This is a genomic window from Candidatus Zixiibacteriota bacterium, from assembly GCA_029860345.1.
Taxonomy (GTDB): Bacteria; Zixibacteria; MSB-5A5; order GN15; family FEB-12; genus JAJRTA01.
This window is the reverse complement of the sequence record JAOUBJ010000014.1, coordinates 57,672-115,342: the sequence shown is the minus strand read 5'-3', so window position 1 is coordinate 115,342 and position 57,671 is coordinate 57,672. Positions and strand designations below refer to the sequence as shown.

Below are 57,671 nucleotides of genomic sequence, written 5' to 3'. Positions count from 1 at the left end.
GCAGTCTCAAGTCCACCGCCGCCACCCAGCGACTGCATAGTTGCCTGCATCTGGGGAAGTACCAGACCGTGAAGTTGTGACACTATAAAGATACCGGCCGTTACACCCATAACAAAGGCCAGCGAGGTGCGCGAGACCCAGCTATACTTTGGGAAAAACCGGGCAAACATAAGAAAGCCCAGAATACCGGGGAAGATCAAAAGCCACTTGCCGCCAACCATCGGGACCCATAGCTGAGTGACAATCACCGTGTCCCAAATAAGACCGACATAATAGCCGGCTGACAGACCGGCGAAAATGTGTTCGGCTACTTTGTAAAGTGGGTTGTCCTTGTACATGAAGCTGAACAAAGACAGCGTGAAAAAGGCAATCACCCAGATTTCAAAAATCTCCCAGCCACTCATGAGGTGAGTCCCCTTTTGTGTTTGCCGAGAATAAAGTAGCTGACGTTGCCCAGCACTACCAAGGCAATGATCAAAAGATGCACCATTGATTGGGCACCCATGCCGACGACTGCTTTTGCTCTCTTGTCGACCAGTATTTCATACTCAGCCGCACCCTTCATGCCGCCCAGAAGCCCAACAAACTGACCGGAGCCGACAAAGGCGTAGTACTTAGGCGCACTGACTGCAGTTGTACCGCATCCCATGGGCACACCGTATTGCGCATTCACAATCGATACCCAATAATCAGCCGTGGCGTTGTCGGCGATCTCAAATATAAAGGACACTTGTTCGTAATTCACAACCGAGTCCATCATAGGTATCTCCGGCAAGGGCGTGCCGGAGTTGTCGGTCGGGAAAATCGATTCTATCGAAGTGCCCATCCCCGACAGAACGGCCACATAGTTGGCCTTATAGCCCAGGTTGACAAAATCCTCACCGTAGACTTTGCCATACTCTTGTGCAATCTCACGGGTCACGGTTTCGGCCATCGATGGGCCACCGAGAGGAATATTGGACAGGGTGATCACCTTGCAGTCTTTGCGCCACATGTGATGGAGGGCGGAGCGGGCCATCGGTTCGCACTCTGCAATTGTAGACGGATAGTAATCGAATACAACCATCACCGTGCAGGAGTCAGGCAGTGCTTCGACGGCGTCGTACAGCATCTGTGCTTCCGGGGTTATACTTATCGGGAAATTAGCCGGGATAACGAACGGGATAACAACAGCCAGTCCTACCATAAGGTAGACCCATCGGCGGTCGATTTGCTCCATCCGTTCCCAGAAATTCATGTGGCTACCCTTTCCCCATGTAAGTTCGTTCGATTCCCAGAATAATGCGCAGCGACATAGATGCAGCGCCCAGCGCGGCGCCGATTATAATTCCCCGCTGTACAGCCAGGTTGGCGCCGTTCATGACATAAGAATTTAAGAATCCGGGGATGTCACCGGGCAGAAGGTTGAGGAACGCTTCGCCCATCGGCACCCGCCACAGCATAACGACCGTTGCCGTCAACAGTAGAATAGTCGACTCGGCGCTTCGGGCGCGGAAAGCGCGATAGGCAGCCGACGCAATGTAGAAAGCAAGTGTGGCAAACATCGTTGCCATCATGGGTGAGTCAAGATAGACAAAAAGCCAATCGTAGATGGACCCTTCGTTGCGTCCGAACAGTGACGACCAGGATTCAGGCAAGATGGCCGGAATGGCCATGGCAAAAATCGAAATCAGAGTGAGTAGCTTGTAGCCCCAGCCCTCTTTGCGCATCTTGACAGCCGACCAGTTGACGCGAGTGATCGAAACGACGCCCAGCAGCAGCGTAAAACCACCGACGATTGTCAGCCAGATGGTCAGCTCTTGTGAGATATCCCCTACAAAGGTCCCCTCACGGAAGAAGAACGACACCACCAGTGCCAAACCGGCTAAGAATGCTACTGCAACTGGTACTGTGGTTTTCATACTCTAAAAGATTCCTGTCGTTCTCTAAACCGATTCAAACCAACTGAAGTAGGTGGCGCCATAACCGAGCGACGCCAAGATAACGCCGACGATAATCCCGAATGCAATCAGCATCTTGACAAAATCCTGACCCTTGAGTCCGCCTAACATGACCGGCTCTTTCGATAAGTAGGCCGAAGCAGCGTACAGTTCTTCGCCCATCAAAGTGTAGTCACAGGCCGCAATGAAGAACGGCAACTGTTCCGGTCGGGCCGTTCCGGCAATCTGAATCGATCCGGCCGCGTTGCCGGTCTCGGCCAATAAAAGCGACTCGGCAAAGAACGCGCCCATGTAGATATTGGTGGCCGGCCGTTCGCGCATCATGTAGCCGTTAACATTGGCTGTAAAGGCGAACTGCTCACCGGCAACATAGCGCACGGTGTCTTTGTCGTAGAAATCTTTTTTGCCCATCTCAACATACGCCTGCTCGACCACTTCCTGCCCGGCAGCCAGTACGAGAGGATAGCGCACCGGAACCATCAGCGGCGTCTCGTACTGGGCGGTGATTCGCGCCACCCGACCGAGAATCGAAATCCCGGCAATCGTCTCGATTTCGTCGAGTTCGGCGATACCGGGGACGAACAGGACCGGACGGCCCATTTCTGTAGCCCGGCCTACCGCTTCTTCGACGGCATCAAGACCGGGAATTTTGCGAAGGAAGAGCGGTTTACCCTTTCGGGCCCAACTGGTGTAAAGAAGAATAGCCGTTGAAAAAACAAAAACCAGGACGAGTGCATTGATCCGCTCGGTGCGAAAGACGCCGGTTGCAGCCTCCTGAGCCAGGACGGTCTGGAAATCGATAGCTATATAGGCTATGATGAAAGCTATTGGGCGGAGGTCGATGTAGTCCCGAATCTTTTGCACGGCGGAATATACGACCTGAAAACCCGATGTCAAATCAAATGTGCGCGTCGTCGGGTGGCCGCCTCAAACCTTGTTTGGGGCGGGAATCCAACTTGCGGCGAGTCACCCCCAAAGCGACTTTGAGGGTGCCACCCGCCGTTGTCAAATCAAATGTGACCGAGTCTGAAGGCTCGGCCATCACAACGCATCCAGTAGGGCAGCATCCCTGCGATGCTGCCGCGCGCGAAGCGCGAAGAAGTGATCTATCACCAAAAAAAGGGACAGGCGCGAGGGCCTGTCCCTGTAAAGTACATATGTGGGGGCGTTACTTCATCAGGATCATCTTCTTGGTCTGCTCAAAGTCAGACGTCGTGATCCGGTAGAAGTAGATACCAGAACCAACAGCGCTGCCGCTTTCGTCGGTACCGTTCCAAACTGCCTCGTGCGTACCGGCTTGGAAGTGACCGTTGGCAATCGTGGCCACTTTTTGTCCGAGCACGTTGTAGACGGCCAGTTCAACCATACCGGCGGACGGCAGGTTGTAGCTGATCGTGGTGGCCGGGTTGAACGGGTTCGGGTAGTTCTGAGCCATGCTGTAGCTGTCCGGTAGTAGGTCGTCGGCCGACAAGCTGCCCAGGCTGACACGAGTACCGGTGCCGCTGTAGGTCAGGTCGGATGCTACACGTTCACCATCGATCCGAACGTTGAGCTGGTCGCCGTTTTTCGGATAACGGTCGTTCTCAGCATCGTAACCATAGATCGAGGTAAACTTCAGGATACCGTCGTTGTACACACCGGAACCACAGAGGACACCCTTTTCGGTGAAGACCTCAACAGTAGCGCCTGAGCGTACCGGTGTGCCGTCGACTTCAAGATTGGCGCCGTAGACCGACATCCAGTTGCGTGACGGAGCCACACCAACCGATGCAGCCAGCGAACCACGATTGTCACCACGCGGGGTAGCGAATGTACCACCGGAGAAGCCGGGGTATTCCAGCATATCGTCGTTGATGACCTTGACCCAATAACCGAAGCCGGGGTACAGGTAGTCAAGTGACTGGTGAAGCGGGTCGCCGGGGATATAGTCGGCGGCGGCGCCGTCAAAGCCGTAAGCAACCAGCAGGTTGTCGGTAGCCAATAGCGAAGCGAAACCGTCATCCACCGGCAGGACATCCTCGGGCCAGTAGCTGACCAGGTTCCAACCGGAGTAGACCATAATCGCTTCGTTGGGGCTGATGATTCCGCCGCAGATCTCAAAGCTGACCGGGCAGCTCACACGCAGCCAGTAGCCGTGATGGTAGTCAACGGAACCGAGCGTCGAGAACTCAGGCAGAGCAGGATCATAGGTTAGACCACCGCGATCGAAGCCAAGCACCACGTCGACACACTCAGAGATGTCGGCGATAGCATTGCCGATATCGTCAGAGTAAGCGACGTTCCATGAGATCAGATGCCAGCCGGCATCCAGATCGAAAGCGATGCAGGTTTCGTCCGGCACGATAGTGAAGTCACACACCATGAAGACAGCGCCGTTCTCAGTCCAGATGAGTGGAGAGTCGGGATCAACGGCAACACCGTTGATATGGATCCACATCAGGTCACCGGGGTCGGCGCCTTCATCGACGTCGGCGGTGTAGATGTCGTCGGCATAGATCAGAATCATGCCATACGAACCGTCGGGCTGAACTTCGCCCATGCCGCACAGGACACCGTCGGGATCGTAGACGGTGATAATGTCACCGGGACTCAACGGTACACCTTCGAGCATCGGCTCGGGGCAATAGATATTGATCCAGCGATCAGTCGGGGTGACAACCTGGTCGTCGGTCACACAGATGGTCTCTGTCGCTGTTGATTGGCGACCGCAACCATCGGTCATCACCAAAGTGACGTCAAAGCAACCGATGGACTCATAAATGTGCATCGGGCTTGTCTCGACACTGGTGTTTCCATCACCGAAGTCCCAACTATAAGTCGCTTCGTCGGTGTCGTCGCTGGAACAGTTCGAGAATGTCACTTCAAGCGGCACCGTGCCTTCCATCGGATCGGCAGTGAAACAGGCTACAGGAGCGTCGTAGGAGTCGACACCGTAATCGATAACACAAGTTTCACTTCCGCAGGTGTTGGAAGCGGTAACAGTGAAGTTGTAGGTTGTGCCGGGCTCGGCCAAGAAGCAGAGCTGACCATCAGCCCAGGTTGCGCCGCCGTCGACGACAACTTCATCGGCGTTCTCGATGGGCAGGTCCAGACAAAGCTCGGCCGGCTCACACAGAGTAGCGAAGTTCTCAGCCGGTGGGCAGGTCATGACGACTGCCGGCGGCTGATTGACTTCGACAACGAAGCTACACTCAGTCGCACCACAAGCGTTGGTAGCGGTCAGTGTAATCTCGTGTGGACCGAAGCTATCAGGCAGGAAAGTGAAAACACCGTTGCCGTAGCTTCCCTCTGAAACCGTCACCTGGTCGGCATTGGTGACACCGATGGTAACGGTAATCGCGCCGAGTTCACACATTTCGAGTTGAATGGGACCGCTCGGGCAGTCAACAACCGGCAGCGGGCAATCCGCAATGTTGATCAACACGGTGCAACTAGATTCGCCACACTCGTTGGTGGCGGTAACGACAACCGTGAATTCACCGATTTGGCTTCCGTCGAAACAAAGCTCTCCATCGGCCCAGGTTGCCGGCAGATTAGGAGAGTCAACGTTGACCGAAACTGCTCCCTGAATGTCCAGATCGACACAGATATTACCTTGGGTCTGGGTCGCAGTAATCGGTACGTCGGGACAAGCGATTTCCGGAACGTCTTTGATCGTAACATTGACGGACAGATCGCAGATAGCCTCGCCGCAGCCGTTGGTTGCAGTGACATTGAAGTTAACCAGACCACTGGCTTCAGCGTTGAAACAAAGCTGTCCGTCGGCCCAAGTGGCACCTTCGACCACCACATCATCAGCACCGGCGATGACCAGCGGTACACAAACTTCACCCGGACCGCAACGTTCGGCGGCCAGTTCGACCTGCGGACACTCGATAACCGGGTCCGAACCCATGGACACGTTCACCACGACAGAACAGAAATCGTCGCCGCAGGAGTTGGTGGCGTTCACGCCAAAGACATATTCACCCGGTTCGGTGGCCGTGAAGCAGAGTTGACCATCAGCCCAGGCGCCGCCGCCGCTCGAGGTAACCTCATCAGCATTGTCTATCGGCAGGTCAATACAGACCTGACCCTGGCCGCAGATGAAGGCATCCACCGGACCGTCGGGACAGGTGATCGACGGAGCCAATCCGCCGCCACCGGCACAAACGCGGATGGTAAAATTGTGACTGAAAGACGTGTGCGAGTAGGACCAGTCCATGGTTTCAAAGTTGTCTACAAGCACGTTGCCGGATTCATCCAGCAGCGAGATTTTGTAGCAACCCGGGTTGACCAGGAATTGGCTCGGAAGAACGATCGTGAACAGTCCCTGAGCATTCGACTCAATCGTCAATCCGAACTCCTTGCAGAGAGTGCTGAAGGGAGACCGGATATCCATGTTGAACTCACTCTGGAGTTCACCCCATTCCGGATGATCGAAATAAGCGCGAATATAGTCGCCCGGAGGAGCCGGCGGCTCAAATTCATCTATGCCGGCATCGTAGCAATCGGTGGCCTGATCACTAAGACCAAAAGCAGTACTCTGGTCGCTGACCGAACCACCATCGGTCACCCACAGGACAGCATCAAGGGACGGACCGCCGGGAGCGGGCACATCCGGAACTACCAAGGTGACAGTCACTATCTGACCCGAGTTGGTAGCACCATCAGCCGTCACTGTGACCCAGCCTGAGTGAGTACCCGGACCGGGCATGAGACTCTCGTTGACGGATAACGGGATATCAATCGGCGTCGTGCCATCGAGTACCGGCATATCAAGCCACGGAACGTTGGCGCTGACACTAATATCATGCGCGCAGCTTTCGGAACTGACATTGAAGCTCTTCGGGCCGAGGTCCGGAGCACATTCATCAGCGTCAAACTCCATCAGGTTGGTCGAAAGCACGATGGCCGAAGCCGCCGCCGCGGTGACTGTGAATCCGTCCGGCAGCATATCCGGAGGAGCGGTCGGGGAGTCGACGGTAACGTCGTACAAGCCGGTCGCAGCGTCGTGGGCAAAGTTGAAAGTAGCCTGCACCGAGGTGGTGCTGATCACCTGCACACTGCTGGCGGCAATAGTCGGAGAACCGCTTGAGTGCGTCAGGAATACATCGGGATTCGTGACTTCAGAACCCTGCACCGATTGCCAATCGGTATTCGCGCCGGTAATTGTTACGACCAGACCCTCATCGCACTGTGCCGCCGTGTTCGGATCAACGGATACGATCACCGGTTCGGCGGGTGCTTCGATTGTGAATGGGTTACTCGTGGCACAATCGGATGTACCGGTGCAACAGACCCGCACCACCACGTTGCCTGACTCGACATCAGGCACCGTCCAGCTGAAAGTACCGGTGTTGGTGGAACCGGTGGATATGGCAGTGAAGGCGCCACCATCGACCGAATACGAGATATCGACAGTATTGCATTCGGCACAATCGGTCGTGGTGTAGGTGATATTATGCATCGTCCCGGACGTCCAGGACTCGCCACCTGCGGGTGAGGTTACGGCAACAGCACAAGCAGCCGGCGGTCCTACGGTGAAACAATGAGGACCATCCCATCCCGGGAATACATCGGGACCAGCCCATTTCCACACCCCGCTGGGTGGGTAGAACGATGAATCAAGACAAATCTGTTTGCCGATTGAGGATTCAGGAATGGGGCCGATGTCGAGCGAATAAACAACATCGTCAAAACCGGCGGCCAGTCCCGGTCCAAAGAACCTAAAGCCACCGAAACCGATCGTGTCGGCGCCTTCTCCGGTGACACTGAAGGGGCTGATGAAGAAGCCACCGTCAAATTGGGCTTTGCCCAACGGTCCCAGAGTGTCGCCCACCATTGGGTTCCAGGTAGCACCGTCGTCTGAGTAGGCGCGGAAGCCATTCGTGGCGCCACCGTGGGAGTCCCCATCACCGGTGAGGCGAAGATAGAAAGTTACCGGCACACCAGTGTTCAGGTGGTCGGCGTCGAGCAGGCCGTCGGTGTGGTCCAGCGACAATGACTGTGCGCCGGCCAGACCACAGACTCCGAAAACCATGATCGACAGGAGAACGAAAAAGCGTAGCTTCATCCGTAAAACCTCCGTGAATAAGTTGTTAGAAATTCTGATTGTATTTGCAAATCAAAGAAACAGCCCGGGGGGCTTTCCATCTCGTAGTTCCAACCTTCAAACGACAGCGGACTATCCGACCTATCTGTCAGACACAACAAAGGCGACCTCACCGAATTCCTCCCGGCGGGCGTAGTATTGGGGCCGGACGGCAAATCGCCATAAACTGCCGAAACCGGCCGATAAGGGCCCATCCCTGAGAGAACTAACGATAGTTCTGGTGTCTCCGGGAACTGTTTACGTTTGGCAATAGCTGCGATCAATTCATTTCCCTCTGAACAAGTCAGATCAGTTAATGTATTTCAGCACAGCCAGCTAAGTTAGACCAACAACAGTAAAACGAGGACCAAGGCCCAGCGGCTAAAAGCCGATAGGCCGCTCTTCGCAGGACAATATAGGGTTGCACTCACAATTGTCAAGGCCAAACGGCCCAAACGGGCGGCCCAACAGGCTTCTGAGCCGCCCAAGGCCGACTTCGAGACCGTCCGGACACCTAACCGAGTTCATAACCTGTCCTCTCGCAACAGAATAAGCGACTGATAAGGCCCTGTTCATTTTATCAACAACATTTTGCGACTCTGTACAAATCGACCCGATTCCAATCGGTAGAAGTAGACGCCCGATGATACCTCCGACCCCCGGTCACTGCGTCCGTTCCAGGTGACCTCATGCCATCCGGCCCGCCGGAATCCCTCTACCAAGGTGGCAACTCGTTGTCCCAACAGGTTGTACACAGCCAGCCGAACCTGACCCGGTTGCGGCAGTCCGTAGGCGATAGTTGTGGCCGGGTTGAACGGATTGGGGTAATTGTCGGCCAGCATGTAATCTGACGGGATTTCGGCGATACTTGCGCCGTCTCGGTTCGCAACCACAGAGTATTCGCCCGGTTCGAGCTTAACCGTGCTGTCATCGTCAAGAGTACGTATGCTTCGACCCTGGCTGTTGACTAAAGTGATACTGTAACCATGTTGTGTAAGTGCTGATATATTAGCGAACTCCACTGCTGTACTTTCATCCCCTTGTACCCTCAGATGCCATATTAGTTCGTCCTCAAACGACCTCATATCTATCCGGAGTCGGTTCCACATCGGCTCTTGTTCCGCCACTATCACGAGACCCGTGGAAGCTCCGGGCGCGGGCGGAGGGCTGGGCAGATCGAACCTCGGGTCGAAGTCGCTGGTGGCCTCACTGTGTACCCCGATTTGGATAGCTGGCGAAATGCCCTCTAAACTGATCGTCACTTTCTGGTCGCCTGATGCCGCGAACAGGTCGGTCATAGGTTCACGTTCCGGAGCTGGTGGTTCCGGATACCAACAGATTTCCAATCCCTCCACCAGAACCGCCAACCAGGCAGCGTCGCCGCCATTCACGGCCCAGTCCATGTCGTATCCGCTACCGTTCCAAACCATAAGCTGGCCCAGAATCCAGCCGTTTGAAACCGCGTAGTTGTATGAGCGTGAGACACCAGGCGCCTCGGCTATTGAGAACTCAGCGTCCGGAAGATAGGCAAAGTTCAGAAACGGTGAGCCGATCATATTCCAGCCGAGATGGGGATTCGTGCAGTATGATGTCAAGCCAGGTGAACAGTCTATACCTTCATAATCTACTCTGTCAGTCTCCGGAGCCAGCAGCCAGTATCCTTCGTCGCATCCATTCAAATGAGTGGGGCTATAATATGAATTGCCATTCCAACCATAGAGCTGCCAGTATGGGAAATCATCTCCGTATACTTCGGATGGCAGTTGCGCACCCAAATCTAAAGGAGCCGACACCATGTTCCAACCCTGGTCGCAGTCGAAGGCGTATGGATTGAGTGTGGGGCAACCCTTCAATTCCGTTTCATACAAATCTGATTCGTCACCCGGAAGGCCGAACTGGGGCGCACCGTAGTCGGTTCTGGTTACGTTCACCCAATAGCACTGATCGGGCAAGAGGTTGTCGATAATCATCTCGTACTCGAAGTACTTCAGGTATCCGTCCGGCGTGAGTTCCGATGGGTCGACAAGATCAGGATCGAGGTTACTGGGGTACGGCTGACCGGGGAAACGTTTCACAATCAGAGTATTAACGCCGAGTTGGCTTTTGTTCAAATCAAACGGCTCAAAGTGAAAAGCTGAATCAGGGAAGTCGGGATGGATAAACGGACCGCCATAAATGTAATCGTTGGGGTCGAATGTCTCATCGTCACACCCCTCGCCGTAAAGACATCGCAACTCCTCAAGCGTCATCGGATAATCCCGGAGTTCCCAGGCTTCCAAATCGAAGTTAAAGACATACTTTAGATAGTCATTGATATCGTATGATTCTACTTCAGTATATGACCCTGGCGTGCCGTCGGGGGAGAGGTAGACACGGTAACCTTCAAAGTCGACCTGACCGGTCAGCAGATCCGCCTGAGTCTCAGCTTGCACACCATTCCATCGGACCCAAAGGGCCTCGTCCTTCGGGGCAACCCAAACCATGTCCTGCCCGTCCGAACTTAGTGTGGCTGAGAAATCCGGGACGCCGTCCCCTTCATAGAAAACGGTATCGCACTCTAAATACTCCCACTCGACTTCGCCCGTTCCAGGGTGGGTGTGGGGAGTCGAGTCTGAGCAGCAGACACGAAACTTGCCAAAGTAGCCGTCCCCATCGGTGTCGACACCGGGATTGTCATAAACCCAGTCGGCCCACCGGGCATTGTGGGCCAGATCGGAAAAGTCAAGATTGCTGTAGTACGCATCCGGATTATCCGGCAGATTCGCAATGTTTCCGGCGCTCGTATGGAAGTTTTCGCCTGCCACATAGGCCACTGTCACCGGCAAAGTCTGGCCCGGCTGAATGTCCCAGGGACCGAACGACAATAGATAGCGAGTGTCAAAACCATCGGCGAAATCGTCGGCGACAGCCTGATTAGGATACAGCCAGTTTGGATCGCTTTCCGGAATCGTAGCGGTGAACGCCTGATCGTAATCAAATTCCGGGTGACTCATAATATAGTGCTTATTGTGATCACCTTCGGGTGTCCCGAGACCACCGGTTCCGAAATCACGAAAAGGGTCCTCCGTCGTTCCTCTGAGTCGTGGGCCGAAGTCGAGCGCTCCGTTCCCATTGCTAGCCCACCAATTGAAACTGTACTGCATGTCATCCGCCGGCACACCCAGCGGCGCCAGTCCGGTTACATGCGGCGCCGGCACGGGACTGAAGAAGTCGCCGTCGTTGTCGGCGCTCCAGGCGATATTGACCGTGTCGATAAACTCACAGCTGCCCTGTTGAGTTGGGTAGGTCTGGAGGAAGCCACTCAGGTCATCGGCATAACCGGCGGTATGGCTGCAGTCCCGACAGATGTCGGCGTCGACATATATCCCCAGGTAGACTTGGCTCAGTTGTTCCGCCCCAATATTCTCCACTTCGAAATTCATCAGGACGAAGTCCTCCGTCCACGGATGTGTCCAGGCGTAGGAAGTCTGGGTTACCTGGATATCCAGTGGCACATGAGGCCGGCCGCTCCAGTCGGCTGGAACGCCGTCGGTAAAAGTATCCATGTACACACCGATGTAATCTTCCTGTGACACTGCATCTATGTATAAAGGGCTGTCCGGATCAAAGGTTGATCGTTTGACCATGCCGCCAAACGGTATCTCGTCGGGAGACATTTCCCGACCCGGGCGCCAGCCATCGGCTCCGACAGAAACAAGAGTATCGTGACCGCGTGTGGAGCCTATCCATAAGGCTCCGGCAAATAGATACTCCGCGCCCGAGCCTCGTGGATACTCACAGGAGTGGAAAATCGGATCACCGGTAAAAAAGTCTGTCTGAACAGCATTGTAGAAACCCTTACCCAGGGTTCCGGCGTTGTTCACGGCCAGGCCGATCTTGCCCACCCGGTGGGCCGCTATATTGTAATGAGGTGTCACGGCTGGTGCCTTATTGGCCGTTCCACCGTCATCGGCAGCCGTGCGCGCCCCGAGTTCTTCTAAAGTGCCGAAAACCAGCACCAGTAGCAACGTTGTCGAGATTACCTTACAGACCCTCATGTCTCCTCCTCCGACCTTGATTCGTGCGAACTAACTAGTCCAGCGAGAACGCTCATAATATAGGGCAAAACAGTGTTTTGTCAAATTGTCGAGAGTTAGAACGACGATAAGGTGTCCGTGCTCACCGTATCGTCGAATGTCATTTCGCTCCCTGAGGCTGGGTAGCTATAGGGTAGACGGACCAGTTGCGAAACTGTTTAATGTTGAATCGAAAATGTCAATTCTGCAAGGTGTCCAATCAGAACGCCACTCCGAAACCAAATCCAAACCGCAACTGGTGGGTGCTGGTCTCGTAATCGATTCCCGGGTAAGTCGTGCCGGCGCGGACAATCTGTTCTTCGCCGGTATCCGGGTCGTAATAGATTTCGTCACGATACCATGTCTGCGTCTGAGAGCCCGAAGCGCTGTGCTTGACATACTCGAATTGTCCCGAAAAGAACGGCCGCACCGAGCCATGCTGAGTCAGCAGCAAGCGCGCCTTGGCCTGCGCAAGAAAAGCCCAGCCGGTGGTGGAGGCTTCAGCCGTCTTACCGCGCAACACATGGTCGTCAAGATCGGAGGCCATCAGTCGTCCCAATGCCAGCTGAGTTCCCATCGATAGTTGCCAACTCGGAATCACATTCAACCGCATACCCACTTGAGGCAGTTTATAGGTCGCCTTGTAATAACCCACTTTCACATTCGAGCTTTTTGAGACATCATGGGCCAGGCCGTCATTACGCACCTGCCAGCCATCGTAGCCCATCACGTCAAACTCAATTCGATTATAATGAAACCCGGCCATCGCAGCCAGTTGCACTTTTGGTCGCTGCAAGATCGACATTGCCGCTTCCAGTTTCAAAAGCAGGTAATTCGTTTTTGTCCGCGACTCCGTCCAACTCCATTTGAAACTTTCTGTACCCAAGGGATCAAACCACCAGTCGTGATCCTCCATTTTGGTGCTGGGGTCGGTTACGCTCATAATGGCGCTGCCGTTAAACGTTAGCGTTTTTCCGGACGAAGTCTTGGTTTCGGCCACAATGTCGAATCCGGTAAGGGTCATATCTACCGGAAACTCCAATTGACTGCGGCCGCCCAGCAGAACGGTGTCACCGTCCTGGTCAATGGCCAGGCCCACGAATTGGATCGTATAATCCGTTTTGCCGGTATTGAATAGCAGCACCGGAGAAGCTTCGATTTTGAATTTCCCTTCAGCCTGAGCCGCCGATGAGATTGCTGCTGATATTAGCAAGACAGTAATGAGGCACTTTTTCATCGCTGTATATCCTCCACGTAGTTTTTGCTCGACCAACGCACCCATGATACAAAACGTTCAACGGCTCGTCAACGTTGTAACCGGGCGGTGATAAATCACTTCTTCGCGCTTCGCGCGTTACTCATGTCGTCCTGAGCGGAGTCGAAGGGTGATAAATCACTTCTTCGCGCTTCGCGCGTTACTCATGTCATCCTGAGCGCAGTCGAAGGGTGATAAATCACTTCTTCGCGCTTCGCGCGTTACTCATGTCGTCCTGAGCGGAGTCGAAGGGCGATAAATCACTTCTTCGCGCTACGCGCACTACTCATGTCATCCTGAGCGCAGTCGAAGGGTGATAAATCACTTCTTCGCGCTTCGCGCACTACTCATGTCGTCCTGAGCGGAGTCGAAGGGTGATAAATCACTTCTTCGCGCTACGCGCGCTACTCATGTCATCCTGAGCGCAGTCGAAGGGTGAACTTCGACAGTTACTCAGTCTGGGGACCTCGATAATCGTTGGAGGATCAGCCCCTTCGCTGCTTCCAGGGCCAGGCCGCGGTGTGATACCTCGTTCTTCTCGGCTGTTGTCATCTCGGAGAATCGTTTATCGGCGGGCGGGTAGTAAAAAACCGGATCGTAGCCGAACCCTTCATGCCCGATCACATCTTCGGCGATGAACCCCTCGCACGCCCCCTCGCAGGTATCGGTGGTGCCGTCGCCCCAGTCAATCGCAATCACACAGCGGAACCTGGCGCTCCGCTGCTTTTGCGAAACACCATGGAGCTGCTTTAGCAGCTTCTGGTTGTTGTCGTCGTAGGTGACGTTCACCCCGGCGTAGCGCGATGAGTAAACACCCGGCGCACCGTCTAAGGCATCGACTTCGAGTCCGCTGTCATCGGCCAGTGCGGCCTGCCCGGTAAACTTTGCGATACCGTTGGCCTTGAGACGAGCGTTCTCTTCGAGTGTACTGCCGGTTTCTTCGATATCTGGAAAGTCTTGGAAGTCGTCAGCAGTGAGTATCGTCACCGGAAGATCGTTAAGCAACTGCTTGATCTCCCGGACCTTGTCTTGGTTGTTAGTTGCCAGGACTAATTGCACAGGTGAGCCTGCCCATAAATGGGTCTTATGCGTTTCGCGCATCTCTCACATGCATCCACTGTCATTCCCGCTCCCACTCTGTCATTCCCGTCCCCACTCTGTCATTCCCGTCCCCACTCTGTCATTCCCGTCCCCACTCTGTCATTCCCGTCCCCACTCTGTCATTCCCGTCCCCACTCTGTCATTCCCGCGAAGGCGGGAATCCATCCTCGATCTATAGTAAACTGTCGAAACCTGCCTTCGGCAGACCTTCGGTCCAGGGGTTTCGACCTACGAGAACTTGAAAAGCGCGAAGGGTCAAAAAGTGACATGCCACCGCGCCTGCTAATACCCACTGATATCCACCCGCGTGATCTTGTCGATCGGTTCACCGAGGAATTTACCGGCAACATTGCCGAACTTCTCCGGCACGTCACTGACAAAATACTGTCTTGTGCCCGCGGACGCATCTTGTTCATCAGTACGCAGCAGACCCCTGTCGGTGAGGGTGGAAAAAGCAACCCGCGCCGTTTCTTCGCCTGAGTCAATCAACGTCACTTTGTCACCCATGACGTCCGCGATCACTTGTCTCAACAACGGGTAGTGCGTGCAACCGAGCACCAAAGTGTCAATGTCGACATCATGCATCGTTTGCAGGTAGTCACGCGCGATCAGATAGGTAGCATCCTTATCGAGGTATCCTTCTTCGGCCAACGGCACGAACAACGGACAAGCCAGCGAAAAGACTTTGATCTTCGGATCGATCCGATGGATTGTCGAGGCATAAGCGTTGGAACCAATAGTGGCGTTGGTGCCGATGACACCGACCCGACCGTTGGTTGTCCGCGCTACCGCCGCTTGCGCACCCGGTTCGATAACGCCCAGCATACCGACTTCGTGTTCTTTGGCCACTTCACCAAGGGCCACCGACGAAGCTGAGTTGCAGGCGCAGATGATCAGCTTGACATCGTGTTCGATCAGAAAGGCAACATCCTGCAGCGTGAACTGCCTGATGATCTCTTTGGAACGCCCTCCATACGGCGTGCGACCGACATCACCGAAATAGACCACATCTTCGTGCGGCAACAGTTTGTACAATTGGCGGGCAACGGTCAGGCCGCCTACGCCGCTATCGAAAACGCCGATGGGTGCGTTATTACTCGTTGACGATGGGTTTGTCATCCGGCTTTGTCTTTGCTTTTTTGTTCGTACTTGACTTTGAACTTCTTGATTGCCTTGTAAACGGCCTGGGCCACCTGTCGGTGATACTTTTTGCTCTTAAGCGTCTTCTCTTCTTTCTTATTGGAGATAAAACCGGTCTCGATCAGTACCGATGGGGTGAAGACTTTGTTGAGCACGAAAAACCCGGCTTGATCGACGCCGCGCGAGGGGATATTCAAGCTGTTGCGAAACTCCCGGCCGAGCATCAAAGCCAGATCATACGACTCGGCCTGAAACTCGGTCATAATCATCTCGTTGAGGATGCTCAGGATCGGGTTGTCCAGTCCATACTGATCGGATTCTGTTTCCTCTTCGTCGCGGTGTGCATCCAGCGCCGACCGCTCTTTCAGGAAGAAGCTGTTTTCAAACTGAGCCACCGACCGAGCCGAATCGTTCTTGGCCGGCGCCAGAAAGAAGACGTTCCAACCACGCGCCCGCTTTTTCACCGAGGCGTTGGCGTGAATGGAGATGAACAAGTCGGCACCGGCGGAGTTGGCGATGTCGGCCCGTTTATCGAGCGTCACGGTGCGGTCACCATCGCGGGTCATGACGACCTTGAACAGTTTTTCTTTGCGGATCAGTTTGGCCAGTTCGCGCGCTATGTTCAGCACAACGTCCTTCTCCCGAGTCTTACCGGGACCGATGGCGCCGTAGTCGCTGCCGCCATGACCGGCATCGATAACGATAACGTCAACTTTGTCGTCCGGCCCGACAATCGGCGCCGCCGACGAATCAATGACAAAGCCGGCATCGGCGATTGATATCTGAATACGCGGTGGATTGTAGGCCATCTTGTGATGCAACTTATCCGTTCGTACTTTAAGCCTCATCGATACCTGGCCGGAACCGGCGGCCTGATGAGTCGTGAGCTTGTACATGTAGCGAGAGTCTTTGCGTGAGGCCAGTTTCGGCTGGTTGATGCGCCCTTCGGTGATGGATATATTAAGCCAGTTGCCTTCGGTTACATAGACCTCATAGGCCAGTGCTCCGGTGAGCATCAGTTCAACCAACAGTCCGTTGGCTTTGCGCGACACTTCCAGGTCGGTGACGTTGAAATACTCGGAATCCATGCGCAGAAGCCTGAGCTTACTGTCGAACGACAACGACTGTGGAACAGCGCCGTTTAGAAAACTCACAAAGGTCTCGGCCGGGAGGTAGAGACGTCCATCTTTGAGCCGGGCTTCAAAAGTCATGTTGTAGGTGTGATCGTTGAGTTTGAAAAATGGAGAACCCAGCACAAAGTCGAATCGGTTGGCGCCGTCGGTGTAAGTGATCTGATGACCGACTGTCTCCCAGTCGAGCGTGCCGCCAAGTATCTCAGCCAACTCTGAAAAAGATAGATAGGTGATGCGGTCCTGGTGATAGGCTGAGATGTCCTGTTTGCCGCCGGCAAAAACAACTTCCACCGTCTCGGCGGCGTATGAGTCGGCCGAAAGAGCCGGCAGCATGAGCAGGCAGATGACCCTTAGGTAACGACGGAACATCAAAAATCCTTTTTGAGGGCCTGGCTGATTTTTCTGTTCGCCTCAGCCTCGCTGATGACCTGGCGCTTGTCATATTTCTTACGCCCGGTGGCCAGGGCCAGTTCAACTTTTGCCAGATTTCCTTTGAAGTAAATGGACAAGGGGATCAGGGTATGTCCTTTCTGTTCGGTCTGGACAAACAGTTTGCGGATTTCCCTTTTGTGCAACAACAGCCGCCTTGGCCTGAGCGGATCGTAGCTGGTATCAGTGGCCATCTTGTACGGCGAAATGTGCAGGTTCTTCAGGTAGACCTGACCGCTCTCAACAACGGCGTATGAGTCCGAGAGGTTGATCTTGCCTTCCCTCAAGGACTTCACCTCGGCGCCGTGCAACTCAAGGCCGGCTTCCAAACTACTGAGTATCTGGTAGTCACGCCTGGCCCTGCGATTTCTGGCTATATAGCGGATCTGATCGACATCTTTCATTAAGGCCAGAATAGGCGAATGGATGCCCATTTGCAATTAAAATCGGAATGGACGTGTCTCGATGCGCCCACTCGGGTGTATCAGCCACTCCTCAAGATCGTTCCGGGAACGCCGACAGTACTACTGAAAGAGCATTGAGCGGGGCAAAGGCAAAGCGGGCGGTGCCTGTATACGAGAGGGAGGCTTCATGACCAACACTGAACCCAACATAAATGGAACGATTCTGGTAGTCGACGACGAAGAGGTAATTGTAAGTCTTCTCAGTAGTATCTTGGAACGTGAGGGTTATCAGGTGCACTGCGGTAGGTCGGGTCGAGAAGGGGTGGAAATCGCAATGAAAACACATCCCGACCTGATCATAATGGACATACTCATGCCTGATCTGGATGGCTACGGCGCCACCAGATTGATCAAACAGAACCCAACTATGCAAAATGTACCGGTGATATTCCTGACCGGTCGCTCGGCTGAAGAAGATGGAGGGAAAGCATTTGCCAACGGGGCCACCACGTTTGTCCGGAAACCGTTCAAACGGAGGCAGATAACGGACCTGGTCAAGCTAACCATGATGTCCGCGACAGCCTAATCTTCCTCAAGGGTTAAGAATTCGCGCCTATCAACCGACATATTCATAACAAGAAGGATAAAAGCCTGACCTTAGGTGGGTTTGACTAAAAGGAATAATCGGTTGTCTCAGAAGGTCAAAATCAATACCGCCCGCGTTCTGGTTATCGATGATGAACCGGAAATCACCGAAATCGTTGAGACGTTTCTTATGGAGTCAGGCTACCAGGTGGCCGTCGAGAATTCTCCGAACGATGCCGTACAAAAGGCGCGCGCTTTCAAGCCCGATGTGATTCTTCTGGACATTATGATGCCCGGAGTTGACGGCTACGATATTTGCCAACAGCTCAAGGGCGAACCTCAGTTTGCCGACACCCCGATCATTTTTCTAACAGGCAAGGATCGTTCCGACGATATGGGCAGGTCATTCCGCTCAGGTGGTGATATGTTCATTAAGAAACCGTTCTCTTGTGAAAGACTCCTGGAAATCGTCAATATCGTTTTAGTCTCAACCGGGAAACATTGAGGCGGGCGCTTTTTTTTGTTGACGATTATAGTGCAGCGCACTATAATAGGGTAGGAGTAAACCATGAGAGTCATCAAACGATACAGTAATCGTCGTCTATACGATACCAGTGAAAGTCGCACCCTCACTCAGATGGATCTGGCTAATCTGGTGCGAAGTGGTATCGACCTGAAAGTGGTGGATACTTCTTCCGGACGAGACATTACTATGGCGGTGCTGGGTCGTATAATTATCAGCGAGGCCCCGCGGTGGTCGGACAAGCAGCAGACGAAGGAACTGTTTTCAAAAATAATCATGATTGGAGGAGAGAAGTCCATGTCTATTCTCAAAAACACAATTCTGGCCTCGATCGGTGCCATTCATGTCACCAGAGCCAAAGCCGAAAAAATCATCGATGATCTCATCAAGAAGGGCGAGCTTGATAAGTCCAGCCGCAAACAGGCGGTGATGGAACTCTTGGAAAAAGCTGAGTCATCGACCTCCAAGCTCAAGGATCGGGTGGCCAAGGAAGCTGGACGGGCGCAGCATGAAGTGACCAGTCTGGTCAAGAGGTTGAATTTGGCAAAACAGTCGGACATGAAAAAAGTCGAGGCCAAGGTCGACAAATTGGCCAAACAGATGCGGCTGTTGCAGAAAAAGCTCGACAGCCTGGGGTGACACGGTCAAGCCGTGTTTTTGCGGCTTCGCCAGCCCTTCACTTCATGCCGCAGTCACCCAACCTCATGCTATGCGGAGTCGAAGCATGAACACTACGGGCGGCAAGTAGAAGCTACTATTGATCCCACCCGACGCAAAGCCTCTGGGTGGGGTACCGTGTGTAGGGCGGGTCCGTCTTCACCTGCGCGCCGCGGCGTGAACCCGCCAATGCCCGGAAGCAGCTTCGTAGGGCAGCCCGCCGCGGCGGACTGTAATCCTGCCGGCTGGGTAGAGCTGCTCACTGATCGCTTAGAAGCTGCTCCAACCCATCTTCGTCGATAGTCGCAATTCCCAGCTTGCGAGCCTTGGCCAGTTTTGACCCGGCATCGACTCCGAATAGCAGGAAGTTCGTGCTCGATGATACCGTGGCACTTACCTTGCCACCGTTCTGGACTATAAGGTTTTTGTAGAAACCGCGCGGTTTGGTTAGCTTGCCGGTTATTACAAACGTCTGTCCAGCCAAAGGTCCTTGTTGACTTCGGGTCTGCCAGGTCGGGAACTCAACACCGCCCTCGCGCATCCGATCAATCATTCGAACATTAGTTGGATTCGAAAAAAACTCACCAATGTCAGCGGCGATAGTCGGACCGATACCCCCGACACTTTCCAACTGTTCGACCGTAGTTGTCTGCAATCGTTGGAAGGACTCATACTGTGCGGCCAGGCTGGCGGCAGCCGCCTCACCCACGCCTGAGATACCCAATGCATAGATCAGGCGTGGAAGGGATGTTCTCCGAGCGCGGTCAATGGCCGTGAGCAAGTTCTCAGCTTTCTTGTCGGCCATCAGCTCAAGTGGAAGAAGCTGCTCTTTGGTCAGGAAGAACAAATCCGCCGGATTGGACACCAGTTTCTCGGCGATCAATTGACGGGCCAGTTTCCCACCCAGACCTTCGATGTCGAAGCCGGACTTGGAGGCAAAGTGAAACAGCCGCCCCTCGAGTTGATCCGGGCAGGATGTGTTCAAGCAACGCCAGGCCGCTTCACCCTCGGAGCGACTGATCGACTGGTTGCATGAGGGGCACACGGTGGGGAACTTCACGGCCTCGGTCCCTTGCGGACGCCTGGTTTTATCGACCTCCACAACTTCCGGGATAACATCGCCTGCCCTTCGGATTGTTACCGTGTCGCCGACGCGTACATCGAGGGCAGTGAGTTCATCTTCGTTGTGCAAAGATGCATGGGTGACCATGACCCCTGAGACTCTTACCGCTATCAGTGTTGCCACTGGCGTCACCACACCGGTGCGGCCGACCGAAAACTCGATGTCCTCCACCACAGTCTGCGCTGTTTCGGCGGCGAACTTCCAGGCCACCGCCCATCGGGGAGCGCGTGAAATCTGTCCCAGGATTTCCTGGTCGGCAAAACTGTCGACTTTGACAACCATGCCGTCGATCTCGTAGTCCAATTGGTCGCGTGCCGCTGCGAGCATATTGAAAGCCTGAGTAACTTTGTGAGTCCCTGTGGCGGGCTTGATCTGATCGTTGATCAGGAAACCCTCTTTATACAGAAGGTCCATAACGGCGTGCTGTTTATCGAGCGACTTCAGGTTGGTGTCGGAGATACCGTAGGCGTAAAACAATAGCGGCCTGGATGCGGTGATCTTTGAGTCAAGCTGTCTCAGCGATCCGGCTGCAGCATTGCGAGGATTGGCCAGGACGGGTTGATCGTTTGTCGACAGGGTGTCGTTAAGGTGCTCGAATTCCGATTTTCGCATGATGACTTCACCACGCACTTCCAGTCTCGGATACCGTTCAGCCGACTCACTGGACAGCCTCAGCGGGATGGTTGGCAGGGTCCTCAGGTTGGGTGTGATGTTTTCGCCGCTCCTGCCGTCGCCACGAGTGGAACCCAGTACGAACAGCCCGTTTTCATAGACCAATTCGACGGCCAGACCGTCAAGTTTCGGTTCCACGATGTACTCGATCTCACCGTCCGTTTCCAGACCGTCGCGCACTCGGCGATCAAACTCCTCAAACTCTTCAGCCGTGGTCACTTTCTGCAGCGACAGCATCTGCACGCGGTGTTCCGCCTGAGCAAACTTCTCCGAGGGAGAGGCGCCAATCCTCTGGCTGGGGGAATCGGGTGTGACGAGGTCGGGATGGGCTTCTTCGATTTCAAGGATGCGGTCAAATAGTCGGTCATACTCTGCGTCACTGATGGTCGGGTTGTCTTCGATGTAGTAAAGACGGTCGTGCTTCTGGACGGATTGGCGCAGTCGATCGAGTTCCTGGATAGTTTTCTTGTCTGGTCCCGGCATGATGTCAATAAAGAGGCAGATGCCTTAGCAGTCAACAACTTGGTTGGTGGCAAGCCACCCTTTCGCGCTTCGCGCCTGTTCCTTGTCCAGTAGACAAAACCAAGCGTGACGAGTACAACCTGTCGCGTAGAAACCGGGAGAAGCAACGTTAGGAGTCGACTTGTTTTTTAGATTGTAGACGGCGGGGTCATCCAAGACCACCCAAATCAACCTCAAGATGCCGCCTCACGGCGACAGCGTTTGCGAAAAGATGCAATCGCACGGCCGGCCAGATCGTCCTCGATATCGTTGATCCAGATGGCGGCCAGACGATCCGAAGCGTCCAGCTGTGCGATAACATCCCGGGTCAGGTAGAAGTTTCGCAGGGGCAACCGGCTGGAGAACTGAACATGTAGAAGCGATCGCGAGTGATTGGTGGACAGCCGTGGTTCCCGGATGGTGTCGCGAAAATCAAGCCAGCGAAGATCGGCCACTTCGGCCGCCTGGGGAAACTGTAAATCATCGGAGACTTCCCAGTGTCGGCGCGGTTGTGTCACTTCGATAAAGATCAAACGGGCCTGCCGGTCGAGTTCGAGCTGAACCGACTGGCTCTCCAGATAGGAAAAAAACCGGTACCGAGGATCGAACATACCAATCTGCACATAAAGCGCATCCTCTTCCAGTTGGTAAAAACCCCGACCGGGCACAATTGGCTCGGTCGGGGTGGAGATTCTCAGTCTGGTGGTTGCAAGTGTCACGACATTACAGTTCTTTCAGGCGGTCGCCCGCTTGCTCGGCCGACAGGGTGCCTGAGTAGTCATCCACCAGTTGCTGGTAGACGGTCTTGGCTTGATCCGTGTGTCCAAGTTCTTCATGTGAGCGAGCAAGTTTGTACAAAGCTCGGTCGATATTGGGTGAGCTTTTGTGGTCTTTGGCCAGTAGTTCAAACTCCACGATTGCTTCGGCGAATTTATCCAGCATATAGTAGCTCTCGCCGATCCAGTAGTGTGCGTTTGGCACGTTGTCGTGCTGTGGGCAGTTCTCCAGGAAATCGCGAAACCCGCTGATCGCTTTGTCATACTCAAGTTGCCGAACAAGAATAAACGCATCATCGTAGGTCTTGCTGCAATCAATTCGCGGGGGTGTATCCGTTATCGGTGGCTCCACAGATCCTCTGAGTGAATCGTATACGATTATTTTATCCTGGCAGCATTCATTCAACCTGACCATAAGATCGTTATAGTTCTCAAGCAGGCGTGCGATCTGGGTGTGCAATTCGCTGATCGAGGTCCGCATCTCCGCTCGCAGGCGGCTGTCTGCTTCGGCGCCTGTTGCGATGATTGAGTCCATACGGGCAACCGCCGCCCGCGTCTTGGCGTTGTCGGTTTTCAGCGCGCGCGTGTCCACCAGAATATCCTGGGCCTGACGATGAGTGGCACAGCCACCCAGCCAGCAACCGATACACATAACCGCCATCGTGAGGATGGCGGTTATGATGTTTTTTGAGCGTCCAATCATGTCGCTGTTCTACTGCGATATAATGCGGAACTCGCAGCGCCTGTTCTTCTGGTAGGCCGCCTCGGTAGTCCCCGAATCGGCCAGCCGTTCTTTGCCGTAGCTAACAGTGGACAGTCTGTTGGCCGGGACGCCGCGCCCGATGAGATAATCCATAGCGGACTGCGCACGTTTGGCGCCCAGCGATTGGTTATACTCAACCGTGCCGCGCTGATCGCAATGACCTTCGATCTTGATTATGGCGTCGGTGAATTCCATCATAAGGTCAAAGTTCACATCCAGAGCCGACTTGGCGTCGCCGCGCAGGTCGGACTTGTCGTAGTCGAAGTAGGCCGTCTGAAGCTGTGACTCTTTAAGAGTCGGCGGCGGCGGCGGCGGTGGTGGTGGCGGTGGTGGCGGCGTGGTGTCCGGCGGCGGCGTGGTGTCTATCACCGGCGGCGGTTCGATTACTTCCTTGGGCGGACAGACACCACCCATGGCAAATAGAACGGCCATGCCCAACAGTGTAACCAGTGCAAATCTCTTCATCTCAACATTCCCTCGCTTTATACAAACATTCTTCTACATTCGTACCAAGTTTGCGAAATCTATATCGCCACTCTGAGGCGGTCAATAAAAAAACAGGATTTTTTCGACAGATACGTCCTTTTTGCGCGATTCCAGCGGCCTGAATCCCGTCACTGAGCCAACTTTCCTTCGGCAAAACGGACCACCTTTCCGCCGACCCGAATGTCGATACCTTTCGTCGTCTTTTCAGCCATCAGATGCAGCACCGAGGGCCGACCGATTTGAAGACCCTGCTCGGTGCGGATATCGATAGTGTCTGACTCGAAATACCCTTCCTTAACCAGATATCCGGCCAGGCAACCGTTGGCGCTGCCCGTGGCCGGGTCTTCGGGGACCCCGAAATAGTCGGCGAACATGCGGACATTCAGCTGCAGGTTTGCGTTGTATGTCTCGGGGCAGAAAGTCAATATGGCTTTGGCCGTAAGGTTCTCGATTAGCTCATAGTACTTGGGCAGGTCTATCGTGACTCGTTTCTGAGCGTCAAGAGTACGAAGCGGCACGATCAAGTCGTACATCCCGGTGGAGGCCTCAAGACAAGGAAAGCGCTCATCGACATCGCTCGGGTCTATCTGAAGCATGGCGGCGACTTCTGCCGGTTCGACTTGCTTGCCGAACTCAGGTTGGAGCTGTTTCATGACCAACTCCCGGACCTCTCCGTCGCGATAACTGAACTCCACCGGGATCGGTCCGGCCTTGAGGTTAAGCGTGACCCTTTCCACCTCTTGTGAGATGATTTCCTGCTGTATTATGTAGGCAGTGCCCAGTGTCGGGTGTCCCGCGAAGGGGAGCTCTTGCGCTGGAGTGAAGATGCGAACATCATATCCACCGTCTCGCTCGGTTTCAGACAGAATGAAAGTAGTTTCTGAGAAATTGAACTCGCGGGCGATCTTCTGCATCTCGTCATCGGCGTACTTGTGCCCATCGCGAACCACGGCTAGTTGGTTACCAGAGTACTTCTGCTCGGCAAATACATCGAGGATGTAGTATTTCGACATTATGGTTTCTCCTCAAGTATGCAGTCGAGGCATGTGCCCTCTCATCAACATTTCATCTTTCGACTGCCTTAGGTGAGACAAGGGATGACCACACTTCACACCCTCACCTCTAATTCGGCAAAGGTCCCCAGACAGGATTCGAGCATCCTTTATATCGAGTCAATCGGCGTTGGTTACGGCCGGTGATGTCCATCGTGAAAATGTCCCGGGGACCCAGGCGCGTAGACGAAAAGACAATATGTTTTCCGTCGGGCGAGAAGTGAGGGTTCTCATTCATGCCCACTTCGGTCATCAGGCGGTAGTTCGTACCAGATGTATCTATCGACGCCAGGTCGAATCGTCCCGACCGCGTCCGAGACACAAAAGTGATACGATCACCGCGTTCGGCCCAGATGGGGGAGTCGTTGTAGCCTGTTTGAAAAGTAAGCCTTCGGACATTCAGGCCATCGGAGTCCATCAGGTATATCTGCGGAGCGCCGGAGCGGTCCGATGAAAATGCGATCATACGACCATCGGGCGACCAGGTGGGGGATGTGTCTATCGACCAGTGGCGAGTAAGACGCTTGATAATCTTACCGTTCAGGTCGAGCACGTAAATTTCGGAGTTGCCGTCTTTGGTGAGTACGCAGGCGATTTTGTTTCCGTCGGGGGAAACTGCCGGTGCCGTCACAAGGCCGGGGAAAGAGGCTATCTTGGTGACTTGGAGATTGCCAAGATTAATTCGATACAAGTGCGGGTCGCCATCGAGGTAGCTGCAATAGTACAGTGCGTCGCCCCTCGGTGTGAAAACAGGCGAGAGGTTGATCGAGCCATTGTCCGTCAACTGCTTTTCGTTGGCGCCGTCGTAGTCGGATATAAACAACTCTTTGGAATTCCCGTTCTTCTTAACATAGGCCATCCGGGTCAAAAAGATACCTGGATCGCCGGTCATTTGTGTCACTATATCGTTGGCTACTTCATGTCCCAGCGTGCGCCACTCATCCTTGCGGCGATCAACGGTGCCACGTATTATCTGACGTTTCAGCCTGGCGTCGAAAAGTTTCCATCGCACGCGCATCATGCCGCCGGGGAACTCGGCTTCGAGTTTCACCACATAATCGGCTCCCAAACGCTGCCAACCGAACAGGTCGAGTTCGACGATCTCATAGAGTTCTATATAGAAAGGGTCTACCTCGATCAGCTCGAAATCAAGGTAGAAATCAAGATCACGCTGCACGATTCGAGTCGCGTACTCCATCAACGTCGTATCACTCTTGGATATGTACTCCGTGCCGACGTACACCATCTGGTCGACCCCTATGGGAGTGGCATGCACATCGCCCTTGACAATGGTATCGAAGAGGATTTCTCTGACTTTGTTTTCCTGTGCCTGACCGGTGAGAGACAGACATGTGACAAATGCAAAAGCGAGAAAGATTCGTTTCATTTTACCTGCTTGGATCATACTTAAAGGGAAGAGTTATACCGATAATCTCATCAGCAAACTGACGAGGCAGCGGTGGGAAGGGGTTGGCGCGGTCGACAGCGGCCAGACAGGCGGCATCGAATGGCGCGATCCCCGAAGAGGTCTCTATGCGTTTGACGATAACGCGACCGGACTTGATGACTTCAAAATAGATCGCACAGACGATCACACCATCCGATGCCACCGGGTTGCGCCAATTGCGCAGGATTTTGTTGAAGGTCTGAGTGAACCAGTATGGATAGTCGAAGTTGGCGTTGCTGATGGTGGCGCCGGCAAAGACAGTACCCTTGCCGGTAACGGTGGAATGTATCTCGGCAGGACCTTCAGCGACCGCCGGCTCGTTGGCCGCTGTTACGTCTGCGGGCGGCGGCTGAACCACCGTCTGGTCCTCAGGTGGCGGCTCCTCTTTGGTCTCTGTCTCCTCGGGTTGGGATTCCTCGTCGATTATGACTTCTTCGTCGTCCGTTACCGGTTCACTGATAGGTATCTCCTCAGGTTCATCTTCCACTGTTTTGGGCGTTGCAACCGTGACCGGGTCCGGGGGTGGTTCCTCCTGGACTTCGATCCCGCCCGGCGGGGCTTCAAAGAGCAAGTCTACCGAGATAACTTCGCGATCATCGAACTGGCTCTCGCTCTCGAACGGTGACGCCAGCAGCGTAAAAGCCACGATACCCACGTGTAAAGCAACTGAAAGCAGAAGGTCCCGAGCCATACTGCTACCGTCCTCGCCGACCGGCTTCCTTATGGGCGGTTACCAACCCGATTGAATGGATACCCATCCCCTTGAGACGACCGATCACTTCAATGGCTGTTCCATACGGAACGGCCGAGTCACCTCGAATAAAAACCGAGGAGGTACTTTCGTCCTCCATCGCTCGTTCGACCACTTCTTCCAGGTCCCCCGGTGAGGCCCAGCGGTCGTTGACGAAAACGCCGCCGAGGCTGTCGATGGTAATGACAACACCCTGGGTTTCCTTTTCTATGGCCGCAGTTTTCGTTTTCGGCAAATTGATCTCAATCCCTGACTGCAACAGCGGAGCCGAAATCATGAAAATTATCAACAGCACCAACACGACATCGACCAGATTGGCGATGTTGATTTCGGCTACCGCGCCGTAGGTGCGTTGGCGACGTCGCATCAGGGTTCCTCCTTGCGAGCGCGTACCATGAAGGCCAGGATGAAACTATCGGCGTACTTGTTCTGGAATTTGATCCTATTATTGGCCCAGTTGTAGGCAATCACAGCCGGGATAGCCGCTCCCAATCCTACGATAGTGGCCAGAAGGGCTTCGGCAATTCCGGGCGCCACCACCGCAAGCGAAGCCGAGCCGATCTCGCCGATGGACCAAAACGAATCCATGATACCGACCACCGTTCCCAACAAACCCATAAACGGCGCAGCGCTGGCCGTGGTGGCCAGAAAAATCACTCGCTGTTCGAGCACACCGATCTCCTCGTTGAGAGTCTTCTCCATAGCCATCTCAATCACATCAAAGTCTTCGGTGGCCAGCGGCTGCCGGCTCGCCTGCAACTGACCTCCCTGATTCCTGGCTTGCCTCAGTTCGTCCAGTTCTCTGTATCCGGTCATGAAAATGCTCGATAGGGGAGAAAGACTATGAGCTTTGGCCTGCCCGATAGAATCGGCCAGCTTCGAGGACCGATCAAACGAGCGCAGAAAGCCCAAACCTGCTTTTTCGACAACGCGAAACTGGCGCCATTTGTTAATGATAATCAGCCACGACACCAACGACATGAATGTCAGACAGATGAGTACGAAAATACCAAAGGCGGAGGTCTCGCCGATTATCTGCCAGACCGAACCGGAAAAGAAACCAATTGAGATAACAGTTTTCATATCAGTTTTACGCTCAACCTTTCGAAAAGTTTATTCTCCACCGGTTCCGTTTGACAGAGCCGGCAAAACCACTGAATCGCCCGCCAAAGGCGGACTTTCCAGCATGTCTGTCAATAAAATCGGACCGTGGGACTTTAACAATATTAAAATCTCCAATCATAAAACTTGACCCCGGGTTGGACATGCACTTCTATCAACGACTGTAGGGTAAGAACGTGTTTCGAGTGCGACCTGCCGGTTATTGCCTATGCCAGGAAGTGACCGCGGATCAAAACCGGGATACATGACAATGCGGCCGTGTGTTCGAAGGAATGACTGTGCGGTCCAGGCGCACTTCTGAGCTTTTGAAGTGCGGGACTCAGAAGGAGTGATGTATGAGGAAAGTGTTGGCAATCATGATGGCCTTATTGGTGGCCCTGTGCTTTATCTACGGATGCGGCAAGAAGGACACGCAAGAAGGCGACGACAAAGTACCGGCGGATACAAAGCAGGCTGAAATGGCCGATTCCACGGCCATGGATTCGGCGGTTTGGGATGAAGGCGCTATGGACACCACGGCCGGTGGCCACGATTCCATGTAGTCTCAGGTCGAATAATAAGCAGAAAAAAACCTCCCGGAACTCCGGGAGGTTTGTTATTTGAGGCTGGCGCCGCTGTCCGCGCTTAGCTTTCGATCATCTCAACATTGGCCCGTGGTATGATGGCCCGTTGCCCATCCTCGAATTCGACTTCGAGAATGCGAGCCTTCGACTCAGACTCAAGTACCTGAAGCGGTGATGGCAAGTCGGTCACTTTACCCAAGCGTCCGAAATACGGATGCCGGATAACACGCACCGGTGAGTCGATACCCAGTCCCTGGATCTCCGAATCCTGTGTGGCCGCACTCTTTGAGGAGGGAGTCTCGGTGGGGATAACCACTTCCGGCCGGATCACGCCCGCTCGGATTTGGGTAGCGCCGTTCATGCAAGCCATCTGGCCTTCGTGTGACCTGAGCAGATCGAAGGTTTTTTGGGCCATACTGATCTGGCCAAATCCCTCGCTGACCACCAATGTGATGCCGATATCTTCCGACCCGGTGATGGCCACACCGATGTCGTAGCCCAGGAAATCGCGTAAATCCTTGTCATCGAAACCACCCACGACTATACCGCGAATACCCATCTTGATAGCCTTCTTCAGCGCATCGGCGGTCACCAGAGAGCCACCGATCACGACTTTATCGGCCATATCTTCTCGGATCAGATCGTCCGACAAAACCGTGGAATTATCCGGTGTCGCAATCTTGATTTCGCCGTAGGTCTCGCCACCGATGCCGAAGATGCCCTGCATGAATGAGCCGTAACAACTGACTTCGACTCCTTCGTTGGGAAACACCTCGGTAACTTCACCGCGAAGATAAGCCTTGACCTCGACCGGAATGGGATGGCCGCGCTGCAATACCTGACCGGTCACTTTGGATACCGATTCCAGGGAGCCGCCTATCGTTGCCGTGGCTGAACTGTTGAAGTATCTTATGAACGATTTCTTGAGCGCGATCTCCTCACCCTCGTTGATCGGGTCACCAACCTTCTTCCGCATTACCAACTCGATGTCTTCCGGCGGGATACCGAGCTTGTTGGCGATGTTCAACGGCACCACGTTACCGGGCAGGTGGGTGCGGGCGACCACGTCGTCGGGTACCACTTGATCGCCGACTTTCACCGTCACCTCACCCTTGAGAGGGAGGATGCGTTGCTTTTTGACCAAGTGCTTTTCGGTAACTTTCAATCCGGGCGTGTATGCGTGAGCCATGCCTGTATATTCCTATTTCGAAGTGCTTTCTTGCTGTTTCTCTCGGGCCTTTTTCTTCTTTCCTGCGATTATCGCGATGAGAACGACAACAATGCCCATAAACGGCACCCAGACTGTCGTTGATATGGAGCTGTCATCATCCCCCGAGCCGGCATCCTTGTCAACATCCACATCAGCCACTTGCACCTCGGCTTTACCTGCAGCTGCCTCCAGGTCGGAAGTCGAGAAAGTCTGCACCATCTGGCTGACCACGAGCTTGCTCTGCTCAAACAAGCTGTCGGGCGAGTAGAAGTAGAATGCTGCCACCCCATCTTCATAGAACTTGGTCATCAGCATCAGTTTCTTGGTTATCTGATCTTGATGGACGATGTCGTTGACCACGGTAGCCAGTTTTTGCTCGGCGTCATAACTGGGTGTGTTCGATCTCATGTCGGACATGAAGTCGGCCACCGGGTAGTACTTTACGTTTTGTCCGAAGGTTGCACTCATCACCGCCAAAACACTGTCTATCTGAGTCTGGGACAGATGCCCGGCGGTATCAACGGTCACAATCAGGTAGCTGCCGACAAAGAACGGTACCGAGGCCGAGGGTGCGAAGACCGCGTCATAGTTCAGTACATCGCGCCCGGCTTGATTGGATATCAGAAAGGCGTCGACCGTTTGATAGTCGATCTGTTCCCAGTCTTCCGGGATTTCGACGTGGAATCCACCTGCCCAGCTGACATAGTTTTTCGCACTCACCGTCAGAGAAGAGAACAGCATTATAGCGACTGCCGCGAGCATGATTCTGCAAATTGTAAGTCTCATTGCAATTCCTGACTTCCTGCTTAACCGGCCCGGCGTCAATCAGTCCTTAAGCCGGTCGGTTGGGTAAATATCGAGTTCGGTCATCCAGGCCCGCAGGTGTGACACGCGCTCATCTTCTGTGAGAGTGGAAAGATCGAACGGTCGACCACGTCCGTCGAGCACGACCCCGACCACGCCGCCGTGCAGCTTGGTTTCCAAACGGTGCCCCTTACCGGCGCCGCAATCGTATTGACGTTCCGGCTCAAACACGGCCTTGCATTCGAGCGGCTGATTATTGTCGTCCAGGCCGAGGTCGAACCGTTTCATCTCAAGATGATCGAGTGTTCCGGTGACCTGTCCGCCGGGCAGATCGATCGTATACTTCATTACCGGGCCCGGCTTCTTGGTCACACCGGCCGGTGCGACACAAGTGCCCAGGTGTATAAGGCAGTCTTTTATGAATACTTCGGTGGCTGCTTTCTTATGGACCTCGGTAAGGACGCCCAGTTGAGGCATCATAAAGATGGAATCGACCGCCAGGCGTGTCACTCCTTCGGGCATGAAAGCGTCGATCATCATCAGACCCGACTGCTGACGTCTGGGAGCATGCGACAGAACACCACCGGAGCCGATCAGCATGTTAAGACTCATCATGTTGACAATGGTACTACCGGAACCGGACTGCTCAAAAGCATCAGCGATTGTGCGCTGCTGCTGCACACCCTTGAGGACGGTGGCGAAGTTTTTGTGCTGAACGAAGGCCAGCCTGAGCGCTTCTTTGGCGATGGCCTGCTCGAATATCAACTCTTCCATCGATTGCGGAATGGTCGTGGGTCGGATCATTTTGTTCTTGACCCGGTTGCGCAGGTCACGCTCTTCCATTTTGAACGGCACCCAGCGCATCACCATCGGCAGAGTGGCTTCGGCGAATACGTTCGAGATAGAGTAAGACATGCCCAGATTGGCCGACACGGTGCGGTTAAAAACCGGCGTCTCCATGTCAGGACGGAAAACGCTGAATACATCGGTGGTCGCGCCGCCGATATCGACACCGACCGCCTCGATATTGTACTGCTCGGCGATAGTCTGAATAATCAGCCCCACCGCGCCCGGCGTCGGCATGATATCGGCATCGGTCCACGACATCAGCTTCTTGTAGCCGGGCGCCTGGGCCATGACATGTTCCATGAACTGTTCGTGGATCTCCTCGCGCGCCGGGCCGAGGTTCTCACGTTCGAGCACAGGACGGAGATTGTCGACCGTTTTGAGATCGACCTTGTCGGCCATCGCCTCCTTGACCAGGTCCGTGGCCTCTTTATTACCGGCATAAATGATCGGCAGTTTATACGACGATCCCAGCCGCGGGCGCGGATCGGCGGCGGCGATCAACTCGGCGATTTCAACAACGTGTGTGGTCGTGCCGCCGTCAATGCCACCTGACAACAGAATCATATCCGGACGCAACGCGCGGATACGTTCGATCTGCTGGTGGGGGAGACGCTTGTCGTTCGATGCGATCACATCCATGACGATAGCACCGGCTCCCAGCGCTGCCCGCTCGGCAGATTCGGCGGTCATAGATCGAACCACGCCGGCCACCATCATTTGCAAACCACCACCGGCGGACGAAGTCGAGATATAGACATCGGTACCGGTCTTGCCGTTGGATGGTGAGATGAACTTGCCGTTTTCATCGAGAATCTTGCGCCCGGAGAGCTCTTCCACTTCGGCCACGGCGTTGAGCGCGCCCATGGTAACATCTTCAAACGGCGCTTCGACCGTGGTGGGTGCTTCGCCTCGATGCATGAGGCGATATTCGCCGTTGACGAATTCGATCAGGATTGCTTTGGTCGTGGTGGAGCCGCAGTCGGTGGCGACGATTACTTTTATGTCATCGGGATTGTCGAACTTGGCCATTAACTAAATCCGTGTTTTCTGAATGGTTACATTATTCTATCTATACCTTTGGCTCCCAAAACAATAGCCTGAGCTTTTTCCGGCCTTTGGGGGACCTCAGAGCCAGCCATAATAACACATCCCGATTTGGATGTAAAGGGGGTTTTTTGCGGCTACGATCTCGTCATGCCGGACTTGATCCGGCATCCATCTTGTCTTTGTAGGTCGAAACCCCTGGCCCGAAGGGCATAAATGCCATTTATGGTCGCCGAAGGCGGGTTTCGACAGACTTCCTGTAGGTCGGTACCCCTTAGCGGTCCCGACACAACCTCATGCTGAGCGGAGTCGAAGCATGAATCCATCCGATGCAATCTTGTGGGGCAGGTTCGTCTTCGCCTGTGCGCCGAGGCGTGAACCCGCCATTGCTGGCAGGTCTCCAAAAGAAGAGAGACCTGCCCTACTCAAAGACTATAGCCGAGATCACCGGCTCGCAAAGCGCGAAAGAGTGATTTATCACTCCAGTACCCCACCCAGAGCGCTTCGCGGATCAGACCCATTCATGGGCTGGTGGGCCCAGTGAGTGACGTCCCTCGACATGGATCAAATATGCTCTGTGTTATTATCGGGAACAAAGACAGTGAGGATACACTTTTAGACTCTATGCGGATGTCATCGGCGTTTGTGCATTGAGGTCCGCATATTAAACATTTTGCTGGAGTCTGAAAAATGAAAATCGCCGCAACCCTGATCCTGCTTCTCATCGCCACGGTCACCTTCGCTGGTGACAATGCCCCATGGGTGGATATGAAAGACTGCCCTATCTGTAGTAATGTTTCTTCTGAAGAAGGCCTGATGGAGAACATGACATGGGAACATCATCTGACCGCCACCGGCGTCATGACCGTTTCAACTATCAAGCCTGACTATCAGGAGAAGTTTGATCGAGCTAAGGGCCGGATGAAGGAAATCATGGGTAAAGTTGTCGCAGGTGAAGAGATTCAGGTTTGCGGCTACTGTACATCGCTATCCTTGCTTCTGAAAAAAGGCGCTAAAGCCGATAACGTAACCACGCAGGCGAGTGATATTATGGTTGTCAGCTCGACGGATGAAGCAACAATTGCCGGAATCCATACTCACGCTGAGAAAACGATCGCTTTTCTCGGTGCGGCTCACGCTGGCCACGACCACTAGCGATCCATCTTGTAGGCCGGGTCCGTCTCCAAACCCGCCGGGTGCCCCACAGCTTGCTGTGGGATTAGATGAATCCCCGAGCTAGAAAGAATGCTGTCCATGTGCCCACCGAGTCTGAAGACTCAGCGGGCACAACGCTTGGACGCGAGTTGCCGCCCAAGCACTTCGGTACCCCACCCAGAGCGCTTCGCGCCGGGTGGGTTTATTCGCCACAAAGACTCTACCAATCCCATACAAAACGCGGCGGCGCAACCTTGTAGTAGGCCGCGTCCGTCATCGCCTGCGCGCCGAGGCGTGAACCCGCCATAGGTGGCTTGTACATTCGCGGGAAGTGGGGCGTTGGGAGTAAAGCGAAAGTACCCAAAACGAACCCAATTCGTCGTAACTCAATATCGTTCCGTTTAGTACCATGAATCCGACTGGGTGGCACCCTCAAGCCTGGCTTGGGGGTGACTCTAAACCACCCGTCACAAACAAGGTTTGAGACGGCCAGCCGGCAGACCGCCCGTGCCACCACCCCCCAAAAACCACTTTCCCCGCAGCACAGGATTTCGTACTTATCATCAACAACAATCTGAGAAAGGAAGAAACGATGATCGCACGAAAAAGCATTCTGGCAATAACTATCCTGTTGATCACTATGAGTCTAACGACTGTGTGCTCCAAAAAAGATGCGGAGACAACCACCGACAAAGCCGCCGTCGAATCCACAAGCGCTGTCACGATGTTCGAAGGGGAGAGGCATATCAAGAACCTCCGCCAATTGACCTTTGGTGGCCAAAACGCGGAAGCGTACTTCAGTTATGATGCGTCCAAAATCATCTTCCAGGCAGAGGTCGACAGTTTTGAATGCGATCAGATATTCACCATGAACTCAGACGGTAGCGAAAAGACACTGGTCTCCACCGGCAAAGGTCGCACCACCTGCTCGTTCATAGCGCCCGACGGCAAATCGATTATCTACTGCTCGACCCATCTCGGTGCCGATGACTGTTTGCCCGACGCCGATATGTCGCAGGGATATGTCTGGGCCCTCTATGACAGCTACGATATTTTCAGCGCCGACCCCGATGGCGGCAATATTGTCCGTCTCACCGACGCACCCGGCTACGACGCCGAAGCTGTCTACTCGCCGCAGGGTGACAGGATTGTCTTTACATCTGATCGCACCGGCGACTTGGAGATTTTCATCATGAACCCCGACGGTTCCGGCGTTGAGCAGCTAACCGATGCACCCGGCTACGACGGTGGCGCCTTCTTCTCGTTCGATGGTCAATGGATTTGCTATCGTGCCTCGCGACCGGAAGGGGAGAGCATGGCCGACTACCAACGACTACTCAAACAACATCTGATCCGTCCGTCGAAGCTCGACTTGTACATCATGAACCTCGCAGATCGCAAGCCGATCCGACTTACCGACAACAGCGCCGCCAATTTCGGTCCGTACTTTCATCCCGACGGCAAGCATATCATCTTCTGTTCCAACCTGCACGATCAAGAGACGCGTCGACGATTCGATCTGTTTCTGATCGATATAGAGACCAAGGAGATTCGGCAGGTCACACACAATCAGACCTTTGACGGTTTCCCGATGTTCTCCCACGACGGCACAAAGTTGGTTTTCGCATCCAATCGTGACAACAAGGTCAGGGGTGAGACCAACGTCTTTATCGCCGACTGGGTTTGGCCGGAAGACGAGTGATTCCAGCGGCGAACGGTACCCCGCCCTGAGGCCTTGCGCATCAGCCCAATTATGGGCGGGTGGGTTCGTGCTTGAAAGGTCCCACCTGACGCTTCGCTTTAGGTGGAGTACCATTAAGGCCCCAAAAAAGCGCACAATTTGTGTCTCAGGGTCCGGCTTCTCCCCGTATCATTTCCTAAAAGTGTGAATAGGAGAAACGGATGTTTGTTGCTATCAACTACATATCCTGCCAGACGGAGTATCGCTCCAGGTTCGAACAATTGTTTGCCAGTCGAGCCGGTGCGATCGACCACATGCCCGGTTTCGTGCGCATGAAGGTTCTGCGGCCGACCAAACAGGACGAGCGTTACCTCATTGTTAGCGAGTGGCATTCGGAACAGGCGTTCAAGGACTGGAGCAAATCGGATGCCTTTACAGCAGGACACAAACGCGGCTTTGCCGACCTGGAAGCGGCCAGAGCACGCGGCGATGAACCTCCCATGCGTTCGGAATTCCGAACCTATGAAGTGATCACCGAATGAAAAGCTGGTTTCGGAAACTGGGTGTTTGGGGCTTTGTGTTCTTCATGGCCAAGGGGCTGGCCTGGCTGTTGGTTCCCTGGCTGATCGCGCGCGGTTGGCTATAGATAGAGACAAAGCGCTGGCTCTTACCCGCCTGTGGCGAATAGGACCCAGCGCCGTGTCAAACTACTTGGTCTTCATCGGATGGCCGCTCAAACCTTGTGTGGGGCGGATCCAGTTTGCAGTCGGTCCTACTTGTCCGAGTCCGACTTGTCGCTGAGCGCAAAGGCGACTTTATATGTCACCCAAACAGCCACTGGTTTGCCTTTTTGCATGGCCGGTTTATACTTACTCTGATAGGCCGCTTTCAGGGCCGACTTGTCCATCGACTTCTGCCCCGAAGTCTTGGCCAACTGAGCTTTGAGAACCGTCCCTTTGATGCTCACAAGCGATTTGATCCAAACCTCGCCCTCAATACCAGCCTTCTTGGCCTTGACCGGGTAGACCGGCGTTTCCTGATACGTCATTTCGGGATAGGTATCCACCTCGATAAACTCATCAGGACCCGGCAGCGCAGCGTCTTCAGCCTGTTTCTGTTTCTCTTTCTCTGTTGCAGGAGTTTTTGGCGTCGGTTTTTCTCCTGCCTGAGCCTGCCAGCTTAGGCCGACCAGTGGCAAGGAAAGGGCAAACATTACAGCTGTGACCAAGGCGGTTAGCCGGACAGTGGTGAGTGTTGCTCGTTTGCGATTGGTAAGAATAGACATGATTCTTCCCTCCAATTGAGTGTTATAGGCCAGCGCCACACCGGTGCGGACCGAACGATCCAACCGACCGGCCTCACGAGCGCAGTCCAGAAGATGTTGTGCGTAATCAGATGACACGACGCCGATTTCGAGGACGCTGTCGTCGCAGGCAAACTCGGCTTCGGCCACCATTTTGCCCCGGGTCGCCCAGACCAGTGGGTTGAACCAGTGCAGAATCGACGACCAGGCGGCCAGATGCAGCCACAGACTGTCGAGCCGTTTGACATGGGCCAACTCATGACGCAGAACGAGGTCGCGCTTCTCCTGAGTCCATTGGCCGGCGTCGGCCGGCAGCAGGATTGTGGGGCGAAACAGGCCGAACACGATGGGAACGGTAAGGCGCTTGTTTATAATCATCCGCACCGGTCGTCGAACGTCCATCTGGTTGGCGATACGTCTCGCCGCAAGCAGGGTATCTTTGTCTTCGACCGGCGACCCGTCGCGAGCAAGTTTCCCCGCTGAGAACAGACCCGAACAATACCTCAATCCTACCAGCAAGCTGCCCATCAGCCAAACTGCCAACGCCCACACCGACCAGTGGACACTAGTGGCCTCTACTGTCGAATCTGCCAGTGAGGTTACCTCTGGCTGAAGCACGGCGACTGTTGTGTTCCAACCATTCGCTATGAATCCGGGCCAGTTCATTTGCCATGAAGGCAACAGCGGCCACAATAGAGTGAGTGCGACAACACCCAAAAAGGCCGACCGCATCACCAGATGACGGACCGCAGGCGGTCTTTTCTTCAGTAACGGCTGGACCAGAAGCGCAACCAGCAGAATCAACGATGACTTTACGAAGTATCCAAGCAGCCCGAACAACCAGCCGCCGGAGGATAGATAGGGCCATACTTGTTCATACAGATTGATCATCATTTCTTCCCCTTCTTGCGTCTGGCTTCGATGAGACGCGACAGTCGCTCGTACTCTGTGGTAGATGATTTGGTGCTCTTCATACTCATGAGGGCGGCGACAACGTCCTCGACCGAATCATCGAAAAAGGTCTGCACGACATGGTTGAGCGCTGTTCGCCTGGCCTGGGTTCGGCTGACCGTTGGGCTGTACAGATACTGCCGCCCGTTTTGACGGTGTTTGACGTATCCTTTTTCCACCAGCACGGCCAAAAGCGCCCTCACGGTCGAATAGCTGGGCGGATCGGGCAGTGCTTTTAGCACGTCGGCGACGGCAGCTTCACCTTGGCGGTAGAGTATATCGACGATTTGTCTTTCCCGCCGACTTAGCTGATTGAGTTGTTTTTTGCTCATATTTGCCTTCTTGTCTTGTTTGTCTCTACCCTATTAGTCGTACCAGTTGTCCAAACGTTCACTCTTTTCTGCTAAAAATTTAGCACATAGTCGTATATTTGTCAAGTTTTAATGCTATTTTTTTAGCAGGCAACAAGTTGCCTTTTTGGCGCTAAGCGGTGATGAATCACTTTTTCGCGCTTCGCGCGTGCCCATGTCACCCCGAGCGGAGTCGAGGGGTCGTGCGGCTCGCTTCCTTGTCATTTCGGACTTTGACCCGGAATCCAGTTCTGCAAGCGAGGACTGGATGCTGGCCTTCGCCAGCATGACAACACAGCGAGGCTGGGCGGCAGGGAAATGGGTTCGTTTTGCGGAAAACGTTTTTTCGGGCCGGTTTTTCGGTGTTGTCGAAGGCTGATCCTGCTATATGAGCACGCATTCGCATTTTGCGGTGGGTTGGTTCTGTTTTTGGTTGGGGGGGGGGAGGGGCCGGGGCAACCATGGTCCGCCGGGAGCCTCCAGCCCACATAACTTCTACGGACAATCCGGCGGCGGTGGACCGCCACTGAACATGTAATCGATCAAGTATACCAGATCGCTGATGTCAATAGGCAAAGTCCCTGAGCCGTTGATGTCGGCCTCGTCCCAGTTGGGCGGCTCTGGGCCGTTCTGGAACATGTAATCGATCAGAAAGACAAGATCGCTGATATCAATAATATTGCAGTCACACCTGGAACCATTGACATTCCCGCGTATCCCGTAGCATCCTTCAGGATCGGGATTGCACAGGGAGAAATCATAAGCGCGAGAGTCATCTCCGCCAAAGTCGCTCATAATTACTGTGTGAAGGCCGCTTCCGTCTATCTTGACTTCGAGGCTGCCCTCAGCACCTGTTGTGGCGGTGTCTGCCAGTCTCTCACCATCAGGATCAAATAGTTCGATTCGAGGGTCAATATACACGCCGTTACCATAGCCGTCGCTCATCCGGATGATGACACTGTCACCTGCGGACCCCACGAATTGAAAACCGTCCATCTCGGATAGCAGAGCGACCCTGCCAGTATCACAGGTGCTATATCTTATCGTTGGCAAGATTCCAAAGCAGTTCACACACTGAAGGCCCAAACCGTAAGCACGTACGTCTTCGCCGTTGATGTCGCTGGCGATGAGAGTGTAGGTGCCTGTGGACGGCAGAGTGAAGTCCACAATCCTGGCCTGGAAGGTGGATGTCCAGTGGGATGCAACAAGAACACCGTTGTGGTCATACAACTCGATCTGCGGATCAATGTAGACTCCGTTGTCCTCCGTATCACTCATTCGGATCAGGATGACATCACCGGCTGTGCCTTCGAACTGGTAAGCGTCCATCTCGGACAGAAACGCGATACTGCTCTCGCCGTTGTAACCATAGCTGATAAGCTCGGCGTAGCCGGTTGTGTTCACACACTGAAGGCCCAAACCGTATGCTCGTACGTCTTCGCCGTTGATGTCGCTGGCGATGAGAGTGTAGGTGCCTGTGGACGGCAGAGTGAAGTCCACAATCCTGGCCTGGAAGGTGGATGTCTGGTGGGATGCAACAAGAACACCGTTGTGGTCATACAACTCGATCCTTGGATCAATATAGACTCCGTTGTCCTCCGTATCACTCATTCGGATCAGGATGACATCGCCGGCTGTGCCATCGAACTGGTAAGCGTCCATCTCGGACAGAAACGCGATACTGCTCTCGCCGTTGTAACCATAGCTGATAAGCTCGGCGTAGCCGGTTGTGTTCACACACTGAAGGCCCAAACCGTATGCTCGTACGTCTTCGCCGTTGATGTCGCTGGCGATGAGAGTGTAGGTGCCTGTGGACGGCAGAGTGAAGTCCACAATCCTGGCCTGGAAGGTGGATGTCTGGTGGGATGCAACAAGAACACCGTTGTGGTCATACAACTCGATCCTTGGATCAATATAGACTCCGTTGTCCTCCGTATCACTCATTCGGATCAGGATGACATCGCCGGCTGTGCCATCGAACTGGTAAGCGTCCATCTCGGACAGAAACGCGATACTGCTCTCGCCGTTGTAACCATAGCTGATAAGCTCGGCGTAGCCGGTTGTGTTCACACACTGAAGGCTAAGGCCGTAAGCTCGGGTGTCGTTATCGCCCCAGTCACTGGCGACGATTTTAAAGGTGCCCGTGCTTTCCAATTGTACATCTAATACCTGGGCTTGGAAGCTGCTGGTGCTATCGGATGCGATCAGGCTCCCACTCGGATCATACAACTCGATCCGAGGGTCAATATAGACTCCGTTGTCTTCCGTATCGCTCATCCGGATCAGGACTACATCACCGATCTCGCCATCGAAGTAGTACACGTCGTACTCTCCAGCCGGGGAGATTGCCCCTGCACCGCTGTAGCCGTAACTGATGGATGTGGTGTCATAGGCAAGAACAGATGGCGCCACGACGATGAGGAGCAGCGCTATGACAAGTGTAGGCTTCGGAATGATTGTGGTGGGATACATAGTTACTCCTCCTCTGAATCTGTCTGACCCGGAAAGACTACCGAATCACCCGCAAGGCTCCACAGTAGACGACAGGAAATCGAGTCAGGTACGTCTCAACTGAGGGTCATAGGGCGCGATTGGACCTTGCACTGCGCTAAGAATATCCCAAAACGTCCGAATTGTCAATGTCTTTTCCGCGATGACAGGAACCGACGCTGCATTCATGCTTCGACTCCGCTCAGCATGAGGTGATGAATCACTTCCTGCGCTTCGCGCGTTGCACACGTCACCCTGAGCGGAGTCGAAGGGTGCCCGAATACACTGCCCCCACCCCACCCCACCCCCGCACAAAAAAAACGCCCTCTCAAAAGAGAGGGCGTCGCTCGTAGGCTTTAACGAATTTACTTCAATAAGCACTCCGCTATTTTAGCAGAAGCATCTTCCTCGTCTCGGTGTTTTGGTCGGTGGTCAACCGATAGAAGTAGACACCACTGGAATTGTTCGAAGCATCCCAATCAGCCGTAAAGGTGCCGGCTTCCTGCTTCTGGTCGACCAAAGTCACAACAGTCTGTCCGAGTACATTGTACACAGTAAGATTGACATGACCGGCGGTCGGCAGGCTGTACTGCACGCTGGTTTTTGGGTTGAACGGGTTGGGATAGTTCTGTGACAGACTGAACTTCTCCGGCACTTCGGGAGATCCTGAAACACCACTGAGAGAAACCGTCACGGCTTCGAATTTGGGGTGCTCAAGCGCGATCGAGCGCTGGCCACCCTGCGAGAAAGCATGATAGACGAAAGTAAGCTGGTGATGCGGATCTTCCATCGTGATCGCTTCCAAGGTCACTTCCTTGACCGAAGGATCATCAATCTGGAAAGTCAGATTGGCGATGGCGCCGGTACCGGCTTTCAGATCGTCTTTCTTTACGCTGCTCATCTGCGGGAGCAGACCGATCAGCACCGTGTTGCTCTCGTTGTCGATGGATGCCACTTTGAGATCGAAGTAATCGACACGAGTGTCTTCAAAACTGACCTCAGTAAGCGTCACACCTTCAGAGAAGGACAGCGGAATGTCCAGAGCGGTTAGATTGTCCTGGTTGCTGATCTGCAGCGGTACCGTGATGAGATTGTTCTCACCACCAATGGCCTTGGCCACGCCGAACTTCGACGCTGCACCGAAAACCATCGCCGGCAGCACAAGAACGATCAGAACAACCGTTAGTGTGTAAAACCGTTTTGTCAAGGTTCACCTCCTTAGCACTTTGCCCGTGCTAATAGTGTTGGTTTGTAGCTACTCGAGGAACCGTTCGTCCATGATCCCAAGCAGCCGTTGTCCATCCGTAATACGCCTGTGCAATCGGTGAAGCCGTTAACTCTTAACGTGGATTTATAATATCGACGGTCTTTAGATTCGGGTCTATTCATAACTTATATTTCGTCTCGGTTTTTGTCAAGCGTTTTGTGTTTCGTTATCGCCTCTTTGAGTCTTACGTCCTGCGTTGCAATGCCAATCCCGTGTGATTGGTCTCCTATACCATACGCATTCTTTTACAATGTGATGCGAAACTTGTTCCTCAAAAACTAAAACTTTTGCCTATTTAGTCGGTTTATACTCGCAATGGTTCGGCGCAAAATGTGCGATTCCGGGTCTTTTTTTCCACATCACATCGCATTATATACCTTTGGTGCTTCAACAGAGCCTTTCTTACACCTTCGACCGGTCAACGTCTGGCTGCGCTTAGTATGACCTGAATGGCGCGCAGCGCAAGGAAGCGATTTATCGCCGCGAAGCGCGAAGAGGTGGTTTACCACCAGTAATATCTTGACATACCAAGCGACCGCCATAATATAGTCGCATTGATAACGGCCATCCTTACACCCCAGGAGGAAGAGTGGACGAAAACAAAGCCAACAACGCCAAATTCGAACCGGTCATTCCGGCCGGAAAAACAGTCGCCGAAGTCACCGTAAAAGCCCTGGTACTGGGCTCTTTGATCTCAGTACTGTTCGGTGTGGCTAACGCCTATCTGGGATTGAAATTCGGCATGACGGTATCGGCATCGATTCCGGCGGCGGTGATCTCAATGGCTGTGCTCCGCATTTTCTTCGGTCGCAATGTGACTGTGTTGGAGAACAACATCGTGCAAACAGTAGGCTCGGCCGGTGAATCCCTCGCAGCCGGAATTATTTTCACAATACCGGCATTTTTTATCTGGTCGGCCAACGAGCAACTAGCCGCAGCCGGGTATTTCCACGAAGTATCCAAAATGCAGATATTCTGGCTGTCGATGTTGGGCGGCGCCCTCGGTATCCTTTTGATGATCCCTTTGCGCAAGTATCTTGTTCACACCGAGCACGGTAAACTGAGATTTCCCGAGGGAACGGCCTGCGCAGAGATTATCGTAGCGGGAGACGAAGGTGGCGGGAAAGCGAAAATGGTTTTCGGGGGTATCGCTATCGGCGCGTTATTCAAGATGGCCTACGACATGCTGCGTGTTTGGTCGCAGTCACCAAGCTACGATTTCAAGGGATTTCTTAAAGGCGGTACGATAGGTGTTGATTCCACGCCGGCACTGCTGGGCGTCGGATACATCATTGGACCACGGATCAGCGCATTGATGCTCAGCGGCGCAGTTCTTGGATACCTGGGCATCGGTCCGCTCCTGTCGTTTATCGGGGATCAGATCCCCGGGATCATTATTGCACCCGGCACAATACCGTTAAGCGAAATGGACCCGGCACAACTTCGTGGCAACTATATCAAGTACTTAGGTGTGGGAGCGGTGGCCATTGGTGGATTTGTGTCGCTGATAAAGTCCTTCCCGGTAATCATCTCATCGTTCAGCAAAGGGTTCAAACAACTGATGGGCGCCAAAGAAGCGGTGGAAGCTGCACCCCGGACCGATAAAGACCTGCCCATGAAGTGGGTGCTGTTGGGTGTGGTCGGTGTGGTGATCGCAATCTGGATGCTGCCGGGTACCGAACTTCACTTTATCGGCGCCGTACTCGCTGTGCTGTTCGGCTTCTTCTTCGTGGTTGTAGCGGCCCGGATTGTAGGAATTGTGGGGTCATCATCGTCGCCGGTATCCGGGATGACTATCGCGACCCTGCTTGTGACGTGTATGATACTGCTTTACTTCGGCGTCGAGGGAGTCGAGGGAATGGTCACCGCGATGTCGGTGGGTGCTGTCGTTTGTATCGCTGTCTGTATGTCCGGCGATATTGCACAGGATTTGAAGACCGGCTACCTGCTCGGCGCCACACCGTGGCGGCAACAGTTGACCGAGTTTATAGGACTTCTGTTTCCGGCCCTGGCTATGGGTTTCACTCTGTACTATCTGAACGAAGCATTCGGATTCGTCGAAGGCGCCACAGTGCGCGACCCGCTTTTGGCGCCGCAGGCCAATGTGATGGCGGTGGTCGTGCAGGGAATCATGAACGCCAATCTGCCATGGCAACCGATTATTGTAGGCGGCTTTATTGCCCTCGCGGTTGAATTACTGGGCATTTCGTCGTTGCCGTTCGCGATCGGTCTTTATCTGCCACTCTCGTTGTCGACGCCGATAATGACTGGCGGGCTGGTGGCCATGCTGGTCAAAAAGTACGTTCGCAAAGAGGAGTATGGCGCCAAAAACCTGGCCGGGACATTGTTTGCTTCGGGCATGGTGGCTGGTGACGCTCTGATTGGAGTGGCCGTAGCTTTCATGATCGGATCGTGGGCGACATACGAGCACTTCTACAACGAACACGAGGGTATGCTTGATACACTCTCCGGTTCGTGGGGTCCGTGGATCGGTCTGATTGCTTTCAGTCTGCTGACCCTGATGTTGGCCCGGTTGGCTTTCAAGGGTGTTGCGAAGAAGTAGGCGAAAAGCAGGTGTCGGGCGCGGTCGACCGACACCACTTGAGGACCCACGCGATCTGAAGATCACGCGGGCACAATTCGTAGGGCGGGTCCGCCTTCGCCTGCACGCCGCGGCGTGAGCCCGCCACTGGAATGCGGTAGTGCGGGTCTGTTTTCAGACCTGCCGAGAGAGTCAGGAGCACTGGGCTCCTGACCTACTGCGAGGATTGGCTGGACAATATGCGTCGATGTCACACCGAGCGCAGTCGTGGTGTGGGATAGGTCAGATAGATGGTTCACCCTTCGACTGCGCTCAGGGTGACAGGCAAGCCTGTTTTGCGCGCTCCGTGCGGTGGTGAATCTACCGCAGCTATAGCGAAACGGCTGGTGGGTCTTATGCAGTGTATTAAAGGTAGGGTGGGTCCGTCTTCGAACCCGCCGGGAACAAAAGTGAAGATGGATCCCCGCCTACGCGGGAATGACAGAAATATGAGCAGCATTTGACCACGAACACTGTGACTCGTTAGTATAACAGAAATGACCCCGTTGAAAAACTACAGTGTCGAACCGGACAGTCCGGAAGGTCCTGAGAGTTTTCTCGTCCGGCACCGCTGGTTGTTGATTATCGCCGGTCTGGCGTTTTTGGCTCGGCTGGTTTATCTGTTCGAACTCAGCTTGCAGCCCGGTTTCACAGCGCCGATGATCGATGAAAAGTGGCACTGGGAATGGGCTCAGGGTATTCTCAGCAAATCGTTTTGGGGCGAGGGGGCCTACTTCCGAGCACCGCTATATCCATACTTGTTGGCATTTTTGCACTTCATTACGGGTGGTTCGATATTCTTCAGTAAGCTGCTGCAATCGATATTGGCCTCCGGAACCTCTGTCTTTGTCTGCCTGATCGCAAGCAGGTTGTTCAACCGCATCACCGGGATAGTTGCCGGGATTGCCTATGCCCTGTACGGGCCATTGCTCTTCTATGAGACGATGTTCCTCATACCGGCGCTCTTTCTGTTCTTGATCACCTGGGGCATGTACCGGGTTGTTGAGTTTCGCCATGCGATGTCCGTGCGCAACTGGCTGGTGACCGGACTTTTGTTTGGCGTGGCCGCCCTGGCTCGTCCAAATATCCTGCTGGTGGTGCCGGTACTAATGGGCTGGCTGTACTTTGTTCGACAGTCTGAGACAGCTGCAACGGCTCGGTTGAAGCGACCTCTGGTCATGCTGATCGGCGTGCTGATAGCGGTGTTACCTGTCACCGTGCGTAACCTGATAGTGACCGGAGATCCCATACTAATCTCGTCGCAGGGTGGGATTAACCTCCATCTTGGCAACAACCAGGTAGCCGACGGTCTCACCATGATCATGCCGGAGGTTGACTTAAACGAGTCGGTAAGTTGGCGCGAGTTCGGCATAGTAACGAAAGCAGCAGCCCAGCGCGAAGCCGGACGCGAACTGTCTGAGGCCGAGCAATCCTCGTTCTGGACAGCCAAGGCGCTTAGTTTCATCGCGAACAATCCAGCCAGGTTCCTCGATCTCGTATGGAGAAAATCGGTTTACTTAGTCTGCGGTCTTGAAAACTCCGACAATTTGGACATCTATTACCAGCGCACCAAGTCGCATCTGTTGTCGGTATTGCTTTTCAAGATCGACAACTGGTTGTATTTTCCGTTTGGATTACTATTGCCGCTGGCCATGGTAGGTGTATATGTGCATCGAGCAAAGTGGCGTAATCTGGCGCCCGTATATCTGTTTTTGTTAGCCTACATACCGTCGATTGTATTGTTCTTGGTCACCGCTCGTCACCGTCTACCGCTGGTGCCGTTTCTGATCATACTCGCTGCGGCCGGTGTGGTGTCCCTGATTAAACGATCAAAACCGCTTCGGAAAAAGGAGTGGGCGGCGATGCTGCTGATTGGCCTGGCTGCGTTTTTCGTGAATCGCACTTATTACGAGTTGTCCACCGGTAGTCTTTTTCAAGTCCATTTCAACTCGGGCATTCAGCACGAAGCAGTCAAAGACTATGTCAATGCAGAGAAAGAGTACCGGCTGGCCGATCAGAGCTATCCGTATTCGCCTACTTTGATCAACAATCTGGGATTTGTGCAATACCGGTTGGGTATGGTCGATGAGGCGAGGGCGAATTTCCACCGCGGGTTGCGGCTCAATCCGGATCATGCGCCACTCTACAACAATCTCGGCTTGTTGGTAAGTGATGAAGGGTTCAGCGACTCAGCGCTCAACCTGTTAAGGATCGCGCTGGACAAGTACGACTCTTCTGTCACGATGCCGGCCGAGCTGGCTCAGGTCTGGCTGAACATGGCCGACGTTCACGAGGAAATGGTCGAACTGGACTCAGCCGCCGAGGCTTACCATAGGGCTATGGTCACGGCGCCAGAGTTGGGCCGAGCCTATTATAAGGGTGCAGCCTTCTACTCCCGACATGGTGGCCATCGCATCAGTGACAGTTTGTACAAAGAAGGCCAGCGTTATCTGGAGCTGTCATCGGTGGAGTACTTCAATTGGGGTTTGTCCTACATCAATCGACGACGGTTCACTGAAGGCTGCTCCAAAATGATGATGGCCCTGAAACTCAATCCGGACATGCACCAGGCTTGGTATTCTATCGGATATGCCTATTATCAAGCGGGCGAACCGAAAGACAGTGTCTATCAGTTCTTAGACCGCGCCCTGAAGATAGATTCCGCATTCCAGCCGGCTGTGAATCTGCGACAGGTTTTGGAACAACGGGGTTTCTGAGCGGCAACAGTCGCAGGGTAACGCACTTCGGCTGCGGTGGACTCATGGGCCGAAGGTCACACCCAGTGTGTTGCCTGTTTGTCTGAACTTCCTCTGTGCCGCGAGTTGTCTGGCGGTAGCTGGAGGTCCTACCACATCTTGCGAACCTTGGATTTCTCTTTGTCAATCTTCTTGCCCGTCAAACGTTCCCACAACTTTATGCCCGCCAGCTTTTCCACAAGGGTCGTCGGTTTCAAGAACGAATCTAACGATTTGTTGGTCCCTTCATTTGGAAACACAAATGACCACATGTGAAGAGTCCCGCTTTTGTTCTCGGCTAAGACTGACTTAAAATAGGCGTTTGGGACCGGTATGGTCACATCATTTGAGTCATCGGCACCTATGCTCTTGACGGGCTTATCGAAATAGAAGATGGGGCCGCAAATGACAAAAGTCTCAAGAATCTTAGACTTCTTGTCCAGTCTCCTGACCTCCGATTCCAGTTCTTTCCAAATGCCGGTATTGAAGTTGGGTTTCTGTGGTGACATGTTGGATAGTAGGAATGTCTCGCTGTTCTGCAAATCAGTTTCTCTCTGATTGGCGCTTGCAACGAGATGACCGCGATGATAGCCTGAGCCTTCATAGTCCACACGATCAGCACGAAACATTTCCGGGATTCGATAGTCTGAACGAAAGTTATCCAATCGTTCCACTTCGGTATTAGCCGTGTCTACGATTTCCAAAGCCCACTTGGCCTGGCGAAAATAATAGGAGTACCCCAGCACATAATACCTGTTGAACATTATCTGATCCGCTGCCGGCATTCCATATATGGTTTCACGCCTCAGATTCGGTAATTCCATCGAGATTCTCCTTCCGAAGTTTTCTGTTAATAACCCTAAGTCAACAATCGTCAGTATTCATGCTTCACGGACCCGGTTGTCGTCCACAATTCAGCCTTACCAGGTTTCAACAAATGGGGAAGCGGTGACGAATCGAAGAAGTGTTATCACCCCACCTTGCATAATATGTAATATCCAAGCCGGTCGCTCCATCCGCAATCGTTTTCTCAGCAAAACAGCATGTGTCCACAAACCGAAAAGGTCCCGACTTTCGTCGGGACCTTTCTCTCCTCACCAACCGGGGCATTCAAGTAGTGCGACCGCCATCATCACTACCTGAAGATCTCATAAATCGGCAGGTTTGCGGGCTTGCCTATTTAAGTGTTCGACTAACCCCGGAGCCAATAACATAAACAAACGGTGTGCCAAGCTACGCATCCAATTCACTAACGCATAGCCGGGCAGTCAGTTGCTTGGATGTTCACATCTGTGAACGCTCGTATGGAACATCAAAAAACGCAGAAGCTGCTGATTTTCGCGCGCAGAAACGTGCACCAGCGCAGAATTGGCGGCGATAAATCGCTTCTTTGGGCTCCGCGGCCATGAATGGCTCTCGCGCTTCGCGCACACTTCCCAACCTCGTATTGAGCGGAGTCGAAGCATGCGTTGTACACAATACCGTGCCCGCGTGATCTTCAGCTCGCGTGGGTGCCGTTGTGCGACCTCGCGCGACGGCTCTTTTTGGGTCTGGACTATTGGCGGACCTAACACAGGCAAGCTGTGGCTCTCGGCGGGTTCACGCCGCGGCGCGCAGGCGAAGACGGACCCGCCCTACTTCTCTGTGCGCACTTCAAGTCATACCGAGCGGAGTCGAGGTATGAACACAGTCGAAGTATAGGCATGTCGCATAATTTGCTTTGAGCCAAAGGTGTACGATATTATCTTCTTCCCAACGACGTAGCCGCCCGAGAAAACAGTGCTCGCGATCAAACGGCTGCGCGACAGTTCATCACGGCATCCGCCAGAGGTAGGGTTGATGGTCGAAGAGACTGATTACAAGTACGACGTTTTCATTTCGTACAGCAGCAAGGACCAGGAATGGGTGCGCGGGGAGTTGCTTGAGCGCATCGAGAGTGCTGGACTGACAGCGTTTATTGACCACCGTGATTTCAAGCCCGGAGCTTTGAACGTCAAGGAGTGCAAGCGAGGTGTGGTTGAAAGCCGCAAGACATTGGTGGTAATCACTCCTGATTACATTGAGAGCGAGTGGTGCGAATTCGAGGCCGTCATGGTTCAGACCCTCGGACCGGCGAATCGCGACCTCCGGCTGATCCCGTTGCTCAAAACGAAATCCGATAAACCGCTCGACATCGACGTGTACAACCACATCGACTTTACTGATGGTGCCGACCTTGACCTCGCCTGGCGGCAGCTACTGACTGCGTTGGGCAGGCCGCCGGAGCCGCCGAAACCGAAAGCACCGAAGCGCGACAATTGGTGCTTCGCACATACGTATCCGATGCCGCCCAACTTCACCGGACGTATCAGCGAACGCAGAATGCTGTCCGAATGGCTGAACGCTGACGAGGCGCATCCTTTGCTCAGTCTTCGGGCGCTGGGTGGCTTTGGCAAGAGCGCGCTGGTCTGGCATTGGCTGATGAACGATGTGAAGCCCACCGATTGGCCGCGTGTTGTCTGGTGGAGCTTCTATGAAAGTGAGGCCTCGTTCGATAGATTCATTGCCAGAACCTTGGGTTACATAAGCGGCGAGGAAGTCACGTCAGCAACTACAACCGCTAATGACATCGAGGCGCTGGTGGACGAGCTCCACAAAACTGGCACGCTGTTGGTGCTGGATGGTTTCGAGCGGGAGCTGCGCGCCTTTGCCGGGCTCAACGCGGCATATCAGGGTGACGGAGATAAGCCCAAAGAGAATGACACCGACTGCATCTCGCCACTGGCCGAGACTTTCCTGCGGAGAGTATCTACTCTGCCAAATATTCGATCTAAAGTCATGCTCACCACCCGGCTCTGTCCCAGCATTCTGGAGACCACAGGCGGTCAGTTTCTGCAAGGCTGCTGCGAAGAGGTACTATTACAGATGCAGCCTGATGATGCAGTGGCGTACTTCCGTGCTCGGGGCATACGTGGAGCGCGCGCCGAGATCGAGCAGGTGTGCGAACCATACGGTTACCATCCGCTCAGCCTGAGCTTGGTCGCAGGCGTGGTGGTGAAGAGTCTGCAGCAACCCGGCGATATCGCTGTCGCTAAGGAGTTGGACGTGGCAGGTGATCTGGTCGCGCGCCAGCATCACGTGCTGGAAGTAGCCTACGACTCCCTCACCTTAGAGCGAAGAGCGTTGCTCAGCCGTATAGCCTGTTTCCGCAGCCCAGTCACATTCGAGACATTAGAGGCCGTGGCGGTGGAGGCCGGAGAATCCACCGTAACTCTCGAAAGCGATCTGCAAGACCTGGTTGCGCGAGGGTTATTGCACCACGACACCGAGAAGAAACAGTTCGACCTGCATCCCATCGTTCGTCGCTATGCCTACGACCGGTTGGGCAAACTCGAACGCAACGATGCCCACACAAAGCTGCGTAGTTACTTCGCCGCCGTTCCCACACCGTCCGAGGTGACGACCCTGGAGGAACTGAATCCGGTGATCGAACTCTATCACCACACCGTCCGTGCCGGGCAGTTTGACGAGGCGCGCGCACTTTATCGGGATCGCCTCGCTGACCCAATCTATTTCCAGTTCGGCGCCTATCAGTTGGAGATTGACCTGCTGTGTGCGCTTTTCCCTGACGGCGATGACAGGCCTCCGTGTCTGACAGATGACAGCGCTCAGGGCTGGGTGCTGGGAGCGTTAGCGAACTCCTACGGACTCACTGGCCAACCGCGCCGCGCAGCATCGCTGTTTCAGCAGGACATAGCGATTTGTGAGAGGCAGGACGACAAAGGAAACCTCGCTACCGTCTTGGTGAACGTGGCCCACCGCCACCGCGAACTTGGCGCTCTGCAGGCCGCCGATACCAGTTTGCGCCGCGGCATCGATATCTGCCGGGAGATCACGGACGAGGGGAAAGAAGGGACGGGGCTTTACGAATTGGGGAGAGTGCTGGCAATCCGGGGTCAGTGGTCAGAATCTTCTGATGTTCTCAAAGCTAGCGAGGTAATCAAGAAGCGAGATGAGCACCTTCAGGCACAAGGTGTGATCTGTGCCTACCGTGCCCTGCGCGACTTACTGCGGCTTCGCTCAGAATCTGACTCGGTGAATTACTCATCGCAGTCTGCACTTGAATCGGCGCAACGAGCACTTAAGCTAGCGGATGAATGGCAGATACAGGTAGGGCGTCCTAACGCGCGCGACTACGTCCGGGCACACTGGCTGCTGGGCGCGGCACACCGTGTTGTTGGGCAGCTTGACGAGGCCGAAGGACACCTGCACGAGGCGCTGGAACGTTGCCGCCGCATCAACATGGTGGATCACGAGGCCGATATCCTGATTGATCTGGCGCGGTTGTGTGCTGCCACCGGCGATCCGAAGGAAGCAAAGCGGCTGGCGGAAGAAGCGCTGCTCATTACCAAGCGGAGTGGTTACGTCTTGCAAGGTGCGGATGCGCATCTGGAATTGGCCAAGCTCGCCCGCGACTCAGGCGACAAAAAGACCGCGCTTGAACACGCACAGAAAGCCCGTAAACTAGCCTATTGCGATGGGCCGCCCGATTATACCTACCATGCCGCGTACACCGAAGCTGGCAGGTTGTTGGAGGAGTTGGGGGAGTAGCGCGGCATCCTTCGACTCCGCTCAGGATGACATTGGTGGCGCGCGTAGCGCACAAGAACAGGCTTGCCTGTCCTTCGACTGCGCTCGGGGTGACACCCCGCGCAACGCGGGGTTTTTCGCGCTTCGCGCGTTGTCGGAACCACAGGGGGTTCCGACCTACGAAGAGAAGACTGGATTCTGGCCTTCGCCAGAATGACTCCATGGGGCAACTGGCGGGTTCACGCCGCGGCGCGCAGGCGAGGACGGACCCGCCCTACTGCGACCCCACGCGATCTGAAGATCACGCGGGCACAGATAGTGTGAGGGCGCTACCCGTTTTGCCCCCAATCACCCTCTACCTTTTTTCCTTGACTATAATTGAGGGCAATCATAGATTGGCTGCTGTTGTTTTGCACAACTACGAAGTCTGGCCCGTCTCTACATAGAGGCGTGCGGTGATCTGAATGTTTGACAGAGAGCCCAACTGATGACTTCACCACGGTCGGCGCCGGCGTAAGCTGGTTACTGACAAGACAGCGGAAGTTTGAAAGATACGTTTTGAACCCTCGCCGGCATAAGACCGACTATCCTCACATTCCAGGTATCGCCCTGGTGTTACTCATGTTATGGCTGGTCCCGGTCGCTGCCATGGCGAAGGCCGAGCCTGATTCCACCGAAATCGATTCTACTATGGCCGCAGCCGAAAGCGCAGCCGCGGATAACAAGCCGGCACCGGCCACAGAGATTACTGTCGCCGACACCGATAACGATGCCGGTGGCTCCATCACCGTAACCTGGGTGCGCTCGCCCGATGATCACGATGGCGGCAATGTCAGGCTGTATCGCATAATGCGGGCCGATGAAATCGACGGTCAACCGGGTCAATTCAGTGAAGACAGCCTGGTTGGCGATTCTCCGGCGGGCAGAGTTTTTTACGCCCACAACGACGGCAACGCGACCGATGGCAGGATGTACATGTACAAGGTTATCGCCGTCAGTCTCGTTTACGATGAAGCCGGTGACGTGCACGAGTATACTTCCGAGTCGGTCTCGGCCGGACCGATTACTTCATCGCAACAATGGTTTCACAAACAGCGCATCAATACACTGGTCGGTATGTTCCTCCTGACCACATTTATCATATTCTACATCTTTCAGGCCAAGTCCGGCAAGAAACTCTTCATTCGCAAAATCGCCGGTCTTGAGGCAGTCGATGAAGCTGTCGGCCGTGCCACTGAGATGGGTCGGAAAATCTTCTACGTACCTGGTATCGGCGATATGGATAATATGCAGACAATCGCCGGTGTTACTATTCTCGGTCGCGTGGCCGAGTTGTCGGCTGAATACGAGACTTACCTGGACGTGCCGGTCTGTCGTTCGATGGTTATGGTGACGGCGCGCGAAGTGCTCAAAGAAGCCTACTCCAAAGTCGGGCGTCCGGACGCATATAACGTCGATCAGGTGCATTACCTTACCGACGATCAGTTCGGCTACGCCGCCGGAGTGGACGGGATGTTTGTGCGTGAGAAACCGGCCACCGTGTTTTTCATGGGCCAGTTTTTCGCCGAGTCATTGATTCTGGCTGAGACCGGCAACTCCATCGGGGCCATTCAGATCGCCGGTACGGCCATGCCATCGCAGTTGCCGTTCTTTGTCGCGGCCTGTGACTATACTCTGATAGGCGAGGAGCTTTTTGCCGCCTCCGCTTATCTGTCGAAAGAACCCAAACTGCTGGGATCGCTCAAAGGACAGGATATCGGCAAGGCCGTTGTGTTGGGCGCCCTGGTGCTGGGTGTCCTGTTGGAAACACTGGGCGTCTGGCAACTATCCAATCTGTTTTCGGTGATTGACTAAATATGCGCAGAGAAGTTCCAATATTCATAACAGCCATTGTCGGCCTCGGGTTCGTGGTCCAGTATTTTATACCGCACTGGCCGTTCAGCAACATGAGTAACTGGTTCTCCGACTGGTTCTCTATTGTCCAGGCCTGTGCGATTATTCTGGGTGCGCTCAACCTGATGAAGATATCGATTCTCAAGGTATCCAGGATGAAAGCTGATTGGGGCTATGCGGCGGTGATCATAGCGACGTTTTTGTTGATGGTGATTATCGGATTGGCCGGCGGACGTGACTTCCGTAATCCCGGCACCCCCTTTGACTGGCTCTACAACTATACGTACATCCCGCTGTCGGCCACGATGTTTGCAATCCTCGCCTTCTATGTCGCTTCGGCTTCATATCGCGCCTTCCGGGCCAGGAACTTCGAAGCGACCCTGTTGCTGATCGCGGCCTTCTTTGTGATGATCGGACGGGTGCCGGTAGGGTACACCCTGTCGTCGTTCATGCCCGCCGGATATCAACTCTCCGATCTGGCCTCGTGGGTGATGAATGTGCCTCAGGCAGCCGGACAGAGAGCCATCATGATCGGCATCGGGCTGGGCATCGTGTCAACCTCGCTACGTATTATCCTTGGCCTGGAACGCTCCCATATCGGGGGTGGCGAGTGAGCACCCGTGTCAAGGAACTCATTGTCGTAGTTGGAGCCATCGTCTTTGCTCTCGTCTTCTATCTTAGAAAAGTGGGCGGTGGAGAGACGATTACGTTTTCGACGACCGAGTCGGTAATAGTGATAGCGCTCCTGGCCCTGTCGCTTCTGTGGATAATGATCCTGACCATAAAGGGACGCCTGATTGAGCGACGGATTGTGTTCCTATATGTAGGCATTGCGGTGGCCTTGCCGTTGTTCATGAGTATTTCTCAGAAGATTTCCATTTCGCCGGAAGTAAGAGAGCTGTACGATGCAGTCCTTGAATTGCCGGAAGGGTCGAAGGTATTGATATCGTTCGATTACGATCCGCCTTCGGGGCCGGAGTTGCAGCCGATGGCCGAGGCTGTTCTCAGGCTCTGTTTTCAACGTGACCTGAAGGTCATCATGATGGGTCTCTGGCCACAAGGGCCGCAGCAGGCCAACCTGGCTATCGAGAGGGTCTTTCAGGAACCGGAGATTGCGGCCAAAAACCTTCAGTACGGTGTGGACTATGTAAACTTAGGTTTTCAGACCGGTAACGAGTTTGTGATTCAGCGCATGGGCTCCTCGTTTGAGTCTATGTTCTCAAGCGACTACGAAGGCACGCCCTACGAAGAGATTCCCCTGGTAAAGAACGTGCGCAACTTCTCCAACATCGATTACTCCGTTAATCTCTCGGCCGGTTTCCCAGGCTCCGTCGAGTGGGTGCAGATAGCGGTCGACCGATATGGGGTCAGGCTTGGCGCCGGTAACACGGCGGTGCAGGCGCCCCAGATGTATGCCTATCTCGACGCAGGGCAGTTAATCGGACTGATGGGTGGGATGAGTGGTGCGGCCGAGTTTGAGACCCTGACCGAATACCGCGGCAAAGGCACCATATTTATGCTGTCACAATCGTTCGCACACGTAATCGTGATCGCTTTTGTGCTCATCGGCAACATCGCCTTCATTATGGGCGGACGTAAGTCAGCTTTGAAAGGATAGGGCAGAGGCAGTATGGAACATTTCGCCCTTTGGCTCGGAGCCTTTTTGACCCTCGGCATCCTTTCGTTTTTGTACAAGGACAACCCGTGGTATAAGCTGAGCGAGGCTATATTTGTCGGCATCTCGGCCGGCTTCTGGGTAGTGACGTTGTTCTGGGACAACCTTGTGGGTAAGTTCTGGGATGGTTGGCAGGATGAACCGATGCTGTGGGTAGGCATGGCTTTGGGAATCCTGATGATTATGCGGCTGGTGCCCAAGATCGGATGGATTTCACGTTGGCCGCTGGCCTTTATCGTCGGCTCGACGGCCGGTCTGTGGTTGATGAATTTCCTGGCCTCGAATATCATGGTCCAGACCCAGGCCACCATTATGCCGCTGCTATCCTCCGCATTTGGACAAGGATTCGATGCCGGTTTGGGTGCCATTATAAGTAATCTGGTGATAGTCATCGGCACTTTTACCGGGCTGGTATATTTCTTCTTTTCCAAAGAACACACCGGGGCATTTGGCGGTACCGCTCGCGTTGGAATATTCTTCATTATGATTACTTTCGGCGCTTCCTTCGGATACACCGTGATGAGTCGTATGTCGCTCTTGATCGGGCGGATCGATTTTCTGTTGGGCGACTGGTTGGGGATGATTGGATAGTGTCAGTTCGACAACCGACATTATCTCCCCGCTCTATCGTATCCATTACACTTACCCTTGGCATTCTGTTTGCAGCGTCCGGCCTCCAGGTGTTCGGCCAGACTGAACTGACCTTGGATACGACCCTGATTGTCGACAGCGCCGTGGTTGAAGCTGCGCCGGTGACATCCCTGTTGGTCGAAGACGGAGTGTATGATAACGGCGACTCGGTGAGGCTGTTCTGGGTTCCGTCCATTGACGACCAGATAGCAGGCAGTATTGTTGACGGATATCGGGTCTACCGTTCGGTCAACGGTGGTCAGGCAGCCCCCATTAGTGATCTTTTGCCGGGCGTGGCGAGTTTCACCGACAAAAATGTCGACAAAGACAGCACCTATACTTATTACATCGCCACATTGACCGAAAGCGGTGAGTATCCATCGGTTGTGACGAGGGAGATATCGCCCCAGCCGGAGTGGTTCAACTTTGCCCGACTCTCCCTTCTCATCATGGCCCTGATTATTGCAGGTGCCGTAATCTTCTATGTCGAGACCGCCAAGCGCGGCAAGAAACTGTTCGTGCGCAAAATCGCCGGTCTGGAAGCTATCGACGAGGCGGTCGGACGCGCTACTGAGATGGGTAGACCGGTGTTGTTCATTCCCGGCATTCACGATATGGACGATGTGCAAACTTTGGCTGCGCTGACCATTCTGGGAAGAGTCTCTCGAACCATCGCCGATTACGACAGCAAGATATTCATGCCGGTGGCTCGATCGTTGGTCATGACCGCGGCGCGCGAAACCATCAAGGCATCCTACCAGGCGGCCGGTCGGCCCGACGGTTATAGTGACGAAATGGTCAACTATGTGACGGATGAACAGTTCGGCTACGTTGCGGCGGTCGATGGTCTCATGGTTCGCGAGAAACCGGCCACCGTGTTTTTGCTCGGAGCCTTTTTCGCTGAGTCGTTGATTCTGGCCGAGACCGGAAACTCAGTTGGCGCCATACAGATTGCCGGTACTGCCCGTCCGGCTCAATTGCCCTTCTTTATTGCCGCCTGCGACTTTACCCTGATCGGTGAGGAACTGTTCGCCGCCTCCGCCTATCTGTCGGGTGAGCCGCGTATGTTGGGCTCTCTCAAGGGGCAGGATGTGGGCAAGGCGATCGCTATGGTTGCGATTCTGGCCGGTATGGTCGCGGTGACCACGTCTGAAGCCTGGGGCCTGGAGTATATGAAGGATTTACATCGATGGCTGATGTCGATGTTCGCAGCCGGTTAGAGAAGCTATGAGACAGCAGATACCACTTTTCATAACGTTTTTTGTCGGAGCCCTGTTGATTGTCTCGGTGTTCATCCCGCCGTTCGGCGATATGGAACGAACATTCACGCTGTGGTTTGATATCATTGCCGTCTTCGCATTCTTCCTGGGCGGCGGCAACCTGATTCGGGTGCACGTTGCCAAACTGAAAGCACGAAAGGAAGACTGGCCCTTTTCAATCGTGACACTGCTTGGATTCAGCGTGATGCTGGCGGCCGGATTGTTCAAGATAAACAACCCCGGCGACATCTCCTCAGCCGTGGACGCGCCCGGCTCACTGTTCTACGATATATTCAACTCCGTGATAATACCGCTGGGATCGACCATGTACTCGTTGCTGGCGTTCTTCGTCGCCTCGGCATCGTACCGTGCTTTTCGCGCCAAGAACCGTGAAGCCACCCTATTGTTGATAGCTGCCTTTGTCATACTGCTGGGACGCACACCTTTCGGTACTGCAGTAACCGGCTGGATACCGGACTCGGCATCAATTCTGCAAATCCCCAATTTGGCCATCTGGATTATGAACTCTCCCAACCTGGCCGGTCAACGCGCAATTATGATTGGTATCGGGCTGGGTGTGATCTCAATGTCGCTGAGACTCATCCTCGGCATTGAACGCTCCTATCTTGGAGGGGACAAGTAATGTATTCACCCGGAGTGCTGATATCATTGGT

45 protein-coding genes (2 of these 45 cut by a window edge) are annotated in these 57,671 nt (G+C 54.2%); 17 read left to right on the top strand and 28 right to left on the bottom strand.

The genetic code is table 11. From position 1 onward, the window contains the following. The 11 genes from OEV49_13995 to smpB all read right to left on the bottom strand — a co-directional run. Positions 1-404, bottom strand: the 5' portion of a protein-coding gene (locus OEV49_13995; GenBank protein ID MDH3892186.1) for a hypothetical protein. It extends 232 nt beyond the left edge of the window; only the first 404 of its 636 coding nucleotides appear in the window; the start codon lies at positions 402-404; its stop codon lies beyond the left edge, outside the window. Continuing rightward, complete coding sequence (locus OEV49_13990) at positions 401-1,237, bottom strand: hypothetical protein (GenBank protein ID MDH3892185.1); 837 nt, start codon at positions 1,235-1,237, stop codon at positions 401-403. Before OEV49_13990 ends, OEV49_13995 begins: the two co-directional genes overlap by 4 nt. Positions 1,238-1,241: 4 nt before the next feature. Then, positions 1,242-1,901, bottom strand: coding sequence for a hypothetical protein (locus tag OEV49_13985; protein MDH3892184.1), 660 nt, complete (start codon positions 1,899-1,901; stop codon positions 1,242-1,244). A 24-nt stretch (positions 1,902-1,925) separates the two neighbouring features. Next, entirely contained in the window at positions 1,926-2,804 is an 879-nt protein-coding gene (locus OEV49_13980) for a hypothetical protein (GenBank protein ID MDH3892183.1), read from the bottom strand. 304 nt (positions 2,805-3,108) lie between these two features. Beyond that, positions 3,109-7,995 (bottom strand): PKD domain-containing protein, encoded by a 4,887-nt coding sequence (locus OEV49_13975; GenBank protein ID MDH3892182.1) that lies wholly within the window; start codon positions 7,993-7,995, stop codon positions 3,109-3,111. A gap of 590 nt (positions 7,996-8,585) precedes the next feature. Then, positions 8,586-12,050 (bottom strand): T9SS type A sorting domain-containing protein, encoded by a 3,465-nt coding sequence (locus OEV49_13970; protein ID MDH3892181.1) that lies wholly within the window; start codon positions 12,048-12,050, stop codon positions 8,586-8,588. A gap of 238 nt (positions 12,051-12,288) precedes the next feature. Next, on the bottom strand, positions 12,289-13,305 hold the full coding sequence (locus OEV49_13965) for an omptin family outer membrane protease (GenBank protein ID MDH3892180.1): 1,017 nt from the start codon (positions 13,303-13,305) through the stop codon (positions 12,289-12,291). A 471-nt stretch (positions 13,306-13,776) separates the two neighbouring features. After that, positions 13,777-14,382, bottom strand: coding sequence for an XTP/dITP diphosphatase (locus OEV49_13960; protein ID MDH3892179.1), 606 nt, complete (start codon positions 14,380-14,382; stop codon positions 13,777-13,779). A gap of 324 nt (positions 14,383-14,706) precedes the next feature. Continuing rightward, positions 14,707-15,543, bottom strand: coding sequence for a glutamate racemase (murI, locus tag OEV49_13955; protein ID MDH3892178.1), 837 nt, complete (start codon positions 15,541-15,543; stop codon positions 14,707-14,709). Then, the gene (locus OEV49_13950) at positions 15,540-17,066 is read right to left on the bottom strand and encodes an N-acetylmuramoyl-L-alanine amidase (protein ID MDH3892177.1); all 1,527 of its coding nucleotides are present in this window, start codon (positions 17,064-17,066) and stop codon (positions 15,540-15,542) included. The genes murI and OEV49_13950 overlap by 4 nt, the downstream gene beginning before the upstream one ends. Beyond that, positions 17,066-17,530: an SsrA-binding protein SmpB gene (gene smpB / locus OEV49_13945; protein ID MDH3892176.1), complete on the bottom strand. Its 465-nt coding sequence runs from the start codon at positions 17,528-17,530 to the stop codon at positions 17,066-17,068. Before smpB ends, OEV49_13950 begins: the two co-directional genes overlap by 1 nt. Before the next feature lie 187 nt (positions 17,531-17,717). On the opposite strand from smpB, the gene OEV49_13940 reads away from it, so the two are divergent. From OEV49_13940 to OEV49_13930, 3 genes are all read left to right on the top strand, one after another. Beyond that, the gene (locus OEV49_13940) at positions 17,718-18,116 is read left to right on the top strand and encodes a response regulator (protein MDH3892175.1); all 399 of its coding nucleotides are present in this window, start codon (positions 17,718-17,720) and stop codon (positions 18,114-18,116) included. An 81-nt stretch (positions 18,117-18,197) separates the two neighbouring features. After that, entirely contained in the window at positions 18,198-18,620 is a 423-nt protein-coding gene (locus OEV49_13935; GenBank protein MDH3892174.1) for a response regulator, read from the top strand. Between the two features lie 63 nt (positions 18,621-18,683). Continuing rightward, entirely contained in the window at positions 18,684-19,277 is a 594-nt protein-coding gene (locus tag OEV49_13930; GenBank protein MDH3892173.1) for a phasin family protein, read from the top strand. A 277-nt stretch (positions 19,278-19,554) separates the two neighbouring features. On the opposite strand, the gene ligA is transcribed toward OEV49_13930, so the two are convergent. The 9 genes from ligA to OEV49_13885 form a co-directional block, all read right to left on the bottom strand. Beyond that, positions 19,555-21,573 carry an NAD-dependent DNA ligase LigA gene (gene ligA / locus OEV49_13925; protein MDH3892172.1) on the bottom strand — a complete coding sequence of 673 codons (2,019 nt, stop codon included), beginning with the start codon at positions 21,571-21,573 and terminating at the stop codon, positions 19,555-19,557. Between the two features lie 212 nt (positions 21,574-21,785). Continuing rightward, complete coding sequence (locus OEV49_13920) at positions 21,786-22,310, bottom strand: hypothetical protein (GenBank protein ID MDH3892171.1); 525 nt, start codon at positions 22,308-22,310, stop codon at positions 21,786-21,788. Positions 22,311-22,314: 4 nt separating this feature from the next. Further along, a complete protein-coding gene (gene ybgF, locus OEV49_13915; protein MDH3892170.1) occupies positions 22,315-23,070 on the bottom strand; it encodes a tol-pal system protein YbgF in 756 nt (251 codons plus the stop codon). A 9-nt stretch (positions 23,071-23,079) separates the two neighbouring features. Beyond that, positions 23,080-23,595, bottom strand: coding sequence for an OmpA family protein (locus OEV49_13910; GenBank protein ID MDH3892169.1), 516 nt, complete (start codon positions 23,593-23,595; stop codon positions 23,080-23,082). A 149-nt stretch (positions 23,596-23,744) separates the two neighbouring features. Further along, complete coding sequence (locus OEV49_13905) at positions 23,745-24,629, bottom strand: PhzF family phenazine biosynthesis protein (protein MDH3892168.1); 885 nt, start codon at positions 24,627-24,629, stop codon at positions 23,745-23,747. 109 nt (positions 24,630-24,738) lie between these two features. Then, positions 24,739-26,055 carry a Tol-Pal system beta propeller repeat protein TolB gene (gene tolB / locus OEV49_13900; protein ID MDH3892167.1) on the bottom strand — a complete coding sequence of 439 codons (1,317 nt, stop codon included), beginning with the start codon at positions 26,053-26,055 and terminating at the stop codon, positions 24,739-24,741. A gap of 1 nt (position 26,056) precedes the next feature. Further along, positions 26,057-26,806, bottom strand: a complete 750-nt coding sequence (locus OEV49_13895; protein MDH3892166.1) for a TonB family protein — start codon at positions 26,804-26,806, stop codon at positions 26,057-26,059. Positions 26,807-26,810: 4 nt separating this feature from the next. After that, positions 26,811-27,233, bottom strand: a complete 423-nt coding sequence (locus OEV49_13890; GenBank protein MDH3892165.1) for a biopolymer transporter ExbD — start codon at positions 27,231-27,233, stop codon at positions 26,811-26,813. After that, the gene (locus OEV49_13885) at positions 27,233-27,949 is read right to left on the bottom strand and encodes a MotA/TolQ/ExbB proton channel family protein (protein MDH3892164.1); all 717 of its coding nucleotides are present in this window, start codon (positions 27,947-27,949) and stop codon (positions 27,233-27,235) included. The genes OEV49_13890 and OEV49_13885 overlap by 1 nt, the downstream gene beginning before the upstream one ends. Positions 27,950-28,323: 374 nt before the next feature. Between OEV49_13885 and OEV49_13880 the strand changes: the two genes are divergently transcribed. Beyond that, entirely contained in the window at positions 28,324-28,530 is a 207-nt protein-coding gene (locus tag OEV49_13880; protein ID MDH3892163.1) for a hypothetical protein, read from the top strand. 82 nt (positions 28,531-28,612) lie between these two features. Here OEV49_13880 and OEV49_13875 read toward each other — a convergent pair whose 3' ends face one another. The 3 genes from OEV49_13875 to OEV49_13865 are packed head-to-tail and all read right to left on the bottom strand — an operon-like array spanning position 28,613 to position 32,443. Then, the gene (locus tag OEV49_13875; GenBank protein ID MDH3892162.1) at positions 28,613-29,740 is read right to left on the bottom strand and encodes a hypothetical protein; all 1,128 of its coding nucleotides are present in this window, start codon (positions 29,738-29,740) and stop codon (positions 28,613-28,615) included. Positions 29,741-29,752: 12 nt separating this feature from the next. Then, entirely contained in the window at positions 29,753-30,547 is a 795-nt protein-coding gene (locus OEV49_13870; protein ID MDH3892161.1) for a hypothetical protein, read from the bottom strand. Positions 30,548-30,586: 39 nt separating this feature from the next. Beyond that, positions 30,587-32,443 carry a glutamate mutase L gene (locus OEV49_13865; protein ID MDH3892160.1) on the bottom strand — a complete coding sequence of 619 codons (1,857 nt, stop codon included), beginning with the start codon at positions 32,441-32,443 and terminating at the stop codon, positions 30,587-30,589. A gap of 705 nt (positions 32,444-33,148) precedes the next feature. Between OEV49_13865 and OEV49_13860 the strand changes: the two genes are divergently transcribed. The 3 genes from OEV49_13860 (at position 33,149) to OEV49_13850 (ending at position 35,836) form a co-directional block, all read left to right on the top strand. Beyond that, positions 33,149-33,613: a hypothetical protein gene (locus OEV49_13860; GenBank protein MDH3892159.1), complete on the top strand. Its 465-nt coding sequence runs from the start codon at positions 33,149-33,151 to the stop codon at positions 33,611-33,613. A 592-nt stretch (positions 33,614-34,205) separates the two neighbouring features. Continuing rightward, positions 34,206-35,315: a hypothetical protein gene (locus OEV49_13855; GenBank protein ID MDH3892158.1), complete on the top strand. Its 1,110-nt coding sequence runs from the start codon at positions 34,206-34,208 to the stop codon at positions 35,313-35,315. Positions 35,316-35,515: 200 nt separating this feature from the next. Then, positions 35,516-35,836 carry an antibiotic biosynthesis monooxygenase gene (locus tag OEV49_13850; protein MDH3892157.1) on the top strand — a complete coding sequence of 107 codons (321 nt, stop codon included), beginning with the start codon at positions 35,516-35,518 and terminating at the stop codon, positions 35,834-35,836. Between the two features lie 230 nt (positions 35,837-36,066). On the opposite strand, the gene OEV49_13845 is transcribed toward OEV49_13850, so the two are convergent. The 4 genes from OEV49_13845 to OEV49_13830 form a co-directional block, all read right to left on the bottom strand. Further along, complete coding sequence (locus OEV49_13845) at positions 36,067-37,491, bottom strand: M56 family metallopeptidase (GenBank protein MDH3892156.1); 1,425 nt, start codon at positions 37,489-37,491, stop codon at positions 36,067-36,069. Further along, the gene (locus OEV49_13840; protein MDH3892155.1) at positions 37,488-37,880 is read right to left on the bottom strand and encodes a BlaI/MecI/CopY family transcriptional regulator; all 393 of its coding nucleotides are present in this window, start codon (positions 37,878-37,880) and stop codon (positions 37,488-37,490) included. The genes OEV49_13845 and OEV49_13840 overlap by 4 nt, the downstream gene beginning before the upstream one ends. Positions 37,881-38,393: 513 nt before the next feature. Further along, positions 38,394-40,370: a hypothetical protein gene (locus OEV49_13835; protein MDH3892154.1), complete on the bottom strand. Its 1,977-nt coding sequence runs from the start codon at positions 40,368-40,370 to the stop codon at positions 38,394-38,396. Between the two features lie 403 nt (positions 40,371-40,773). Further along, on the bottom strand, positions 40,774-41,595 hold the full coding sequence (locus OEV49_13830; protein ID MDH3892153.1) for a T9SS type A sorting domain-containing protein: 822 nt from the start codon (positions 41,593-41,595) through the stop codon (positions 40,774-40,776). A gap of 649 nt (positions 41,596-42,244) precedes the next feature. On the opposite strand from OEV49_13830, the gene OEV49_13825 reads away from it, so the two are divergent. Further along, on the top strand, positions 42,245-44,218 hold the full coding sequence (locus OEV49_13825) for an oligopeptide transporter, OPT family (protein ID MDH3892152.1): 1,974 nt from the start codon (positions 42,245-42,247) through the stop codon (positions 44,216-44,218). 515 nt (positions 44,219-44,733) lie between these two features. Continuing rightward, entirely contained in the window at positions 44,734-46,953 is a 2,220-nt protein-coding gene (locus tag OEV49_13820; GenBank protein ID MDH3892151.1) for a tetratricopeptide repeat protein, read from the top strand. Between the two features lie 128 nt (positions 46,954-47,081). Here OEV49_13820 and OEV49_13815 read toward each other — a convergent pair whose 3' ends face one another. Then, positions 47,082-47,795 carry a DNA/RNA non-specific endonuclease gene (locus OEV49_13815; GenBank protein MDH3892150.1) on the bottom strand — a complete coding sequence of 238 codons (714 nt, stop codon included), beginning with the start codon at positions 47,793-47,795 and terminating at the stop codon, positions 47,082-47,084. A 955-nt stretch (positions 47,796-48,750) separates the two neighbouring features. Here OEV49_13815 and OEV49_13810 point away from each other — a divergent pair. The 8 genes from OEV49_13810 to OEV49_13775 all read left to right on the top strand — a co-directional run. Next, positions 48,751-51,561, top strand: a complete 2,811-nt coding sequence (locus tag OEV49_13810; protein MDH3892149.1) for a toll/interleukin-1 receptor domain-containing protein — start codon at positions 48,751-48,753, stop codon at positions 51,559-51,561. Positions 51,562-52,161: 600 nt separating this feature from the next. Further along, positions 52,162-53,394 carry a hypothetical protein gene (locus tag OEV49_13805; GenBank protein MDH3892148.1) on the top strand — a complete coding sequence of 411 codons (1,233 nt, stop codon included), beginning with the start codon at positions 52,162-52,164 and terminating at the stop codon, positions 53,392-53,394. 2 nt (positions 53,395-53,396) lie between these two features. Beyond that, complete coding sequence (locus OEV49_13800) at positions 53,397-54,047, top strand: hypothetical protein (protein MDH3892147.1); 651 nt, start codon at positions 53,397-53,399, stop codon at positions 54,045-54,047. Then, positions 54,044-55,051: a hypothetical protein gene (locus tag OEV49_13795; GenBank protein ID MDH3892146.1), complete on the top strand. Its 1,008-nt coding sequence runs from the start codon at positions 54,044-54,046 to the stop codon at positions 55,049-55,051. The genes OEV49_13800 and OEV49_13795 overlap by 4 nt, the downstream gene beginning before the upstream one ends. 12 nt (positions 55,052-55,063) lie before the next feature. After that, the gene (locus tag OEV49_13790; protein ID MDH3892145.1) at positions 55,064-55,699 is read left to right on the top strand and encodes a hypothetical protein; all 636 of its coding nucleotides are present in this window, start codon (positions 55,064-55,066) and stop codon (positions 55,697-55,699) included. Next, on the top strand, positions 55,699-56,958 hold the full coding sequence (locus OEV49_13785; GenBank protein MDH3892144.1) for a fibronectin type III domain-containing protein: 1,260 nt from the start codon (positions 55,699-55,701) through the stop codon (positions 56,956-56,958). Before OEV49_13790 ends, OEV49_13785 begins: the two co-directional genes overlap by 1 nt. Before the next feature lie 7 nt (positions 56,959-56,965). After that, positions 56,966-57,640, top strand: coding sequence for a hypothetical protein (locus tag OEV49_13780; protein MDH3892143.1), 675 nt, complete (start codon positions 56,966-56,968; stop codon positions 57,638-57,640). After that, positions 57,640-57,671 carry the 5' portion of a hypothetical protein gene (locus tag OEV49_13775; protein ID MDH3892142.1) on the top strand. The gene runs 883 nt beyond the window's last position, so only the first 32 of its 915 coding nucleotides appear in the window; the start codon lies at positions 57,640-57,642; its stop codon lies beyond the right edge, outside the window. Before OEV49_13780 ends, OEV49_13775 begins: the two co-directional genes overlap by 1 nt.

Bases quoted from the DNA above. Each gene is read 5' to 3' on its own strand.
- OEV49_13990 (MDH3892185.1), bottom strand. From the start codon at position 1,237: ATGAATTTCTGGGAACGGATGGAGCAAATCGACCGCCGATGGGTCTAC.
- OEV49_13985 (MDH3892184.1), bottom strand. From the start codon at position 1,901: ATGAAAACCACAGTACCAGTTGCAGTAGCATTCTTAGCCGGTTTGGCA.
- OEV49_13975 (MDH3892182.1), bottom strand. From the start codon at position 7,995: ATGAAGCTACGCTTTTTCGTTCTCCTGTCGATCATGGTTTTCGGAGTC.
- OEV49_13970 (MDH3892181.1), bottom strand. From the start codon at position 12,050: ATGAGGGTCTGTAAGGTAATCTCGACAACGTTGCTACTGGTGCTGGTT.
- OEV49_13965 (MDH3892180.1), bottom strand. From the start codon at position 13,305: ATGAAAAAGTGCCTCATTACTGTCTTGCTAATATCAGCAGCAATCTCA.
- murI (MDH3892178.1), bottom strand. From the start codon at position 15,543: ATGACAAACCCATCGTCAACGAGTAATAACGCACCCATCGGCGTTTTC.
- OEV49_13950 (MDH3892177.1), bottom strand. From the start codon at position 17,066: ATGTTCCGTCGTTACCTAAGGGTCATCTGCCTGCTCATGCTGCCGGCT.
- smpB (MDH3892176.1), bottom strand. From the start codon at position 17,530: ATGAAAGATGTCGATCAGATCCGCTATATAGCCAGAAATCGCAGGGCC.
- OEV49_13940 (MDH3892175.1), top strand. From the start codon at position 17,718: ATGACCAACACTGAACCCAACATAAATGGAACGATTCTGGTAGTCGAC.
- OEV49_13930 (MDH3892173.1), top strand. From the start codon at position 18,684: ATGAGAGTCATCAAACGATACAGTAATCGTCGTCTATACGATACCAGT.
- ligA (MDH3892172.1), bottom strand. From the start codon at position 21,573: ATGCCGGGACCAGACAAGAAAACTATCCAGGAACTCGATCGACTGCGC.
- ybgF (MDH3892170.1), bottom strand. From the start codon at position 23,070: ATGATTGGACGCTCAAAAAACATCATAACCGCCATCCTCACGATGGCG.
- OEV49_13910 (MDH3892169.1), bottom strand. From the start codon at position 23,595: ATGAAGAGATTTGCACTGGTTACACTGTTGGGCATGGCCGTTCTATTT.
- OEV49_13905 (MDH3892168.1), bottom strand. From the start codon at position 24,629: ATGTCGAAATACTACATCCTCGATGTATTTGCCGAGCAGAAGTACTCT.
- tolB (MDH3892167.1), bottom strand. From the start codon at position 26,055: ATGAAACGAATCTTTCTCGCTTTTGCATTTGTCACATGTCTGTCTCTC.
- OEV49_13895 (MDH3892166.1), bottom strand. From the start codon at position 26,806: ATGGCTCGGGACCTTCTGCTTTCAGTTGCTTTACACGTGGGTATCGTG.
- OEV49_13890 (MDH3892165.1), bottom strand. From the start codon at position 27,233: ATGCGACGTCGCCAACGCACCTACGGCGCGGTAGCCGAAATCAACATC.
- OEV49_13885 (MDH3892164.1), bottom strand. From the start codon at position 27,949: ATGAAAACTGTTATCTCAATTGGTTTCTTTTCCGGTTCGGTCTGGCAG.
- OEV49_13880 (MDH3892163.1), top strand. From the start codon at position 28,324: ATGAGGAAAGTGTTGGCAATCATGATGGCCTTATTGGTGGCCCTGTGC.
- OEV49_13875 (MDH3892162.1), bottom strand. From the start codon at position 29,740: ATGGCTCACGCATACACGCCCGGATTGAAAGTTACCGAAAAGCACTTG.
- OEV49_13870 (MDH3892161.1), bottom strand. From the start codon at position 30,547: ATGAGACTTACAATTTGCAGAATCATGCTCGCGGCAGTCGCTATAATG.
- OEV49_13865 (MDH3892160.1), bottom strand. From the start codon at position 32,443: ATGGCCAAGTTCGACAATCCCGATGACATAAAAGTAATCGTCGCCACC.
- OEV49_13860 (MDH3892159.1), top strand. From the start codon at position 33,149: ATGAAAATCGCCGCAACCCTGATCCTGCTTCTCATCGCCACGGTCACC.
- OEV49_13855 (MDH3892158.1), top strand. From the start codon at position 34,206: ATGATCGCACGAAAAAGCATTCTGGCAATAACTATCCTGTTGATCACT.
- OEV49_13850 (MDH3892157.1), top strand. From the start codon at position 35,516: ATGTTTGTTGCTATCAACTACATATCCTGCCAGACGGAGTATCGCTCC.
- OEV49_13845 (MDH3892156.1), bottom strand. From the start codon at position 37,491: ATGATGATCAATCTGTATGAACAAGTATGGCCCTATCTATCCTCCGGC.
- OEV49_13840 (MDH3892155.1), bottom strand. From the start codon at position 37,880: ATGAGCAAAAAACAACTCAATCAGCTAAGTCGGCGGGAAAGACAAATC.
- OEV49_13835 (MDH3892154.1), bottom strand. From the start codon at position 40,370: ATGTATCCCACCACAATCATTCCGAAGCCTACACTTGTCATAGCGCTG.
- OEV49_13820 (MDH3892151.1), top strand. From the start codon at position 44,734: ATGACCCCGTTGAAAAACTACAGTGTCGAACCGGACAGTCCGGAAGGT.
- OEV49_13815 (MDH3892150.1), bottom strand. From the start codon at position 47,795: ATGGAATTACCGAATCTGAGGCGTGAAACCATATATGGAATGCCGGCA.
- OEV49_13805 (MDH3892148.1), top strand. From the start codon at position 52,162: ATGTTATGGCTGGTCCCGGTCGCTGCCATGGCGAAGGCCGAGCCTGAT.
- OEV49_13800 (MDH3892147.1), top strand. From the start codon at position 53,397: ATGCGCAGAGAAGTTCCAATATTCATAACAGCCATTGTCGGCCTCGGG.
- OEV49_13790 (MDH3892145.1), top strand. From the start codon at position 55,064: ATGGAACATTTCGCCCTTTGGCTCGGAGCCTTTTTGACCCTCGGCATC.
- OEV49_13780 (MDH3892143.1), top strand. From the start codon at position 56,966: ATGAGACAGCAGATACCACTTTTCATAACGTTTTTTGTCGGAGCCCTG.